Consider the following 57671-nt stretch of genomic DNA (forward strand, 5'->3'; position numbering starts at 1 on the left):
CTAAGTCCAAGTGCGGACTTGTCCTTAGCCACCACATCAAACATGCTATTTAATTCCTTCTGATAAAAATAACGTGGTAGATGCTGGCCTGGCTTCTTTAAAATGATACCTACAAAGGGATTGTCGTTCACTAACTCATTATTAACTAAAAATCGGTAAAAACTACGTAAAGAACTAACTTTCCGAGCAATGGTCCGTGACTCATCGCCTTTTTCGTATAGTTCGGATAAAAACACCCGTACATCAAACGATGTAATATCTGCTAAAACAATCTCTTTAGTAGATTGCGTCCGAGATAAAAAGGTCAGAAACTCTGAAATATCCCCTTGATAAGCTTTTTGTGTGTCATCCGAATATTGTCTCTCAATACGGAGATAGTCTAAAAAAAGTTGCTTTTCATTTTCAGCTTCACTTACTGTCATAACTCAACCTTTCCTAAATACACTCATCACTTCGAAGACTTTGATGTTTCTTCCGTATTTTCTTGATTTTTGTTATCGTCATCAGTCTCATCTTTAGGCGTTGTACCATCTGGTAACGTTTTCTCAGTTGGCTTTTCCCATGACACAAAATCACACTCTGGATAACGTGAACAACCATAAAACTTACGACCACGCTTTGTTTTACGTTCAACGATTTGTCCCGTTTTACATTTAGGGCAAAGTAAGCCAATTTCTTCAACAATCGTTTGCGTATTGCGGCAATCTGGGAACCGTGAGCAAGCATAGAACTTACCATATCGGCCTAATTTTTTAAGCATTGGTGCACCACAAATATCACAGTCAAACCCCGCTAATTCGTCTTTTAGGACAATCTTTTCCATTTCTTTTTCAGCTGTCTCTAGCTCTTTTGAAAATGGTGTGAAGAAATCATCAACAACCTTAACCCAATATTTTTGGCCAGCTTCAACATTGTCTAAGTCAGTCTCCACTTTGGCAGTAAATTTGATATTCGTAACATCTGGGAAGAATTCCTGCACCGTATTTTGGACAAGCTCCCCTAATTCGGTTGGTACAAACTTTTTTGTATCCAGTCGAACATACGCACGACGTTGAATGGTCTCAATCGTAGCTGCGTAAGTTGACGGACGACCGACCCCATTTTCTTCTAATGCTCTCACCAAGGTTGCCTCGGTATATCGAGCAGGTGGTTGCGTAAAATGTTGCTCGGGTGACATTGATACCATATCAACAACGTCACCAGTTGCCAAGCTAGGTAGCTTGTTATCTTTATTCTTTGCCGCTGGGTAAGCCTTTGTAAATCCCGCAAACTTTGTTTGTGACCCGTTTGCACGGAAAGTCACCCCATTTTGTTCAATGGTTACTGCCATGGTTGCTAAAATTTCTGGGGTCATTTGACTAGCAACAAAGCGTGACCAAATTAATTGATATAGTTTAAACTGCTCATTCGTTAACTTATCTTTAATAGATGCTGGCGTTCGGAATACTGAGGTTGGTCGAATGGCCTCATGGGCATCTTGTGCCCCTTCCTGTTGTTTACCTTCTTCTGGTTTTACAGCCGCATACTCCGATCCGTATTCATCATTAATAAACGTTGATGCCTCTGTCTTAGCAGTATCAGACAAACGAACCGAATCCGTACGCATATATGTTATCAATCCAACCGTACCGTTTTTACCGCCTAGATTGATACCTTCATATAACTGTTGGGCCGCCATCATCGTTTTACGAGTTTTAAAGTTTAACTGCGTATTCGCTGCTTGTTGCATAGTTGAAGTTGTAAATGGTGGCTGTGGATTACGCTTACGATCCTTCGTCACAACATTAGTCACATTAAATGGCGCTGTGTGATCCATCTTTTTTAAAACGTCTTGAACAGCGTCATTATCAGGCAAGGACGTCTTTTTACCTTCCAGGCCATAAAATGCAGCTTTAAATTTCGTCCGGCTCTTTTTGAACATTGTGTCTAGTGACCAATATTCATCGGGTTCAAACGCTTGTATTTCTTGCTCTCGTTTGATAACAAGTCCCAAAGCAATTGATTGCACACGACCAGCTGACAATCCTTTTTTCACTTTCTTCCATAGAATAGGTGATAACGAATAACCAACTAACCGATCTAAGATACGACGGGCCTGTTGCGCATCAACAAGATCCATGTCAATTTTTCTTGGATGTTTAAAAGCATCCTTCACGGCATCCTTTGTTATTTCATTAAATACGACACGATTATCACTAGAATCCAAATCAAGATCCAAAATATGTGATAAGTGCCAAGCGATTGCCTCTCCTTCTCGATCCGGGTCAGATGCTAAATAAACATGTTTAGCTGCTTTGGCTTCTTTTTTTAATGATTTAATAATATCGCCTTTACCGCGTATATTAATGTACTTTGGTTGATAGTCATTTTCGATATCAACCCCCATCGTTGACTTAGGCAAATCACGAATATGACCAATACTAGCGACAACCTTGTAGTTGCGTCCAAGATACTTTTCAATCGTTTTTGCCTTTGAAGGTGATTCAACAATCACTAAATTCTTTTTTTGCTTCGTTTTTTTCTTCGCTCGAGATTTAGTTTGTGTTTTTGTTGATTTCACCGCACGCGCCTTTTTTTCTTTAACAGCTGTCTGTGAAGCCAATTGCGTGCACCTCTTTTCTTATAGTTTATTTTTTATTATTTTCATTAGCTTAAGTTCCTAACAATATTGTACTATACACTATACAGCAAAGCTTTGCCAAATACCCATTGTATGATACAAGCAACAAATTAGTAAAAATTGGCAAATTCTAAAATGATTTGTTCTACAGACAAAACGGGAATTGCCCCCGCCAAAATCAATTCATTTGTTCCCCTAGAAGTTGGGACATCGACCCGACCAGGCAGCGCCATAACCGTACGATTTTGGTCCAATGCTAGCATCGCTGTAATAAGTGAACCAGACCTTTTTTTAGCCTCAATAACCAAGCAAACTTGAGATAGTCCCGAGATAATACGATTTCTTGCTGGAAAATGTTGTCGTTTTGGTCCTTGCCAAGGTAAATATTCCGATAATAGTAGCCCCTCATGACTAACAATTGACTGAAGTTGTTCACAACGCTTCGGATAAACTTGGTTAAGGCCTGTTCCGATAACCGCGATCGTTTTGCCCTTTGCTTTAAGCGTTTCACGGTGTGTTAATTCATCAATTCCGGCAGCCAGTCCAGAAACAGTTACCAGACCAGCACTCACCAAATCTGGAATCCATGATGACAAGACACTTTGCCCATACTTTGTTGCTTGCCTAAAGCCTACAATAGCTACTGATGGTTGTGAAAGTAATGATAAATCACCTTTGTAAAATAAACAAATGGGCGCATCAATACATTCATAGAGATATATCGGATATTCTTCATCACAAATTGCGATGAATGTTTGCTTCCGTAATCGTTGCCAATCAATTTGCCACTTGGTTTGTTTAAACCAAAAAGTTGCTGCATCTCGCTGCGGTTGACGCATTTTACTAATTATTAAAATTTGTTGCCATGGTAATTTTAATAATTTATTGTCACGCAAATAAATCCAAATACGATACCGTCCTTTGATACTCAGGCCCGGAACCATTAATAACCACAATAAAAAATCACGTTGTGCCATAATATATCTCCTTTCTAAAAAAGGACGATTAGCAACGTGATTTGTTCATCAATTTAAAAATTTTCTAACTGGCGCAAATGTCGTACGATGAATTGGTGTAATTCCCAATGCATTTAATCCTGCTAAGTGTTCTGCTGTCCCATATCCTGCATTATGTTCAAAACCATAACCTGGAAATTGTTGTGCAAAATCTTTCATCAAATTATCTCGATAATTTTTAGCTAAAATAGATGCAGCTCCAATTGAAATGCTTCGATCATCACCTTTGATTAACTTTTCTTGGGGTATTTCTAAATCGACCGTCATCGCATCAATCAATAATTTGTCGACATGGGTCGTCAAGCCTTCCACCGCTTGCCGCATCGCAACTCGGGATGCTTCATAAATATTTAAGCGATCAATCTCTGCTGCATCAACAACACAAAATGCAAAATCAACTACCTTTTCACGTAATTCTGCATCAAGTGATTCACGTGTTTTGGCAGAAAGTTGCTTTGAGTCATGAACGATTGTCATATCAAAAGTTTCATCAATCACAACCGCCGCTGCGACTACTGGGCCAGCTAATGGTCCCCGACCAACTTCATCAATACCAGCAACAATCTGACCTTTTTGCCAGGCATTTTTTTCAAAAGTTAGTCGATTATCAAAAGCCTGTTGTTGTGCTAGTAATTTTTCTTGTTGTTTTTCACATCGACTTAATAACTTTTGAACACCAATCCGGCTATCAGACTGCCACCGTAGCAGATCTGCGGCAGATGGCTGGTTTAATAATAGATTTTTTATTTCGGAAATCGTCTCTAACTTACCCATCGACTACCTCACCGATATGATCATCTGGTAGTTCTACTGTATAACGTCCTAATTTACCACGCCGTAAGTCGAGTAATAACCGCTCAGATGCACGATCATAGTCATCTTTAAAGCCCAACTTTTCAGTGATCAATAGCAAAATATCGACATCAGATTTTTCATCCCAAATTGATTCATTTAGGTGATAACGTGTGGTAATTGCTTCGGGATGATAGTCTCTAAAGAATTTTAATGTCGTCAACGCAATATCATCTAAATTGATTAGCTGATCCTTAATAGCACCAGTCATTGCTAAATGTTGACCTACCCGCTGGTCAGTAAATTTAGGCCATAAAACACCTGGTGTATCAAGTAATTCAAGGTTTGTGGGTGTCTTTAACCATTGTAGTTTTTTGGTAACACCTGGACGATCACCAGTTATCGCCACATTCTTCATTACCAAGTGGTTTAACAGTGTAGACTTACCTACATTTGGTATACCTGCTACCAACGCACGAATTGCTTTATCTTGAACACCCTTTTCTTCCAAATTACGCCACTTATCTGCTAGCACAGAGCGGGCTGCTTTTGTAATCATTTGTGGTGTTTTATTACCTCGTGTATCCAAAGATACGACTGTTAATCCTTGAGATTCAAAATATTCGCGCCAGATGCTAGTACGCTCAGGATCGGCCAAATCTGTTTTCGTCATAATTAACAAACGTGGTTTCTCACCAAGAACTTCATCTAATTCTGGGTTTCGTGATGACAATGGTATACGTGCGTCAACTAACTCAAAAACAATATCAACATGTTTTAGATTCTCACGCATGAGACGGAAAGCTTTGGCCATATGGCCTGGAAACCATTGTATGATTTGAGACATTGTATACTCCTTCACGTTCAATTATTCTTCTGATGCCTGATACATCGACCATGCTTGATCAAATATAGACATACTGTGTAAATAGGTGGCATTTTCTTCCAAATACCTCGAAATCAAATCAAAATTATCTGACTGTTTGGGAAACTGCGTATCATAAAAGGCTGCATTCGCAAAGTTTTCGACTTCATCAGCCGTTGTTGGATTTCGTTGGGTCATTAACCATTGAAAAAAAGGGCGTCTCATTTATCTGAAAATCCTCCTTTAAATACAAACTTATCCTTTTCCGGATTAATTTGAACTGCTTTTACACGAACACCCTGTACCTTTGGTGCCTTTCCTAAATCAATTAACAATGTTTTTTTCTGTGCATCCAATGTTAGCCAATTAGGTAAATCGACCTTTTTTCCAAAGTAATTCATGACATATTTCACAGGTAACGGCAATTGTCCTACAGCAACTGAGTTTGCATGCAGCAATATACCACCATTCTTAGTAACTTCTGGTGTCATCCGCATGCCAAAATCAACGGATTGACCAAAGAGTTTGTACGTACCGTACAACATCATACCCTTCTTTTGCATTTCAAATCGAAATTGATGACTCAAAGATGGATCAGCATTAATATATTTTTCAACAAGAGCATTTAGCTCCTGACGACTCACACTAACTTCAAATGACGCCTGCCCAATTTCTGGCTGCGTGTCCGTCACATGTTGATGATTCTGCGGAATAAAAAGTAGCACTGCACTCAAAATAACTAGTACTAGCAGTGCACCTAATACACCTTTTAAAAAACCTCGTTTTTGTGATTGGCGAACAATCTCGTCTATATTAGACCGTACATTGTCTTGTTTCATATTATTTCTTCAACCAGTCCTGTTTATTTCCTGACATTTTTTTAACCAATAGTGTACTCATTTTATCATAACCTACGTTATTTGGATGGTAGTGATCTTGTGTCGTTATATATCGATTTAGTTCGACATTTTTCTCAGCAGTTAATGTTTTGGTTACTACTTTATTGTTTAATGAACCACGATTAGCATTCTGAGATGATTTCCGTAATTTTTCACGAGATGCTTTCGTCTTATATTGCCCGAAAGTCAATGTTTTAAATGTGGATACATAATAAATGCGATCATCCACAGACGCCAAATTTGCATTGATATCATTATATATCTTGACGTCCTCATTTAAATCTTCTCGATTTGCTAGGTAAACGTATAACGGATTATAGTTACCAAATAAATATATCGGTGCATCTTTATTTTGTTTTTTTAGAAAATCAGTCAGTTCAGTCAGATGTTCGGTATAATCCGGCATAGCCTGTTCAACATGTTTCGTCACTGCAGATTGAGATTTAGAAAAGACTGCCTTAAATAATGTCTGTTGCAAATCATTACCACCAACCGTTAAAACAATAGCATCGGCCTGCTTGATATTTTTTTTGGCTTGAGAATTTGCTTTGATTCGTGCCAAAATTTGGTCAGAACGATCACCAGCTTTTCCATAATTTGACGTGTTAACATCCACATCATACTTTTTGTTAAGTTTCTTTGCAGTCCTCTTAGTATATCCCTGTTGCTTGGTTGTATCCCCAACTCCTTCAGTTAATGAGTCACCAACCGCAACTAAATTAATTTTTTCTTTATTATCTGCATTTACTGTACCTATACCAACAATAAAAAAGGCAAATAAACTGGCTAAAAATAAATACATCTTTCTTTGCATAACAGGTGACTCCTTTCTAGTCAGTGATTAATAATAACCTAACTAACAATTCTACCATATTTTACAACGACACAAAAAGGTTGGAACGTTTATTGTCCCAACCTCTCTTTATACTTAAAATCTATTATCGATCGATTAATTTAATCGGTAGCTAAAGCCAATTGCATCATCACCTGTGTGCGTTGCAACTACTGGTGTCGTCTGTTGCAAAATAATTTCTACTCCTGGGAAAAGCTTTCGTAATTGTTCACCTAATGCTTCTCTTTTGTCAGGAATACCTGCGGTCGAAATACCAATAGCATGGACGCCATTTGGTGCAGCCTGAAGTATTTCTATAATCTTTCGTAAGTACGCTTTGGTCGACTTAACGCCACGCCCTTTTGTCTCAACGTTGATATTCCCCTTAACAACATGAGCACCAATACGAATGTTTAACATACCTGCCAATAGACCAGCTGTCTTTGACAAACGTCCACCAGCAACTAAATTATCAAGCTTTGAAACAAGCACGTATTGTTCAGTTTTTGCTTTTACCGCATTGATTTCAGCTAACACTTCATCACGAGTTGCTCCTGTAGCGGCTTTCTCAGCAGCTGCCAAGACAACCATCCCCAGTGAACGGTCAATCAAATCTGAATCAACGACAGTCACGTCCCCATCGACCATCATGGCAGCTTGTCTGGCTGCATCAACCGAACCAGACAATCCCTTCGTTAAGTGAATTGAAATAACTGATGAACCGTCAGCAACTAGTGGTTCATAAATTTCAGTGAAAACACCTAACGCCGGTTGAGACGTCTGTGGCAAGTTTTTAGATGTCGCCATCTTATCCATAAACTCAACTGGTGAAATAGTAATGCCGTCTTGATAAGTTACATCATCTATTGTAATTGTTAATGGAATAACTTTTATATCGTACTTTTCAATTTCATCTGGCAATAACATCGCTGTCGAATCAGTGACAATTTTTACTTGGGCCATAGTATTTAATTCCCCGTTTTCTTGTAATTCATTATGACTAATTATCTCATTTTTTTAATTGTTTTTCAATTAACTAATATACAAAAACTGTTAATCTGGTCTTTATAACTAAATCAAAATTTCGATAGTTGACCAATTATTTTTATAACGAATCCGGCTCTCGTAGCCATGCCAATGCGAGGGCACCCTTTCCTAGATGCGCACCAATAACTGGCCCAATATAACTAAATTCAATACGGATATCTGGGTATTCCTTTTGTAACTTATCATGCCATGCCTGGCCAGCTTCTTTATCATTCCCTTGAATAACCATTGCCCGTATTGGATAATCAGCCGTTTCTTTGGCTTGTGCAAACAACACTTCAGCCCGTTGCATGGCCTTTTTCATTGAACGCACTTTCTCAAATGGCACAATGTGATTGGTTTCATCGTCAAAAGTTAATAAAGGTTTAATTTTTAACATGGTTCCAATAAATGCAGAGGCATTAGACAAGCGGCCACCTCGAACCAAATTTTGCAAATCATCAACAATAAAGCACTCATCAATTGTTGCTGACAGTTCATCCAACTTCTTAAGTATGTTATCAATTGGTTCACCCTTTTGAACCAATTGGGCAGCCTTCATTACTAAATGGCCCATTAAACGAACTGTTATCTTTGAATCATAACCATAAACTTTAAAATCATCAACCATGTTGTCCAAACCGGCAACCGTATTCACTGTTCCCGAAATAGTGGCTGCTATGTTAATCACAATAGCACCTTCATAACCCTCAAGTTTTAATGATTCAAATAATGATAGCCAATCACCAACAGCTGGTTGTGAAGTTGTTGGAAATTCTGAAGATGCGGCTAATTTTTCATAAAACTCTTCGGTTGTGATATCAATACCTTCATGGTAAGTTACACCATCGATTATAACTGGTATTGAAACAACCTTGATATCATATTTATCAATTTCTTCTTGATCCAGATATGCTGTTGAATCAGTTACGACTGCAAGTTTCATCTTAATTCAATCCTTTCAAAGTCATTGGACACGTAAATTACTATCCTATGTGTTCTTCGTAGTCTTTTTATATGTAATTAACTAGGCTAAGAACTTATTCTTGTATATATAATGGCTTAAGTACTCGTAAAATCATACCACAAATCAGCCAGGTTTTCATTCTGTGTCAGCTATTATCAATTTAAAAAGGCTTAGTCATTGATTTGCTTAGTCGATTCAACAAAATTTGGAGCATACTAATTTCCTCTTCTGACCATAATTGAAAGACATTATCCTGAAAAGATTTATGTTGTTCATTAATCTCATGCAAAGTGTCTGAACCAAGTAAGGTAAGTTTATATATCAACTGCCTGTGGTCTTTGCCAATAGCCTCACTGGCAATCAATTCTTTTTTAATTAACGAATGTAACTGTCGCGACAAGGTTGAATTATCTAAGCCCATATCGATAGATAATTTATCCTGTGTATCAATTGCATCATCTAGATGCTGCAATAATTGCCATTCAGCAATAGTTATCCCACTATCTTTAGTGATTTTTGTTAAAACCGTTTTATATTGTTTTTCAGTATGCCTTAGCGCTTCAAGAATCGTTTTCATTTTAACCTCCACTTAATTGCAAGTTTGCCGATCATTAACTCATGGCAATCTCACAATTTTTGAGCCATGAACATCTTTTACTCCAAGAACAGCCGCTATCTCAATTGCATTCATATAGGATACACCACCACCAGGCATAATAGTTAGACCCTTAGGTGCCATTGCAACAATTTCTTGTAAATGGGGCAATGTCTCCTCGATACCCGCCTGTAAAGCACCACCATGCGTTAACACACGAATAACGCCATATTGATGTAGCCACTGCAAAGCCTGTAACTGACAAGTCGAGTCAATGGCGTCAAAGGCCATGTGACAGACAACTTTCATCGGCTTTGATGCCTCAAGTAACTTCAACATATGGTGACGCGCTAGGCGCCCTTTTTCATCGACAATCCCAAAAGTAACCGTTTGTACACCTAAACTTTTAAAAGTTAGGATAGATCGCCGCATTGTTTCAATTTCATCATAGTTATAATTGAAATTACCAGCTCGGGGGCGAATCATGACAACCAAATCAATATCAGACTTTGCAGCTAATTGAACAGCTTTAACAACAGTATCAGGATCTGGCGTTAAACCACCCACTTCAAGATTGGCATTTAACTCAACTCGATTTACACCGGCATTAATTGCGGCGGCCATTGTTGGTATATCGGCCAATGCAATTTCTTTTTCCATTATGCCCCCTCCACTACTAGTTCAAAATATCATTTAATAATTGTTCACGTATCTACTTACTTTAACGAGATACTTTTTATAAATAAGATACTAAAAAAGTCAGGTTAATACACGTGATTAACCTGACCCTAAAGTCTTTCTTAATTATTTTGTCGTAATTTTTGCACTAATTGCAGTTCTGGTGTAACTGACATCGTTGTTTGTCCTTCAAAAATAACGAATCCTGGTTTAGAACCATTTGGTTTTCTTAATCGTCGGACTGGTAAGTAATCTACCGGGACATTAGCTGACTCTCGTGCTTTTGAAAAATAAGCTGCCAGCATCGCACCCTCATACAAAGTTTGTTCTGTCGGTTCATTATCATGAATGATAACGTGTGATCCCGGAATATCTTTTGTGTGCAACCAAATATCAGATTTTGCTGCAGTCTTCATAGACAACCGTTCATTTTGCAAATTATTTTTACCAACTTCGATCAATGTACCATCTGTGGCGTGGAACTTTTCAGGTTGACTAACCTTTGGCTTCTGCTTCTTCTTATGTTGCACGCGTAGATAACCTTCTTGTGTTAATTCTTCCCTAATTTCAGCTATATCCTTAGGTGAAGCAATATCAATCTGCGCCAATAAGGTTTCGAAATAATCAACTTCTTGTTGCGCTAACGCAATCTGTGAATTCAAGTATTTCACAGAATTCTTTAGCTTATTGTACTTTGTAAAATACTTTTGAGCATTCTGAGAGGGACCCATTTGATTAGACAAAGTTATTTTTAATGATTTATTATCATCATAATAATTAGGTAAAGTTATTTCCGTCATCCCACGCTTAATTTGAGACATGTACGTAGTTAATAGCTCACCTTTTACACGATATTCGTCAGCGTGATCAGCTTTCAACAATTCATTATTTTGCTTCTCAATTTTTTTCTTATTCTTTTTCAATTCATTACGGACGGTCCTTAAAACAATGACCGCTTGTTGCTGCACACGATCATGTTCAGACTTTTCCGCAAAATAAGCATCTAATAGCTCACTTAATGATTCATATGTTGTTGTATTACCGGAAACTGTTATCCAATTAAATGGCGTAAAAGCAACCCCACGCTCCGTCGTAATCAATTCTGGCTTTGGCTTATTAAACTGGTCTAACCAAGCTGTTGCTAGTGCCAATGCATCACCTGATTGTTGCAAAACATGGGCTAGTTCATTTGCTGAATCATGGGCAAATCCTTGAAACTGCTGTTGAATGTTTTTAGCTAAATCGTCAACTTTCGGATTATCTAAAATAATGTTAGCTAAACCATCTAAACTCTTGAATGGATTAATAACATTTTGTTTAGGTGGTAAAACATAGGTTCCACCAGGCATCAATGTACGCACACGATTCTGATCAGCCGGTACATGCTTGATTAGGTCAATAATACGCTGCGTTTTTTCATCAACCAGAAATAAATTTGAATGACGACCCATCATCTCTAAAATTAATGTTGTTTGTTCTTCATCCCCTAGTTCATCACGGCCTGAAGTAACCAGTCTAATAATACGATCATTTTCAACCTGCTCAACTTTGATTAGTCTTGATCCTTCAAGATGCTTACGAAGCATCATAGCAAAGTTTGGTGCAGTTTGTGGATTAGTATATTTGATTCTTGAAATTTGAGCCCGGGCAAATGCTGGATGCGCACTCAGTAAGACTGGAAAATTTTGTCGATTATGTCGAACTATTAAAAATATTTCATTAGCATATGGTTGATGAATTTTCATTATTCGGCCACCGGCCAAAGTCTCATTTAATTCTTGCACCATTGCATGTGTAAAAAGTCCATCGAATGACATATTAGTTATCAATCCCCTTTCAGACTATAGCTTTGATAAGAGTACTTGTGATTGTTTTTCATCTTCAGCCAATTGGTCAATAAGATCTTGCACATTACCAAATTTTACCTCACCGCGCAAATAGTGATGCCAACGAACTTGAACATTTTCACCGTAAATGGCACGACTAAAATTAAATAAATTAATTTCAACGGTTTTCGGTCTATTTTCACCAAAAGTCACATTGTACCCAATCGAGGCCATCCCAGGATACCATGTTTGACCAATCTTCATTTCTACTACATATACACCAACCGCTGGCAATCTCTCGCCTGGTGTTGTTTCAACATTGGCTGTTGGAAATCCGAGTTCACGTCCACGTGCTTCTCCATGCACAATGACCCCAGTCGTTTCGTATGGGCGCAATAATATATGTTTTAGCGTATCTAAACGACCGTCATCAACCATCTTTCGCGCAAGGGTTGAGGCACTTTCTTTACCGTCTACATTAACCTGTTGCACCTCAATAACATCAAAACGGTTTTGAGCATACTGTGGTAAATGTTTCATGTCCGCATTTTCAGGCCCATAGGTATGATCAAATCCGGCAACCACCGCCTGAGCATGTAATCCTACCATATATTGGTCGACAAAATCTTGTGGCTTTAATTGCGCAAATTCAGATGTAAAGTTAACGACATAAGTTAACTCCACACCAAGTTCTGCTAATAATTCCAATTTTTTAGGTAATCTAGTTAGATAAGTCAGAGGCTTATTATATGTTTTAAATGCAATCGATGGATGATGATCATAAGTTAAAACGGCTAACTTGGTTCCCCTTTTTTTAGCTTCATCGGCTGCACGTTTGATAACCGTACGATGACCAGCATGCACACCGTCAAAAAAACCCATTGCTAAAACAACTGGTTCTTTTTTTATTTGACTTGCCTCATATGGATGATGCAAATAAATAACTTCCATCATTAAATCCTTCTTCTCTTTGTTTTTTTAGTGTATACATTACACACGCATATTATGATAAGTATAGATTATTCTATTGAAAAAGTTCGATAAGCCCGATATTGGTTTTTATCAGGTCGCCAAGCAAAAACAGATTTCACATCACCTTGATATGTTAAAACAATCTTTTCTGTAATTGGTTCAAATAAACTAGCCGGTTGTCCAATACCGTGCTTGATTCGATCCCATTGTGCATCAGTTAAGGCCACGTGTGGATATTGGTCAACGGCTGTTGACAGGGGCATTAACCAGTCACCTAAAGTACCTTCTTCTTCCATACGTTGTGCAATATCTTCTAAATGACGGGCTTGTTTAATATCATATCCTCCGGCACTGACCCTTGTTAATTGGCCCATCACTGAAGGCACTTCTAACTGTTTACCTAGGTCAACAGCTAGTGTTCTGATATAAGTCCCTTTAGATACCTTGGCTAAAAATGAGAACGTCTGGGTTCCCTTTTTTTCATCAAAAACTGGGTCTGAAGTCATTTTAAATTCATAGATTGTTGCTTCACGCTTTGGGCGTTCAACTGTTTCACCCGCCCGTGCATAATCATATAAACGGCGTCCATTCACTTTCACAGCAGAATACATTGGTGGTACTTGCGTGATGTGGCCAGTTAACTCATGCATTCCCGCAAGTATCTTATCAGAAGGAAATGGCGTTGTGAGTTGCTGTGTCTCGATAACTTCACCATCCATATCCTCAGTAGTTGTTGCAATACCAAATGTGATTTCACCGGTGTAAGTTTTCCCAGTTTCTTGTAAAAACTCTATTGTTTTTGTAGCCTTACCAAGTGCGATGGGCAAAACACCATCAACGCTTGGATCAAGGGTTCCGGCGTGGCCAATTTTTTTCATATTTAAAATACGTCGTAGTTTAGAAACAACGTCATGTGAAGTCATCCCTGCTTCTTTATAAATTGGTAAAATTCCGTCCATATTTCCGCCCCTCATTGTGGATTAATTATATGTATATAAAAAGGGGTTTCGTACCAAAAATTTACTGGTAAAAAACGCCCTTTCATTAATTATTCTCATACGTATTGATTATAAGTATGATTAGTCTTGGTGTAATTGACGAATCAAATCATCAATTTTATTACCATATTGAATAGATTCATCTTTAACAAACTTTAGCTCTGGTGTTTTATAAATACGTAAACGAGACCCTAATTCTTTACGAATTAAGCCGGTCGCCGCATCAAGACCTTCCGCAGCTTTTTTGTTAACTGAAGCTAGTTCTGATAGCACACTATAAAAGACTTTTGCTTGTTGTAAGTCACCCGTCACCTCTACACCAGTAACAGTAACTCCCTCAATACGTGGATCACGAATTCGCTTTAATAATAAATCATTAACTTCGCGCTGAATTTCTTGTTCTAAACGACCAACTCGAAAATTTTGTTGTGCCATATTAATTTCCTCCCATCAATATGCATTGTGAAATCAATTAGCGTGGAATTTCAACCATTTCGTACGCTTCAATCATATCACCAACTTTTTCATCATTGTACTTTTCAATCGTTAGACCAAAGTCATAGCCATTCTTGACTTCCTTAACATCGTCCTTGTAACGACGTAATGAACCAATCTTACCATCAAAAATAACAATTCCGTCACGAATCAAACGAACTGATGCATTGCGAGTAATCTTTCCAGACATTACCATACCACCAACAATTGTACCGACCTTTGATACCTTGAACAAATCACGGACTTCGGCAGTACCGACAACTTTTTCTTCAAATTCAGGATCTAGTTGTCCCTTCATTGCAGCTTCAATTTCGTCAATGGCATTGTAAATGACACTGTGCAAACGAATCTCAACCTTGTCTGTATCAGCTTGTTGCTTTGCTTGTGGTGTTGGACGTACATTGAATCCAACGATAATTGCACCAGATGCTTCTGCAAGAGTAACATCTGATTCATTAATAGCTCCAACAGCAGTGTGAATAATGTCAACCTTGACACCTTCCACATCAATCTTATGGAATGAACCAGCTAGTGCTTCTACTGATCCTTGAACATCGGCCTTGATAATAACTGGAACAGACTTCATTTGCTTCTCAGCCATCTTATTGAACAAATCAGATACAGAGACAATATTATTACGGTTACGTTCTGCAATCACCGCACGCTTAGCACGTTCTTCACCGGCTGCACGTGCTGTCTTTTCATCTTCAAAGACCACAAAGCGATCTCCGGCTGATGGCACATCATTTAATCCTGTAATTTCTACAGGTGTTGATGGCAAAGCTGACTTAACACGACGACCACGATCATTAGTCATTGTTCGAACGCGTCCATAAGTGTTACCAACAACAATTGGATCACCAACATGCATTGTTCCTTGTTGTACCAATACGGTTGCGACCGTTCCACGTCCCTTATCAAGACGAGCTTCAACAACAGAACCAGCTGCACGCTTGTTAGGATTTGCCTTCAATTCCAAGACATCGGCTGTCAAAAGAATCATTTCTAGTAATTCGTCAATATTTTGTCCAAACTTGGCTGAAATATTAACAAAGATAGTATCTCCACCATATTCTTCAGGAACTAATTCATATTGCATCAATTGGTTGATAACATTTTCTGGTTTTGCACCAGGCTTATCAATCTTATTAACGGCAACAATAATTGGTGTTCCTGCTGCCTTGGCGTGGTTAATAGCTTCAATCGTTTGTGGCATGACACCATCATCAGCAGCGACTACCAAAACAGTAATATCGGTAATATCTGCTCCACGTGCACGCATTGCAGTAAAGGCTGCGTGACCTGGTGTATCCAAGAATGTCACAACACGATCATTTAACTTGGCTTGGTAAGCACCAATATGCTGGGTAATACCACCAGCTTCACCTTCTGTAACGTGTGAATTACGTAGGTAATCTAGCAAAGTTGTCTTACCATGATCAACGTGCCCCATGATGGTCACAACTGGTGCACGAGGTTCCATATCTTCACTGTCTTCTTCTTCAACTTCGAAGAATTTATCCAAGTCAGCAATATCTACTTCAACCTTTTGTTCAACATCAATACCGTAATCAGCAGCTAATAGTTCAATCGTGTCAGCATCCAATGACTGGTTTTGATTAACCATGACACCTAACATAAATAATTTCTTAATAATTTCAGTTGCATCACGATGAATTAATTTAGCAATATCTTGCACGTTCATTCCAACTGAATAGACTAGCTTTTCTGGTAATGGTTGGTCCTTACGTACTGTTGGTGCTGGGCGATGCTCGTTATTATTACGATTACGTCCTTGATTTTTCTTGCCGCGTCGATTATTACGATTGTTGCGGTTGTTCCCATTATTATTGTTGAAACGACGGTTTTTGTTTTGTGAATTACGGTTATTATTACGTCCACCATTGCCATCATTAGCATTATTTTGTTGTGGCTTTTGCTTATTGTGTTGTGGACGAGAAGATTTATTATCTACTTGCTTTTCGTTGTTATTATGGTTTGCACCCTTTTTTGGTGCTTTGTGTTCAGTTGTCTTGGCCTTTGCTGAGCTATTATTCTTTTTAACAGCATTAGTCAATGTCTTAACTGCTTTATCATCTAGTGTAGACATGTGGTTTTTAACCGACATGTTTGCTTTATTTGCAATTGACACTAAATCCTTTGATGAAACATTTAAGTCCTTTGCCAACTCATAAATTCGCTTGGTCATATAACTTCCTCCTAATTATCTAAGTATTCTCGCATTTTTTTAGCAAATCCTTGATCAGCTATGCCAATCACCGTTCGTGCTAATCCAGTTGCATCTGCCAATTCTTGACGAGTTAATGTTGTTGAGAATGCAACGTTGTAACTCGTTGTTTTATCCGTAAATTTCTTTTTACTTGTTTGACCACCATCTGATGCAAAAAAAACTAAACTTACTTTGCCAGAACGAATTGCATTCAACACTAATGCTTCACCAGTAACTAATTTGCCCGCACGCCTAGCAAGACCTAATAAGTTTAATAATTTTTGCTTACTTTGCATCGCCAAAAAGCTCCTTACGTGCTGCTTGATGATCAACATATACAATCAAATCATCATAAAACTTTTCTTCAAGCTTGGTTTCAAATACTTTATCAAAAATACGCTTTTTCTTAGCAGTCTCTGCCACTTCGACAGATAGAGAGATGTACGCACCACGTCCATTTGCTCGATTGGATGGATCTAAGATGACATCGCCTTCAGGTGTCCGTACAATACGCACAAGTTCCTTTTTAGGTACCATTTCACCAGTAACAATGTCTTTACGCATTGGAATTTTACGTGGCTTCATATGCGTTACCTCCTATTCTTCTGAATTATCGTCTAATTCAATTTCTTCGTCATTATTTTCATCAGTAACAGTCTCTGTTGATTGATTTTCCATTTCAGCAATTGCTTCTTCACGTGCTGACTCTGGTTTAATATCAATTTTAAATCCAGTTAATCGGGCTGCTAAACGGGCATTTTGTCCGCGCTTACCAATAGCTAATGATAATTGATAATCTGGAACCAAAACCGTTGCTGCACGGTCGTTGTTTGGATCAAAAATAACCTCAACGACTTCAGCTGGGTTCAATGAATTCTTAATAAACTCAGCTGCATCTTCAGTCCATTCAACAATGTCCATGTTTTCACCAGATAATTCAGTGACAACAGATTGCACACGAGCACCCCGTTGTCCAACCATCGTTCCAACTGCATCTAGGTTCTCATTATGAGAATAAACAGCAATTTTTGAGCGGTCGCCCGCCTCACGAGCAATTGACTTAATCTCTACAGTGCCATCAAAAACTTCAGGAACTTCTGCTTCAAATAGTCGCTTAACAAGATCTGGATGTGTACGAGAAACAAAGACTTGTGGACCCTTTTGCTCATTTTGTACTTGTGAAACCAATACCTTAATTTTATCACCCATTTGGTAGTTTTCACTAGGCATTTGATCATTTGGTTTCATTGCTGCCATTTGATTACCAGGCAAAATGATGTACAAGTAACGTGAGTCTTCACGCTCTACTTCTCCGGTGATGATCTCATCTTCATATCCAACAAAGTTATCATATACAACACCACGCTCAGCTTCGCGTACTTTTTGCATAATAATTTGTTTTGCAGTCTGTGCAGCTAGTCGACCAAAATCCTTTGGTGTAACTTCAAAGCGAATTTCATCACCAACTTCATAGGCTTTATTTAATTCTAACGCTTCTTCTAAACTAATTTGTTCATATGGTTCTTCAATTTCAGCTACAACTGTCTTAACAGCAAACACCTTAATGCTACCTTTTTTCTTATCGAATTGTACTTCGACATTTTCAGACTCGTCATAATTCTTTTCATATGCCTTCTTCAAGGCTTCTTCAAGTGCTTCAATTAAAACTTCGGCTTTGATACCTTTTTCTTCTTCAAGTGCATCAAGAGCTGATACTAATTCCTTACTCATTTTTGTTTCTCCGTATTTTTAAAAATCATTCGATTGTCGTGCTTGTGCAACTGCGCGACGTGGAATAGTCAATTCGTTATCAGACTCATCAGTGATGATTAAACTTTCTGGTGTAAAATCACTCAATTCACCCAAAAACTCTTTACGACCATCAATCTTCTGATAGGTCGAAATATGAACCAACTTATGGTGAGCCCATTCATAATCTTCTTCGCTAGTCAAAATACGATCTTGACTAATAGATAAATGAGCTTGTTGAATGTTGTCTAAATCAACCTCAATTAATTGATGTTTTGTTTTTAACAGTACGTCCATTGTCAATGTATCATCCGCAAATGAAACTAACTGACCAGTGAACTTCTCAAATCCTGCAATCGGATTATTCAAATCCACCTCAATAAATCTACCAACTGCCCATTTAAAGTTTGCTGGTTGCTGTAATTTTCTGTCAGCACCTGGAGATGAAACATCAAGAAGATAAGCCTGTGGGAATGGATCTGGAGTAATCTTATCTAGTTCGTTACCAATCAACTCGGTTAACATTACTAAATCATCCATATTAATTTCTCCGTCAACACGGTCTACAAGTACACGAAGAACAAAATCGCTGTCCTGCTTTTCATACAAAACATCCCAAAGATCAAAACCCTTTGTAGCCAATACGGGTTTTAAAATTTCTTGTACATTCTCTGTAACTTTTGCCATTTTAACCCTCCCTTCACGCAACAATATTCGCTCGATTTAATAAACTCCTTAAAAAAATGAGCGGCCGAGAAAAAATCCGGCCACTCAATTAAGAGCATATTCATTAACAAACCTAATAATAACATGAATCTATGTTATAGGCAAGTAACTGCACATCCTACTTTAATTCATCATAAAGTGATCAATAAAGATTTTAGCAACATTGAAATAAATAACAACGGATGTTAAATCGGACAATGTTGAAATAAATGGTCCTGATGCAACAGCAGGATCGACACCAATCTTATCCATAATCAATGGAATAAAAGCACCCGCTACATTAGCAACTAAAATAGCAACTCCCATTGCCAAGCCAACAGCGATGCCCAACAACAAGTTGTTTTTCCAAACCAAGATAACCAAGAAAATGGTTACTCCGGCAAGCACACCAATCAAGGCACCTATTAAAATCTCAAATAGTAGCGATTTCAAGGTCGACTGTTTTTCTTGCAAAGCAATTCGCCGCACTGCAACGGCTAATGACTGGGTACCTGCATTTCCGGCAGTACCTGTTATCAATGAAATAAAAACAGCTAGCACTGAGGTCTCTGCAACCAAATAATTATAACCATCAATGACAGAAGCTGTTCCCATCCCCAAAAAAATCAGGCCAATCAACCAAGGCAACCGTTTCACTGCGGATTTAATCGGATTGTCTTCTATATTAACAACGTCAACACCGGCAAGTCGTGAATAATCTTCGGCTGCCTCTTCATCAATAACGTCAACAATATCATCAACAGTGATCATTCCAATCATTTTTTCCTTAACGACTACTGGAATAGCAACAAAATTATAATCAGCCATAATTTTGGCGACCTCTTCCTGATCATCAGCAGGACTAACTGTAATTAGATTTGTATCCATCACTTCAGAAATTACCGCTGCATCTGGCCACACAATTAACGACTTTAGAGAGATAACACCAACCAATACACCATCATCATCAAGAATATAGATGTAATTAATTTGCTCTGCCTCTTGAGCAACTTTCTTTACCTCTACCATGGCTTGACTAATCGTTAGCCGTTGATTAATAGCGATAAATTCCGTACTCATCAAAGAGCCGGCTGTATCATCTTCATACTTCAAAAGGCGCTTAATTTCTTCAGCACTTTCTTTAGGCATTAACGATAGGTACATCGCTAGTTGTTTCGTATCCAAGTCGGACATCAAATCAACAGCATTATCGGTATACATCTCAGCTAACATTTCTGCTGCATAATGTGGTGACATTTCAGATAATAGGTCATTAAAATCAACATCTTCAGGATCTATCTCATCAAAAATATCCGCTAACTCAACTGGCTTCAACCAATCAATAATTTGCCGTCTTAACTGCGTTGTCAAAGAAACGTAAAAGATTGCCTGGTCAAATGTATGCAATTCATCGAAACTATCTAAAAAAGCATCTTTGTCATTATTTTCAATATAATGAACTAAATAACGGGCTTGTTCTGATAATTCATCACGCATGTCTTCTGTTAATTCTTGTAAAGTTTCCTCCATCATTCACCACGTTCTAAGACTTACTTACCACGTCTGCCGTGGCATTTTCAGTCAAAATTTTCTTTAAATCTTCAGGTAACGGACCCTGTATATGTCTTTGTATTTCACTAAATGGATCATAAAATTCTAGCCAATAAGCATGTAACGCTTGGCGACTAATCCCTCGGTCCATTGGGCCACCATATATTTCATCGCCAATTAATGGGTGACCAATATATTTAAAATGCACTCGAATTTGGTGTGTACGTCCAGTATGTAATTGAACTTTAACTAAAGTTTGGTTAGGCATACGATTAATTACCCAATATTCCGTTTGTGATGACCGACCATCCGGACGGACTTCACGTCTAATAAAATCATCATCCATTCGTCCTATCGGTGCATCGATAAAACCATGATCGTCTGGAACAACCCCATCAACAATCGCATAATAACGCTTGTCAACTGTGTGTGTCTGTAATTGCTTGTCTAATAAACCATGAGCAAATCGATGCTTTGCTAATAACGCAACACCAGACGTAAATCTATCTAGTCGTGTCACAACGTGAGGTACAAGATCCTCTGCACCTTCAGACATTAAATATCCTTTGACACGATTAACCATGGTGGTTTCCCGATCAGCTTTACCTGGTACAGATGTTAGACCTGCTTCTTTATCAACAACTAACCAATTTTCATCTTCATATAAAACTGAAATAGGTAAATTAGAAACTGCAACAACTGCATTTGACTGTTCAGCAGGCATCTTTACCTCAACCAAATCACCAGGCGCAACATCATCAATAGTTCTAACCGGTTTATGGTTAAGCAAAACTTGCCCTCCACCACGCTTAATAATCGCAAACATACGGTGTGACACACCTCGTTGTGCTAAAAATGCTTTTATTCGTAGTGTACTGTCACCTTGATTTTTCCAACTAAAATGGGCCACTTACCTTACCTCCGTTCCAATGAAGCTGCTTTGAACACGATGCCAAAAGTGCATATGACGATATTCCGCAAATTGAATTTTCTGATCAGCAACCTGGAAAGAAATCCAATCTACATTGGAAGATATTTTATTTAAATGATCATAACTAAAAGTAACTGCTGAACCATCATTTTCTAACTGCACTTTGATAACCTCATGGTTACCAATAATCAAAGGTGATCCTAGCGTTCGAAAAACACGACTATTAATTGAAGCTATTTCAGCCAGTTGAATGGCTTGCAGACTAGGATGCATAACCGCACCACCAATTGCTTTATTGTATGCCGTTGATCCTGTTGGTGTTGATGCTGTCAAACCATCTCCGCGGAAACGTTCAAATAATTCATTCTGGATATAAACATCCGCAACCAATGTACCAAGCGGACGTTTAATTGCTGCCTCATTCAAAGCTAGCACATTTTCTTCATGTCCGTCAGTATAATGAATTTTAGCGTGCAAAAGCGGGTATTTAACCGTTTTAGGAGTTGTTTCTTGATTGACTAGGCTTTCTACTAACTCATCTAATTCAAAATATTGCCAGTCTGCATAAAAGCCAAGATGTCCAGTGTGCACCCCAATAAAACGGATTGTATCCAATTGATCAGTGTAATGATGAAAAGCTCCTAGTAATGTCCCATCGCCACCAACTGTGATGACCACTTCAGGCTTCTCATTGTCAAATATGACACGCCCTTCACTTCGAGCAATTAATTTTTCTTTTAGTAAGGAAACTACTGCTCTAGAATGTGGTACGTTATTACTATATACAGCGATTTTCATTTAGCAGCCTTTCTTTTTTTCTATACATTATTATTTGTTGAATTCTCTGATAAACCATTATGGAGTTCAGAAAACAATTCATCTACTTTAATGCTTAGTGCCGCAGCATCTTTCAACTTTTCTTGCATTTCTTCACTATATTCACCATCGTACTTATAGTTAATTGCATGTTCAATAGTTGCCCATACGTTCATTTGCATCGTTCGAACTTGAATTTCTGCTAATACCTTTTTTTCACCAGTAATTAACTGCACTGGGTACTCGATAACAATATGATATGATCGGTATCCGGATGGTTTTTCATTTGTCACGTAATCTCGCTCTTCCAAAATCACAATGTCTTTTCGTTTACGTAACATATCCACGACACGATAAATATCCTCAGTAAACTGTGTCATGATTCGAACACCCGCCAGGTCTTCCATGTCCTGTTCAATTCGGTCCATACTAATATGGCGTCGAACAAGTTTTTCCTCAATAGCGGGGATAGCTTTCACACGTCCTGTCACAAATTCAACTGGTGTCTGTACCCCTTGTAATTCAAATTCTTGGCGCATGCCACGCAATTTAACCTTTAATTCGTCAACTGTTTGAACATAAGGTTGTAGTAGTTTTTCCCACTCATCTTGTGTCATTTTAGTTCCCCCAAAAATTTCATTAGTATCCCTGTTATTTGTGTTTCGTCACCAAAAATCAAACCAACCTGATGTAACCACTACCATAGAATACAGTAATCGATGATATAAGCAAAATATTATCGTATTCGCTGTGAACATTATATAATCAAATCAGCTTGATATAACAAATAACACAATGCTTTAATTTTACAATTACTAAAGAGTTCTTACCAGTACTATTTAATAAATAATCCGCATTTGAAAACTCAATTTATGCAATTTTTCACTAAAAGGGTTATTCTTAGTTCTGTTGTAAAAAAGAAAATCATGTAGACACACTAGCAATGATAGCGTACTATTAACGGGTATGCATAAAAACGTTTTTTGGAGGTTGTCGCTTGTTATGTTAGAAGTGTACCACTTCGTCACACCACTCTCGGCTGAAAGTATCACATCAGAGAAGCTGATTATGAGTTATTTTGAAGAAATGAAACAATTCGTTTCCTATAAAATGATTCCAATCGTCACTATGCAATCAGTACGAGATACGTATCACGAATTAAAGAGCAGTTCCGTAAAAACTAATTACGCAACTGTTGCAAATAATTTATCACAATTAGTATTAGATACAAAAGCTGTCCAATCACAAGGACGGAAAGCTGCACGATCTTTTTATTTAAAAATGCAAGAACATCTGTTGGCTAATAAACCTTATTCTGAAAAATTAGTTCTATCAACGATTGAAGAATTAAATTTAGACGAATCACTTTTTTTGGAAGATTGTCATACAGCAGCTACTTTGGCTTCATTAAGAGATGATCAAAATATTGCTGCAAATATGGGAATCAATACTTATCCAACAATGGTTGTCTATAATTCAGCTGACAATAAGTATGCCCTTCAAACCACAGACTTTTCATCACAAGGTCTGGCAAATATCTTTAGTTCATCTGTCACCCAAAATACAAACAATGCCACTCTTCACTTAGTTAGTTATGAAGAAGGTAGTAATTAGGATGCCGAAAGGCTAATACTTAAAGACACATAAAAAGATCACGATAAAACAGTTTTAGTTAGACTGTTTTATCGTGATCTTTTTTTATTACTGCTTTATTAGATGTCTACTTAATTCAACTATATCTTTTACATTACCGATCAAATTCAAATTTCAACCCTGGTACAGGTTGTAAATCACGCGTGTAAAATTGCACGATAAACTTTTCTGGTTGTACTGTCAAAATTGCGTATGTCCCTTTGAGATAAGCATACGGTCCCTTAGGTAGCGAAATTGATCCAGGATTAATAAATAGCTTCCCATCAATCTTTTCAGCACCCAGCATATGTGTATGGCCTGACGTGACAACCTCGACATCTTTATTTGATACAACTTCTCTTAATTGATTGAGTGATAGTTCAGTATGCACCAAATGACCGTGTGTTTGATAAATTTTAATAAACTCGTCTTCATAGTCACGATCATCTGGAAACATTGAATCATCATCCATATTTCCAATCACTGGTAGTAACGTATCAAATAATTCATCTGAACGTTGTAATTCAGAATCACCATTATAAAACATTGCCCGCACGTGTCCCTTATAATGAGCAATAATATCAGCTAGAATTTGTCGATCACCGTGTGTATCAGATACAATTAAATAATCCATAATTAATCCTCCCACCAATCTTTAAATAGCGTCATAAATTTTCTCAAGGCATTTCCTCTATGTGAAATGTTATTTTTTTCTGTGGCCGTCAGCTCAGCAAAACTTCTGTGCAAAGGTTCATAATAAAACAATGGATCATAGCCAAATCCGTCTGTTCCCTGTCCTTTGAACAAAATGCTTCCTGTAACTGCACCATCAGCTTCAATTTTTTCTCCTGTTGGTTTCAAACCAACAATCACCGTATGGAATGTCGCTGTTCGATTTTCCTTCTCAACATTAGCTAATTCAGTCAACAATTTTTTATTATTAGCCAAATCATCATGATCACCTGCATAACGCGCAGAGTGAACACCAGGTGCACCATTTAATGCATCAACACTTAACCCGGAATCATCTGCAACGACTGGCAGCTGATAAGCAGCTGCAATAATTTTTGCCTTAATAGTTGCATTATCAGAGAACGTCAATCCATTCTCATCAATTTCAGGTACATTATCTAAATCATTCAATGAAATAACTTCTACACCAAATGGTGATAAAAATTCACGAAATTCATGTATTTTACCCTTATTCTTTGATGCAAAAATTAATTTAGTCATCTTTTTATTCCTCCAAGGATTTGTTTACTCTACAGTTATTAACTTACCATCCAAAATATCTACATGTTGTACGCTCAAACTAGAAATCTGTAGCCAATTTTTAGCAAGCTGATCAAAAGTTTCAGGATCACCAGTGGTAAAATACTTATCCGTATTTCTTATCTGCCTATTATCATTTTCATGTTTAATGGCAAAATTATCAAGGGTTTGCTCTACAACATTAACAGCAGATGCCCCCGCATCGACTAACTTGACTTGTTCCCCCACTGCTTCTTGAATAAATTTGGCAAGTAATGGAAAATGAGTACATCCCAATACTAATGTATCAACATCACTATTCTTAATTGGTGACAGAATATTTGTCACCAATCGCTGAACGGTTGCATCATCCTTTGGGGGTTGCTCAGCGATTTTCACTAAAGTTGGGGCGGCCAATTGTAAGATATGAAAATTACGATTAATTTTCTTAAGACCATTATAGTAGGCTAACGAATTTACGGTTCCCTGCGTAGCAGCAATGCCAATATTATTTATACTTGTTGCTTTACTAGCAGCGTCTATTCCTGGTTGAATAACACCGACCACTGGAATTGGTAATTGTTTTGTTAAATCGTCTAAAGCGGCTGCAGTAGCGGTATTACAAGCAATAACTAATAATTTAATGTCCTGCTCCATTAAAAAATCTACTAACTGCCAAGTAAACTTTTTAACTTCCTCTGGTGTTCTAGGACCATAAGGCATCCGTGCAGTATCACCAATATAATAAACTTGTTCATTTGGCAACTGTTTTAAAGCCTGCTTAACGACGGATAAACCTCCAATACCTGAATCTAAATATCCGATTGCACGATTATCCATATTTTTTCACTTCTTTCAACATATTATCGTAAATTATATGATGCTATTTCACTTTAATATCATCTATTTACTTTTTAACACATAGGTCACTAGCGCAGACGGGGTGTCAAATATCACGTCTGCCTGATTGTTAAAGACAGACTGATCACGAACACCCCAAGCTGCCATACCAAATTTAATGCCTGCATTATGGGCGGCTTGCATATCGTGAACAGAATCACCAATATACATTGCCATTGTACCATCGGCATCTAGGTTTTCTAATGACTTTAAAATCGGGTCAGCCGCTGGTTTCATATTAGGTGTTTGACCTGCAAACACAAAATCATCAAAATACTTCACGAAATCAAAATCGCTACTATGGTTAGCAAACTCCTCCGGCGTATTTGAAGTAACAATACCAAGTTGTTTACTATTTAAATTAAGTTGTGCTAACATTTCCGTAATGCCATCAAATAAATTGACCTCATGCCAAAAATCATGATAGTGACTTTGCCAAGCTAGTTGCATTTCTTCAGGATTTTCTACACCTAATTTAATTAAGCCGTCTAATGATGGTAATCCAAAAATCTTATATACCTCTTCATACGATTTTTCAATCCCTCTATCACGGAAAGTTTGAATAAGAGACTGCATATACATACTCTCTGTACTTAACAACGTACCATCAACATCAAAAATAACCGTCTTCATAGTTTTCCCCTAAAAATATTTATACTGTCTAGTATATAACACTCATAAGGTTCATGCATCAACCTAAATAAAACATTGCAGATCATTTGAAAAATTTATTAAAATCAACAATCCTATATAAAGAAAATAACCCCCAACAAACACTAATTAAAAGCATTCATTGGAGATTATTATGTAAGCGGACGACGGGAATCGAACCCGCATTCCCAGCTTGGAAGGCTGGAGCACTAGCCGTTGTACTACATCCGCATTGTGCTAATCGCGGCGGGGGGAATCGAACCCTCGACCTCCCGGGTATGAACCGGACGCTCTAGCCAGCTGAGCTACACCGCGAATAAATATCGGGACGACAGGATTCGAACCTGCGACCCCCTGGTCCCAAACCAGGTGCTCTACCAAACTGAGCTACGTCCCGAAATAACAATAAATATTAAATTGTTAAATGCACCTAGAAGGATTCGAACCTTCAACCTTCTGATTCGTAGTCAGACACTCTATCCAGTTGCGCTATAGGTGCAATAAATTCCTATGGGTTGTCTGGGGCTCGAACCCAGGACCCATGGATTAAAAGTCCACTGCTCTACCAACTGAGCTAACGACCCAATGGACGTTACAGGGATCGAACCTGTGACCCCCTGCTTGTAAGGCAGGTGCTCTCCCAGCTGAGCTAAACGTCCATTAATGCATCGCGACGTCCTATCCTCGCAGGAGGCGATCCTCCAACTACTTTTGGCGCTACTGAGCTTAACTACTGTGTTCGGTATGGGAACAGGTGTGACCTCAGTGCCATCATCACGACACGTTTTTGTTGAGTGAACTTAGTTCCCTCAAAACTGAATCATAATTGCTTATTTTTTCTTGCCTTACACCACTTGCTACTTGGTTAAGTCCTCGAACCATTAGTACTAGTCCGCTCCATGTGTCACCACACGTCCACTTCTAGCCTATCTACCTCATCATCTCTGAGGGGTCTTACTTCATTTCTGAATGGGAAATCTCATCTCGAGGCGAGTTTCACACTTAGATGCTTTCAGCGTTTATCTCATCCGTACATAGCTACTCAGCGATGCTCCTGGCGGAACAACTGATACACCAGTGGTACGTCCACCCCGGTCCTCTCGTACTAAGGGCAGCTCCTCTCAAATTTCCTACGCCCGCGACGGATAGGGACCGAACTGTCTCACGACGTTCTGAACCCAGCTCGCGTACCGCTTTAATGGGCGAACAGCCCAACCCTTGGGACCGACTACAGCCCCAGGATGCGATGAGCCGACATCGAGGTGCCAAACCTCCCCGTCGATGTGGACTCTTGGGGGAGATAAGCCTGTTATCCCCAGGGTAGCTTTTGTCCGTTGAGCGATGGCCCTTCCATGCGGAACCACCGGATCACTAAGCCCTACTTTCGTACCTGCTCGACTGGTAAGTCTCACAGTCAAGCTCCCTTGTGCCTTTACACTCTGCGAATGATTTCCAACCATTCTGAGGGAACCTTTGGGCGCCTCCGTTACTTTTTGGGAGGCGACCGCCCCAGTCAAACTGCCTGCCAGACACTGTCTTCCACCACGCTTAGTGGTGTGAGTTAGAGTGTTCATACAACGAGGGTAGTATCCCACGTTTGCCTCCATCGAAACTAGCGTCCCGATTTCTACGGCTCCTACCTATGCTGTACAAGCTGCACAAACACTCAATATCAAGCTACAGTAAAGCTCCATGGGGTCTTTCCGTCCTGTCGCGGGTAACCCGCATCTTCACGGGTCTTTAAATTTCACCGAGTCTCTCGTTGAGACAGCGCCCAGATCGTTACACCTTTCGTGCGGGTCGGAACTTACCCGACAAGGAATTTCGCTACCTTAGGACCGTTATAGTTACGGCCGCCGTTTACTGGGGCTTCAATTCGTACCTTCGTCGAAACTAAGTACTCCTTTTAACCTTCCAGCACCGGGCAGGTGTCAGCCCCTATACGTCATCTTACGATTTTGCAGAAACCTGTGTTTTTGATAAACAGTCGCCTGGGCCTATTCACTGCGGCTCAGCTTGCGCTGAGCACCCCTTCTCCCGAAGTTACGGGGTCATTTTGCCGAGTTCCTTAACGAGAGTTCACTCGCTCACCTTAGGATGCTCTCCTCGACTACCTGTGTCGGTTTGCGGTACGGGCAGGTAAACACTAACTAGAAGCTTTTCTCGGCAGCGTGACATCACAGACTTCCCTACTTTATTTCGGTCCCCATCACAACTTGTCCGTATAAGTGCAAGCATTTAACTCACACTAAGACTTATTGCTTGGCCCAGCATTTCCAGCAGCTGGGATCCGTTAGCCTTCTGCGTCCCTCCATCGTTCAAACATGTTCACCTGGTACAGGAATCTCAACCTGTTAGCCATCGACTACGCCTTTCGGCCTCGCCTTAGGTCCCGACTAACCCTGGGAGGACGAGCCTTCCCCAGGAAACCTTAGTCATATGGTGGACAGGATTCTCACCTGTCTTTCGCTACTCATACCGGCATTCTCACTTCTAAGCGCTCCACCAGTCCTCACGGTCTGACTTCATTGCGCTTAGAACGCTCTCCTATCGCGCCACTTACGTGGCACCCGTAGTTTCGGTGGTGTGTTTAGCCCCGGTACATTTTCGGCGCAAAATCACTCGACTAGTGAGCTATTACGCACTCTTTAAATGGTGGCTGCTTCTGAGCCAACATCCTAGTTGTCTATGCAACTTCACATCCTTTTCCACTTAACACACACTTAGGGACCTTAACTGACGATCTGGGCTGTTCCCCTTTCGACAATGGATCTTATCACTCACTGTCTGACTCCCGGACATACGTGATTGGCATTCGGAGTTTATCTTAGTTTAGTAACCCGAGATGGGCCCCGCACCAAAACAGTGCTCTACCTCCAACACGCTTTCTTCCGAGGCTAGCCCTAAAGCTATTTCGGAGAGAACCAGCTATCTCCAAGTTCGATTGGAATTTCACCGCTACCCACACCTCATCCCAACATTTTTCAACATGTATGGGTTCGGGCCTCCAGTGCGTTTTACCACACCTTCACCCTGGACATGGGTAGGTCACCTGGTTTCGGGTCTACAACAACATACTCAGTCGCCCATTTCAGACTCGCTTTCGCTACGGCTCCGGTCTTTCCACCTTAACCTTGCATGTTATCGTAACTCGCCGGTTCATTCTACAAAAGGCACGCTATCACCCATTAACGGGCTCTAACTTGTTGTAGGCACATGGTTTCAGGAACTTTTTCACTCCCCTTCCGGGGTGCTTTTCACCTTTCCCTCACGGTACTGGTTCACTATCGGTCACTAGGGAGTATTTAGCCTTACGAGATGGTCCTCGCAGTTTCCAACTGGATTTCACGTGTCCAGCCGTACTCAGGATCCTACACGGGAGTTTGCTTACTTTCGCATACGGGGCTATCACCCAGTGTCGCTCAGCTTCCCAGCTGATTCTGCTAATAAACAAATTTGTAACTCCACAACGGTAGTCCTACAACCCCAGAGTGCAAGCACTCTGGTTTGGGCTTCTCCGTGTTCGCTCGCCGCTACTGACGGAATCGATTTTTCTTTATTCTCCTGTTGCTAATGAGATGTTTCAGTTCACAACGTCTACCATCGTTTAACTATGTATTCATTAAAACGATAACTTGCATAACAAGTTGGGTTCCCCCATTTGGAAATCCCCGGATCAAAGCTTACTTACAGCTCCCCGAGGCATATCGGTGTTAGTCCCGTCCTTCATCGGCTCCTAGTGCCAAGGCATTCACCATGCGCCCTTAATAACTTAACCGATCAACTTACGTTGATGATTTCGTTTGAGTATTGTGACTCAATGGCCACAAGCGATTTTAAACTTATTTAAAAAACTCAAAAAATTACGCGGTGTATTTTTTCGGCTCAATTTAATTGATAAAAATCAATTTAAATGAATTTAAAAATTTACAATTATGATTCAGTTTTCAAAGAACTAATGCTGAGTGTTAACCACTCAAAACTAAATATCGTTTCGACGAATGTGTAGGATTCCGATTTTCCTTAGAAAGGAGGTGATCCAGCCGCAGGTTCTCCTACGGCTACCTTGTTACGACTTCACCCTAATCATCTGTCCCACCTTAGACGGTTGGCTCCTAAAAGGTTACCGCACCGGCTTTGGGTGTTACAAACTCTCATGGTGTGACGGGCGGTGTGTACAAGACCCGGGAACGTATTCACCGCGGCGTGCTGATCCGCGATTACTAGCGATTCCGACTTCATGTAGGCGAGTTGCAGCCTACAATCCGAACTGAGACATACTTTAAGAGATTAGCGTACCCTCGCGGGTTAGCGACCCGTTGTATATGCCATTGTAGCACGTGTGTAGCCCAGGTCATAAGGGGCATGATGATTTGACGTCATCCCCACCTTCCTCCGGTTTGTCACCGGCAGTCTCACTAGAGTGCCCAACTGAATGCTGGCAACTAATAATAAGGGTTGCGCTCGTTGCGGGACTTAACCCAACATCTCACGACACGAGCTGACGACAACCATGCACCACCTGTCACCTTGTCCCCGAAGGGAACATCCTATTTCTAGGATTTGCAAGGGATGTCAAGACCTGGTAAGGTTCTTCGCGTTGCTTCGAATTAAACCACATGCTCCACCGCTTGTGCGGGTCCCCGTCAATTCCTTTGAGTTTCAACCTTGCGGTCGTACTCCCCAGGCGGAGTGCTTAATGCGTTAGCTGCGACACTCAAGGGCGGAAACCCTCGAACATCTAGCACTCATCGTTTACGGTGTGGACTACCAGGGTATCTAATCCTGTTTGCTACCCACACTTTCGAGCCTCAACGTCAGTTACAGTCCAGAAAGCCGCTTTCGCCACCGGTGTTCTTCCATATATCTACGCATTTCACCGCTACACATGGAGTTCCACTTTCCTCTACTGCACTCAAGTTATCCAGTTTCCAAAGCCCTTCCTCAGTTGAGCTGAGGGCTTTCACTTCAGACTTAAATAACCGTCTGCGCTCGCTTTACGCCCAATAAATCCGGATAACGCTTGGAACATACGTATTACCGCGGCTGCTGGCACGTATTTAGCCGTTCCTTTCTGATAAGATACCGTCACACACTGAACAGTTACTCTCAATGTCGTTCTTCTCTTATAACAGTGTTTTACGAGCCGAAACCCTTCATCACACACGCGGCGTTGCTCCATCAGGCTTGCGCCCATTGTGGAAGATTCCCTACTGCTGCCTCCCGTAGGAGTATGGGCCGTGTCTCAGTCCCATTGTGGCCGATCAGTCTCTCAACTCGGCTACGCATCATCGCCTTGGTAAGCCATTACCTTACCAACTAGCTAATGCACCGCGGGTCCATCTCTTAGTGATAGCAGAACCATCTTTCAATTAACAACCATGCGGTTGTTAGTATTATACGGTATTAGCACTTGTTTCCAAATGTTATCCCCTGCTAAGAGGTAGGTTACCCACGTGTTACTCACCCGTTCGCCACTCTTTGTCAAAAAAATCACATCAGAGCAAGCTCGTCAGATCAATTAAAAACAAAGCGTTCGACTTGCATGTATTAGGCACGCCGCCAGCGTTCATCCTGAGCCAGGATCAAACTCTCATTTTAAAAGTTTGAGTATAACTCAATTTGTTGTTATTTGTTTAACAGAAGTTAAACGAATTTATTAGTGAATTGACTTCACAAATGTTTTGTATCAAGTAAATTACTTGATGACCCTACACATTTGTTTCATCGAAACGATATTCAGTTTTCAATGATCAACAGTTGTTGTCTCGCTGACAACTTAATCTATATTACAGAAGTTAAGTTAAATTGTCAATAACTTTTTTATAGGAATTTATTAAAAATATATTCCAAAAGATATGACAGACAACTCAATCTATAATACACACGTTTTTAAGTAAAGTCAATAAAAACTTTAATGATATACTATATCATCGCTTTTATTCAAAGACGCTTTAAAAAGCGTGCTTTATTAATATACTGCTAGGTACATGCAACGTCAATAGTTTTTATTAAATTGCCCAATAAACATGTCATTCCCATTAAAAAAGCTATCAATCAGCATTTTTGCCGATTGATAGCTAGATTTAAGGACTATTTGCACTTAATCTAAGTGCTTAGCCAAAATTGCCTCAAGTTGGTGAGCTGGTGTAAAACCTGTCAAGCGCTCAACTACCTCACCATCCTTTTTAACTAGTAAAGTTGGGATAGCCATAATACCAAATTCTTGAGCTGTTGCTGGATTTTCATCAACATCCATCTTCGTGAATTTCACGTTATCCATTTTTTCTGACACCGTCTCAACAACTGGTGATTGCATACGACAAGGGCCACACCATGTTGCCCAAAAATCAGTAATTGTCACGCCAGAGTTTGTCTCTGCCACGAAGTTATCATCATTAATATCTGTTACAGCCATTAAAATCTCTCCCTCTTAATACTTATTTATTGTTAGTATAAACTTTGTTAACTAATTTGTCGATACATGTGTCTTAATTAAATTGCACATAAGTTGCTCCTTGATCAGGACCAGTAAATTTAAATGATTCAATTTGGCGATGTGAGCGAAGATATTCCTGGACACCCTTACGAATTGCTCCAGTTCCTTTACCGTGGATAATTTCAACAGATGACAAATTATTTAATAGTGCCTGATCAATAAAACGATCTAATTCAGCCATAGCTGGCTCATAACGAATGCCACGTAAATCTAATTTTGCTGCTGCTTCAGCACGATTTGTTGCCTTATTTGTATTAACATGTGAAGTTTTACGACGTTTATTCTGTCTTGGCTTTGGCTCATTTGTTGGCGCTTTGTCCTGCTTTTCAATTTCTTCACCAGCCAACACCATTTTTAAAATTCCCATTTGAACTTCAAATTTATTATCCTTCAATTGGCGTACAATCGTCCCTTGCTGCCCATATTCGCGAACAAGGACTGTATCCCCCACCGAAAGTGGTACCTGCTTGGCTTTTTTAGCCTTACGTAAAATGCGATTATTCGTCGGCGATGGCTCTTCATGCATAGCATTTAATGCACCCTTGGCATCCATCAACTTATTTTCTTTAATAGTTGCACCATCACGAGCCATCTTATGTAAGTCACCAATAATTTTGTCCGTTTTACGGCGAGCATCGGCAACAATATGATTAGCTTCTTTCTTAGCATCTTCTACTGTTTTGGCTCGCTGTTTATCAATGGCCTCAAGCTTCGCCTCATAATCATTTTTCAATTGCCGATTTTCAACAACCTTTTGGGTCAATTCAACTTGTTGCGTCAAAACAGCATTTCTTCTGGCAACCAAATCAGCAATCATGTCGTTTAATTCTTGCGAATCTTCCGACGTTAATGCAGACGCACTATTAATAATCGTATCAGATAATCCTAGCCGCTTAGCAATTTCAAGAGCATTTGAACGCCCCGGAATACCCATCAAAAATTTATAAGTTGGTCGTAGCGAGTCAATATCAAATTCCATGGAAGCATTGATTGTATCCGCTCGATTGTAACCATAGACTTTTAGTTCTGGATAGTGTGTTGTGGCAACAGAGTAAGCCCCCGTTTCACCTACAGCATCTAAAATAGCCATCGCCAAAGCCGCTCCTTCTTGCGGATCCGTTCCTGCTCCTAACTCATCAAACAAAACTAGTGAATCTTTATCCATTCCGGCTAGAATATCGATTATATTCACCATATGAGCTGAAAATGTTGAGAGTGACTGTTCAATTGACTGCTCATCCCAATATCAGCAAAGATTTCTTTAAATATACCAACACTAGAATATTCAGCAGCAGGAATAAAGAACCCCGACTGTGCCATTATTTGCAATAGGCCAAGTGTCTTTAACGTAATTGTTTTTCCACCCGTATTTGGACCAGTTACAATAATCGCACTATAATCTTCACCAATCGTAATATCATTTGGTACAACTTTATCTGGGTCTAGCAATGGATGACGGGCTTTTAATAATCGCACATGATTTTCTGCACTGAATTCTGGCTCAATAGCCTTTATCGCAACCGCATAGCGTGCCTTAGCATTTAAAAAATCTAAATGTCCAAGACTTGCGCATTGTTTTCTATATTATCTGCTTCTGGCGCTAGTTTTGCTGATAACTCAATCAACACACGTTCTTCTTCTTGCCGTTCTTTTAAATAATACTCGCGTAATCGGTTATTCATATCAACGACATCGGCAGGTTCAATATACAATGTTTGTCCTGTTTGTGATTGGTCATGAACAACGCCACCAAATTTTTGACGATATGTTGCCTTAACAGGCAAAACATATCGTTCGTTACGAATAGTTACAATCGGGTCTGACAAATACTGCGCAGTTTTGCCACGCGTATAATCTTGCATTTTTTGCCTAATCGCGTTTTCCGTCCCAGTAATCGCTTGTCGAATACGGTGCAATTCTGATGACGCCTCATCATTCAAACGGCCATCTCCATCAATAGCAACATTTACACGTCTCGTTAGCTCTGGTAATAGTACTAATTTATTATAATAAACTGCTAATGCCGGTAAAGCTTCACCACGATCAGCAACTAGATTTTCAAAAAAACTTCTAATCTGACCAGTTGTAAACAGCACTCGACCAACTTGGGCAAGCTCAGTACCACTTAATGCTGCATCAATACGTAACCGTTTCATATGGGGCTTAACATCTGCTAGCTTTGGAATGCTGATTCCCCCTGCCAACGCAGAACCCGAGCTGCATCTGCAGTTTCAGCTAACCATTGCTGCATTAATTGTGCGTCATCAGTTGGCGATAAGTTAAGTAATTCTTTTTCACCCGCCACTGTTGCTAAAAAGGGCTTAACCTGTGCCTTTACCGCATCATACTCTAGTGTTTTTAAAATTTTTGTATTCATTTTATATTTTTACTACCAACTTTCATGATTAAAATAACTTACTTACAATAACCACCAATCATAAACGGCCTCAGAAAGATAGGGTGTATTATTCATTATTCCTTGTGCAACGGCTGAATTAGCCATTTCCTGTGTATACCAAGGAATATTTAGCGTTTGTGTTATTTGTAAAACGAAGAATACTTCAACATAAACAATTAAGCCAAATACAAGTAGTCCACCTATGTGATTTAAAGTACTCAATATTGGTATTTTATTAATAAAGCGTAAACTTCGTTCAATAGATTTAACAATCGACATACCGACTAAAATGATTATTGTAAAAGCAATTGCCGATGCTAAAAATTCTCCTGGTTGGCTTGTTGCTGTCGCTGGACATTAGTGGCCGTCCAATTAGCAACAATGCCATTAACGAACATATCGTACAACCAACTACCAAACTTATGGGCCAATAAAATGGCAAAGGTATAAACAATTAATCTACCAACCAGCATTGTTAAACTACGAACCAGCCCTAACTGATAACCATGAATCATTGCTAAAATTATCAAGATAATGATAATCCAAGAAAAAATTGTCATTAATTTTCTTTATCCTTTTCAACTTGCATTGTTAATTGATCAGACAAGGCATTAATTGCTAACAAAGTCAGTAATTGATTATCATCCAACTTGGGCGCAGCTTGTTGCATCTTATCTAATTGGGCATTGGCCAAATCAAATACTGCTTTCATATGTGCTTGCGATTCATTAGCAGTAATCGTTAGTTCCTTACCTAAAATTTTTCCTTTAAAACGTGTTTTCTCAGCCATTTAGTTAGCCTCCATTAATTTATCATTAGTTATTAGTATATCAAAAAAATAATTCGGATACAGCCTTAGGTACCTCCGTAAAAACCTTAAAAAACAGAGGTTGGGACAAAACAAGTGTCCCAACCTCCTTAAGCGAAACGTTTTCCCAAAGGCTAAGTTTTTAATATAACGCCTTTTTTATTCCACTATCATTTTTAAACTATTCAAAATCAGCTGGATCAAATGCACTACCATCTAGCATTCGCGCTTCCAGCCAATCCCAAACGTTATCTTTTCCATACTTGGTTTCTGCCGAAAAAATTTCAAAATCTGATATTCTTCGTTGAATTGCAAACTTCGTTTTATATCTGCTTCGACCTTATTCCATTTTCCACGAGAAATTTTATCCGCTTTTGTTGCCACAACTAATACTGGTAACCCAATATCATCTGAAATCAACCAATTATACATTTCGATGTCTTCTTTTGAAGGTAGGTGCCGGGCATCTACTAATTGGACGATTCCTTTCAGTGGTTGTCGCTTACGCAAGTATTCGCCAATCATAACAGCAAAATCTTCACGTGCTTTTTTTGACACCTTAGCATATCCATAACCAGGAACATCCACGAAAAAAACTTGGTTTTCGACCTTATAAAAATTTAAGGTCTGTGTTTTACCTGGCTGTGCTGATGTTCTTGCAAAAGACTTACGATTAATTAACACATTTGTGAATGAGATTTACCAACATTTGATCGTCAACAAAAGCAACTCTGGTAAATCATCTGGTTGATATTGTAATTCCCGCACTGCAGACATCACGATTTCAACTTGATGAACTTCCATCGTTGTACCCCACTATTCTGTGACTACTTGGTTCCTCTTGACGTAATACAGCACCTTCTGTAATACCACTCCAGTAACTTCTTCACGAGAAGGAACATCGAACATAACATCACGCATAACTTCTTCAACGATTGAGCGTAGTCCACGCGCACCAGTTTCAACGTTCAATAGCCAAATGCGCCATTGCCTTAAGTGCATCATCAGTAAACTTCAAATCAACGTCTTCCAAAGCCAATTAATGCTTGATATTGTTTAACTAATGCATTCTTAGGTTCAGTCAAAATACGCACTAGATCTGACTCTGTAAGTTCCTCTAAGGCTGTTAAGATTGGTAAACGACCTATAAATTCTGGAATCAATCCAAAGTTCATCAAATCCTCTGGCAATACTTGTGCATCACTGACTTATCTGAATTTTGTAATTGTTGTGTTTTAGCATCAGTACCAAAACCCAAATTACCTTGGCACCAAGACGCTCTTTAAACCATCTGTTCAATACCAGCAAAAGCACCACCAACAATGAGAGAATATTCGTTGTATCAACTTGAATAAACTCTTGATTAGGATGCTTACGGCTCCTTGAGGTGGCACACTAGCAACTGTACCTTCTAGCATCTTCAAACAATGCTTGTTGTACACCCTCAACCAGACACATCACGCGTAATTGATACATTTTCAGCTTTCTTAGCAATCTTATCAATCTCATCGATATAATAATACAGTTTCAGCTCGCGCTCAACATCATAATCAGCTGCTTGAACAAGTTTCAACAAGATATTCTCAAACATCTTCACCAACATAACCTGCTTCAGTAAGTGTTGTTGCATCCGCAATCGCAAAAGGTACATTTAGTAACTTAGCCATTGATTGTGCAATATAAGTTTTTTCCAGAACCAGTTGGCCCAATTACTGCGATATTTGATTTTTTGTAGATCAACACCTCTTATACCCGTCTCACCTGTCAATTTTGCATTAACACGTTTGTAATGGTATAGACAGCCACTGCTAAAGTATGTTTAGCATCACCTTGACCGATAACTATATCATTTAGGTTATCAACGATTCACGCGGGCGTCTTTAGTGTTAGCGTCCGTGCTTCTGCATCTTGTTGCATATCTTCGTTAATAATATCTTGGCTAGTGCAACACACTCATTACAAATATAAACACCTGGTCCGCAATCAACTTTTTGACTTCAGTAGAGGGTTTACCACAAAATGAACAGTATGCAACACCATTCGAGTCGTCAGTCGTATTAAACACTGTCCAACCTCCTATAACTTCTATCCATTAAATTATAATACTGTAAGTATTGTATCAAACTTCCATTACCGGAAAAAGACAAAAAAGGTCAGACTTACACAAAAGTCCAACCTTTTTATTAAAACCAATATTTAGGCTTCAACTGCTTCAGCAACAATCAAGTCAACAACTGACTTAATGGCAATGTCATGTGACAACATATCATCTGACAATGCATTGCGGACAGCATCTTCTTCCATATTGTAAGCTTCAGCCAATGACTTCACTTCTGCAGCAATTTCTTCATCAGATGGCTTGATATCTTCAGCCTTAACAATAGCTTCTAATACCAAGTTAGTCTTTACACGACGCTCAGCACCTTCTTCATATTGCTTGTGAAGATCATCTTCAGATGTACCAGTGATTTGGTAGTAAAGCTCTGGTGAAATACCTTGTTGTTGCATTGATGCAAACATTTGGTTCATTTGACGGTGAACATCTTCATCGATCATTGCATCAGGAATCTCATCACCAATAACCTTGGCGTTGTCAACAGCGGCAGCAACAGCTGCATCTTCCTTAGCCTCTTTAGCAGCAGAAGCTTTTTGGTCAGCCAAACGAGCCTTAACTTTTTCTGTTAATTCTGCTAATGTTTCAACTTCTTCATCAACATCCTTAGCAAATTCATCATCAAGTGCAGGAACTTCCTTAGACTTAACTTCATGAACTGTTACTTCAAAGACTGCTTCTTTACCAGCTAAGTCAGCTGCTTGGTAATCTTCTGGGAATGTAACCTTAACATCTACTTTGTCTTCAGCCTTGGCACCAACTAATTGCTCTTCAAATCCTGGAATAAATGAACCAGAACCTAATTCTAGTGAGTAGTTATCAGCTTGTCCACCATCAAAGTGAACACCATCAACTGAACCATCAAAATCGATGACAACAGTGTCACCGTTTTTAGCAGCTTCGTCAACTAAGACAAGTTCAGATTGACCTTGTTGCATGTTTGCAAGTTCCTCATCAACATCAGCATCAGAAACTGATGTATCAGAAGCAGGAACTTCAACACCCTTGTATTGACCAAGTTCGATTTCAGGAGCTAATTCAACTTCGGCAGTCAATACCCAAGCTTCACCCTTGTTCATTGATTCTGCTTCAATCTTTGGCTGTCCAACAGTGATTGCACCTGTCTCTGAAACGGCCTCTCCATAAACATCTGGTAGAACCTTGTTCAAAGCATCTTGATACAATGATTCTTCACCATACATTTGGAAGAATACCTGCTTAGGCATCTTACCCTTACGGAAACCAGGAACACTGATTTGCTTCTTTACATCGTTAAAAGCTGCATCAATTCCTTTTTCATATACATCAACAGGAACTTCAAACTTGATTGTTCCTTTATTGCCTTCACCTTTAGTGAAAACTGCATTTGCCATGTTTATTCCTCCAATAGTCGCTAGCTTCACACTATTTACGACATAATTTATCTTTACATACCTAATCAGTATATCGGAAACGCATTATTTTGACAATATTATGCCATAAAATATTCCGTTTACCGTAAAAAACTTCAATCCAAATTATATAAGAAATTTCTTTATAATTCAAAAAAGAGAGTTATTACATCAATAATGCAATAACTCTCTTTTTATAACCATTAACTAAACAACAAATCGTAAATTAGTCTTTGATTTCTGAAACAGTTCCGGCACCAACAGTACGGCCACCTTCACGAACAGTAAACTTCAATCCCTTTTCGATGGCAACTGGTGCGATCAAATCGATATCGAATGTTACGTTATCACCAGGCATAACCATCTCAACACCTTCTGGCAATTCAACTACACCAGTAACATCAGTTGTGTGGAAGTAGAATTGTGGACGGTAGTTAGTAAAGAATGGTGTGTGACGTCCACCTTCTTCTTTGGTCAAAACATAAACTTCGGCCAAGAACTTAGTGTGCGTTTGGATTGAACCAGGCTTAGCCAAAACTTGACCACGCTCGATTTCCTTACGGTCAACACCACGCAACAATGCACCAATGTTATCACCGGCTTCACCTTGTTGCATAGTCTTACGGAACATTTCGATACCAGTAACAACTGTCTTACGAATATCTTCCTTCAAACCAATAATTTCAACTTCATCGTTCAACTTAACAGTTCCACGATCAACACGACCTGAAGCAACAGTACCACGACCAGTAATCGTAAATACGTCTTCAACTGGCATCAAGAATGGCTTGTCAGTATCACGCTCTGGAGTTGGAATGTATGAGTCAACAGTATCCATCAACTCTTCGATAACCTTAACTTGTTCTGGATCACCTTCCAAGGCCTTCAATGCTGAACCACGAAGAACTGGAATATCATCTCCAGGGAAATCGTATTCTGACAACAATTCACGAACTTCCATCTCAACAAGGTCAACCAATTCATCATCGTCAACCAAGTCAGTCTTGTTCAAGTATACGACAAGGTAGTCAACACCAACTTGGCGAGCCAACAAGATGTGCTCACGAGTTTGTGGCATTGGACCATCAGTTGAAGCAACAACCAAGATAGCACCGTCCATTTGGGCAGCACCAGTGATCATGTTCTTAACGTAGTCCGCGTGACCTGGGGCATCGATGTGGGCATAGTGACGGTTTTCCGTCTCGTACTCGATGTGAGCAGTGTTAATCGTGATTCCACGCTCACGCTCTTCAGGAGCAGCATCGATTGCGGCGAAGTCTTCTAATTGAGCCAATCCCTTATCTGATAGTACCTTTGAGATTGCGGCAGTCAAAGTAGTCTTACCGTGGTCAACGTGTCCAATAGTTCCAATATTAACGTGCGGCTTAGTGCGCTCGTAATTTTCCTTAGCCAAAAGCTTGTCCTCCTATTATTCGCAGGTTGATTTGAACCAACCTTATTGCTTAGTTTAAGTATACTACACATACCTAATAACTGAAACAACAAGATACGAAAATCTTTTTAATTCTCTATATGAGACTGAAATTATTATATATAAATTCCTTATTTTTGTAAATATTTTTTACTTATTTTTCTTTATATCTACCGTTTTTTTCTAATTAAGTAACTCAATTAGGCTTTTTTGTGCTTTTTTACGCCAAGTAGCTTGACCATCTGGTTCGTTTGGCATAGGATATCCAAAAGTTTCAGCCACCAATCCATCAACCCAACTCGTGACATCTTGTACAACAGTTGACAACTCTGGATAAGCTATCATTAACAATAAATGCACCTGCTCGCTAAGGCCATGAACCATATCAGCCCCCAGGGTCTTAGCATACTTATCCAATTCATTTAAAATATTATTGTAAATGTCATTTTGCTTAAGAGCTGTTAAACTTGTTGGAATATACGTTTGTGTGTGCCCGTCTAAATCTAAAAATCCGACAGACTCGTTGATCCTTAGGCGTCTTAATTGATCTAATACCGCCGTTCGTGAAATCTGTGATAAAAACGGATCGCGCAAAACAAACTTTGCTCCAATTAGATAATCATTTACAGGTAATTTATTTGCAGCCAATAAACGTTTCTGTTGTTCAACCGTATTACCATCACTTAAATGATAAAATTGTCGAGCAATCGTACGAATTGTCTTCTCCTGATTCAACCGATAAGAATTTTCTGCGTCAACAACTTCAGGTTGTAATTTTTCTTGCACCCCTTCAGTTAGCCAGTTCAAAAATTCCCATGCGTTCAGAAAATAATGATTATGCAGTGATAAATCGAGATAAATTCTTGCACTTTGCTCATCTTTTGCATATGAACTTAAATATTCGTCTGCAATCGTCTGCGCTTCTTGGTATTGTCCTTGTGCAACTAGTGTGGTCACCAAGAGATGATTGACTTCTTCTGTCTGTTGTAATTGATATGCGCTATTTAAAGTATCTAATGCTTGACTAACTAAGTCCCTATTTAGTTCTTCTTTTGCCTCCGCAACCAAGGAAGTGTACTGCTCATTGACCTTTTGATTATTTGTCATACTAAATTCCCTTCTCATTTAGACAGAAAAGCATCTCCTAAACTAAAAAATTCTCATTCATTTAACTATATTGTTAAACAAAAAAGAATTTTTAACTAAATTACAAACTGATCATTTATTTCGTATCAGCAGTCTGTTTTACTTGCTTATTTGATTTATGATTTTTTCGTTGCCGACGAGGTTTATTCGGCTTATGATTAGCTGCTTTTACGCCGGACTTTTTATCAGTATTTTTTGACGGATTTTTTTTATTAGATTGTTTTTTGGCCGGTTTAGTACCAACCGTCTTGCTTTTATTACCTTGATGTGATGATGTTCGACGACGACGACGGCCATTCTGATTTGCCTCCATGATAACTGGCAAAATAACTGGCTTACGCCTTGTCTTTTCATACAAGAATTTTCCTAAAGCATCACGCACTGAGTTTTTCAAATTACCCCAGTCGAAATCCTTTGTATTCTTAACTCCTTCGGAAACAGTTTGTTCAACCAATTCTGCCGCTTCATGCATTAAATCACGTGACGTCTTCACGTAAACGAAACCACGCGAATCAATTTTCGCTGGTGCGATAACCTTTTTCTTTTTACGATCAATTGTAATAACCGCAATAAAGACACCATCCTCAGATAAAATCCGTCGATCATTCAAAACAATCGAACCAATATCGCCAACCCCAGAACCATCAATCATTGTTGACGTTACTTGAATTGAGCCACCAAGATAGAATTTTTCACCATTCCAGCGTAACTTATCACCTTTAGCCAGTAAAAATACGTGATCATCATCATAACCAACTTGTTCTGCTGCCCGGTATGCTTCATTTAAAACACGATATTCCCCTTGGACAGGAATAACGTTTTGCGGCTTCAACAAATTCAACATTAACTGAAAGTCATCTTTGGATGCGTGTCCCGAAGATTTTTTGTCAGTAGAGATTTGTTTTACCGTAGCCCCTGCTCTAAATAACATGTCACGTGTTTTCGCAACATAACCCTCCATCGCAGTAGATGGTGTCGTGGTGATAAATACCAAGTCACCAGGTTGAATTTTAATATTACGGTCATCACCATGGGCAATACGCTGCAAATGACGAATTGGTTCTCCCATACGACCTGTTTCTAAAATAACCGTTTCATCAGCAGGTAACTTTGACAAGTTTTTAAGAGAAACAAACATTTCATTTTCAGGTATAGGTAATATTAACTTTTTCAAACGTAAAGCAGTTCGCACAACCTTCTCTAAATCATTGCCCGAAATAACAACTTTTCGACCAACTTTATACGCAGCATCAACAACCTGTTGAATACGTTGAATATTAGATGCGACTGCGGCGACAATTATACGACCAGATTTGTGTAAGTGGAAATTTTCTAGAATGTAATCACCTAGTACAGATTCATGATCTGGCGTACCAATATGAGCAGTTCCAGCTGCATCAGCTAATAATGCAACAACACCTTTTTGACCAATTTCTGCCAAACGCAATAAATCTGTTTGATAATATGGCAATGCTGTTGTATCTAGCTTAAAATCACCAGTATAAACCACTTGACCAACTGATGTTTCAATAACAATACCCAACGATTCAGGAATTGTATGTGTCGTTTCAAAAAAAGAAACTGTGACATTACCAAATCTAACTTCAGAATTTCCTTTCACGATATGATAATCGTCATAGTCTTTTAGGCCAGGTTCATTATGAATAGCTAATTTAGCCAATTCAATCGTCAATTCTGAACCAAATACGGGAACTTGCAAATCTGATAACAGATAAGGCAAGGCGCCAATCGCATCTGCGTGACCATGTGTCAAAAATACGCCAGCGACGTTATCAGCATGCTCAACTAAGTAAGCATAATCCGGGATAACAACATCCACCCCTAATAAGTCACTTTCAGGATATTTCAACCCTGCATCTAAAATAAATATGTCTTCATCGACCGTCACGGCGTACATGTTCATTCCATTTTCACGTACACCACCAAACGGCATAATGTCTAATGTAGTTGCCATAATCTTCCTATTCTCATTGTATTTCACGGGTTTATTATTTTACCCAACGTTTAAATGTTTAATACAATACTACCACATAAGCGCACACTAGAAAACCAGTAAGTCATTTATCATATTATTAAAATAGTTTAACTTAAAAATAAAATATTATGATATATATAAACAACACCCATAATCTATACAATAAAAAAGGCTAGTAGCATATGCTACTAGCCTTTTCATATTGTCTATTTGTAATTATAAATTACTTCTTCAACAATGAAGCCAAACGTGACTTATCACGTGAAGCTTTGTTCTTAGCAATCAAGCCCTTTGATGCGGCACGATCGATTGCTGATGAAGCTGAAGCAAATAACTCTTGCAAGTTACCTTCGCCAGTTTCAGCAGCAACACGGAACTTCTTCACTTCAGTACGGTATGCACTTAATTGTGAGATGTTACGCTCGCGTTGCACCTTGTTCAAGCGGGCACGTTGGATTGATGACTCAATAATTGGCATCGCTTTTCCCTCCGATGATAAATGTCAAAATAAAAACGTGATTAATATATTTATATTAACGACGCAAACCAAGCTTTTGGATCAACTCACGGTAGCGTTGTACATCTTTGTTACGTAGGTAACGTAATAAGTTACGACGGTGACCGATTTTCTTCATCAAGCCACGTTGTGAGTGAAAGTCATGGTTGTGCTCTGACATATGTCCGTTCAATTCGTTGATGTCAGCAGTTAACACTGCAACTTGAACTTCAACTGAACCAGTATCACCTTCGTGACGAGCGAACTCATTGATGATTTCATTCTTGCGTTCTGCAGAAATAGCCATTGTTGGATATCCACCTTTCATAATATAGTCGCCTCAAACAACGTATGACGACGGTGAACCGTCAAACATAGTAAAAGGTCATGTGCTAATGCACTTTAAATATAATACTAAATTAAATAACTATATGCAAGTTTTTTATTCAGCCATTTCATTTTTATATTTTAAGATAAACAGTTCAAATAATAATTCCGGATCTCGAGCTGTCGACTTCAGTTGTTCTTCCATACTCACTAAACCAAGATATGCTCTTGCTAATCTAACATAACTAAATATTCTGACAGTACGCTTAGCTAATTTTACGCGATATGGGTGAACTTTCAGTTCAGAAGCGATTCCTTTTTCGCTTTTCACGTTAGATTTAACTTGCAGCAACAAACGGAACTGACCAATTAACGCACCATGTAGACGAAGCGGCTCTTCACCAGTAGCTAGCAACTCATGGTACAAATTAACGGTACGCGTTAATTGGCCTTTTAATAAACTATCAATTAAATCAAAAATATTTTCAGTCAACGTATGAGTCACTAATTCTTTGACATCAGTAACCCCAATCCGCTTTTCTACTACCGTATAAAGCATTAATTTATCTAACTCTGACATCATCTGGGTCAACGAAGAATTGGTTAATCGAATCAATTCTTGCTTTGCTTCAGAATCAATTGTATAGCCTCTTGCATTTAGCCTATCACTAACAAATTGGTTAATATCTTTTTCGCTTAAATTCACAAATGAGAGATATCTCGCTTGTTCTTTCAATAGTTTTGTGACTTTCTTACGGTTATCCAGCTTATCGTACGGTGCAAAAATAACTAATATTGTTTGCGGCTCAGGCTGCTTAATGTAGTTCACCAAATCTTCAACATGATGTTCTAGATTATTTTTTTGACGTTCACCGGTTAAAAAATATGGATTGTCTAAAATCACCACCCGTTGGTCACCAAAAAATGGTACTGACTTAGCATCATCAATGGCCATACTTAAGGGGACTTCTGTTAAATCAAATTGCGCCAAGTTCAGTGTCCGGTCTTCTGGCTGAATAACGGTTAAAAATTGTTTTCTAACCAGGTCCAATAGATATTGATCCTGACCTTGGACAAAATAAATTGGATGTAGTTGTCCTGTCTGCACATCATTCAAAACATCTGTTAAAGTTACGGTCAAAACAACATTCCTCCTACTTTTTTCTATATTATAAGATAGCACGTCTCAACGTTTCTGCCCACTAATGTTTTAATTTATGAACGTAAAATAAACGATAACAATTAAAAATCCCCCATTTGATCTTAATCATGCCTTGTTTAGCAGTATTATAAATAACAATATGGTATTTTTTGGCAGTCATCAACGTTTCCTTATTCGGATGTCCGTATCGATTATTCACACCAGCTGAAACGATACCAAATTTTGGTTTTAAATGACTGACAAAGTCCGCATCAGTACTAGTCTTTGAGCCATGATGGCCCAATTTAAGAATATCTACTGGTTGCAAATTATAACGTTTAAGAATTTCTTTCTCCCCTTTTTTAGATAAATCTCCAGTCATCATTAGTCTAACCCGCTTAAAGTTAACGTAGACTGCAATAGAATCATCATTTTCACCCACTCCTTGTTGTATCGGATGGCAAACTTGGATATCTTTAGTAATTTTCATCCCAGCTAGTACTGGACATACTTTTCCTCCGGAGTGAATGTATTTCGTGATTCGCTTATTAAATTTAGCCTGACGTTCCATACCAGCAGGTACGTATATTTTTGCGACTTTAATCTGTTCTAGGAAATCTGAAACATTTCCTATATGATCAATGTCCTTATGCGTCAGTATTTGCTGCTGAATATTATCAATGGCATGTCCTTTTAAAAAATGAATTAATTCTTCAACCTGATAGTTGGTAACAGGTTGCTTTTTCTGATTACGCTGCGAAAATTGAAATTTACCACCAACATCAACCATAGTTATTTGCTGATGCGTTGGCCTTAATATGGTCGTATCTCCTTGCCCAATATCAAAGAATGCAATAAACCCGCCGGAAAACATTCGCGGGGTTAACCAGGCTATTGAATAGCAACAAATTAATATCACAAGCCAATATTTTTTCTGAGATACTAGCCATATCAAAGGTAATACAGTCAAAACAATACAAAATAACATTAATGGCCGGCCAAATAAACATTCACCAGGTACCCTTTCTCCCCATTTAATGCATAGCTGCATGCTATTAATAATCCATTCGCAAATAGTTTGCAACCAAATAAAATGACAGATGGTCGCAAGAATTCCAAGGGTAATAACAGGCATAATGAACCATACAAAAACAGGTACGATTATTAGATTAGCGATTAAACTAACTGGGTGCCAACTAAAAGTATGCCATAATAATGTCGGTAAAATAAAAAATGATAGCCAGATACTTTGATACCACGAGGGACGATTCTGAAGCCAAAGTAATCCAAAAGTCAGTAAGTAAGATAGTTGACCGCCTAAATTATGTAAAACTCCTGGTTCAATTAACACCCCACCTATTAAGGCTAATCCCCACGCATCCTTTGCATCAATATTGAGCCAATGTAAATCACGCCATGCTTGACTCACACCTAAAAATACGGGTCTAATCAAGGATTGCACACCACCAGCAAATATCCATAAGATAATTAAAATAAATTGCACAATAACCAATGAATGCTCACGTTGTATCCATAGCCGTTGTGATAGGTAACGCCATATTTGGTAGACAATTGTTACCTGAAAACCTGAAATACTAAATAGATGCATCAAACCTAATAATTGAATACCACCATTTTCAGTATAAAATTCTGAACGTGTATAGCCTAGCAGTAAGGTCTCCCCATAATCTCTCAATCCTTTGGGTAATTTTTCAAACCAATTCACCAACCGGCAATGGAAACTATGAATCGTCCAAACTATTAACTCGACAAAATTCTTTGGTTTGGCATCCCCTAATACTTTTGCTCTTGTTATCTGTAACCGATGTACAATACCTCGACTACGCCAATAAGCATCAGCATTAAAAGAATATTCATTACGTGCTTCATTTATATAATTTAATTTACCAGTAATTTGAACAAAAATTGGGTATGAATGTTGAGAACATTTTTTTGCTATTTCACTCTGTTTATCGAAACTTATGCGTACTTTTTCACCAGTTGTCAATCTAGCAGTGCCAGAACCATAATCTGGCTTGAAATCGATATTATCAGGATGAATCACCAGATAAGAATTAATGTCACCAATAGCTTGTTTATCTAACCGACTGATACCGAACTGCCAATACATAAAATAACTCAGAACGATTATTAAAATACAAGTGCTCAATAGGCGAAAATTAAATTTACGATATAACAAAATAATCAGCCATAAAAAACCAGGAATAGCCCACCAAAAATGATATAAGAAAATGACATTAATACACGCTAAACACATCCCTAATATCAATAAATGTCCTGATTTCATACCGTAACCAAAGGTTTCAATTTTGCAAATGTTTTTGCACCAATGCCATTTACTTCCTGTAAATCTGTAACTACTTTAAAACCACCCATCGTTTCACGTTGTTTAATAATATCTTGTGCTCTTTTTTCACCAATGCCTGGTAATTTTTGCAACGCCGCACTGTCAGCTGTATTTAAGTTGATCTTATCATTACTAGATTGATTAGAACGATTATCCTGGAGATTATCTTGCATATTCTGTGGGGATTGTCCAGGTAAAGGATACGTATCAGGTACTTGTTCATTTCCCATTGGAACATAGAGAACCTGCCCATTAGTTAACGTTGCTGCCAGGTTTATTCGAACGCTGTCAACGCTAGATAAGGTTCCTCCTGCTCGACTTAATACCTCCGCCACAATTGGCTGCTTGTCAAAATAATAAACGCCTGGTCGATGAACTGCTCCCTTCACATCAATCACAATGTTTGCTGATTTTTCATTATTGATTGTTTTTTTGATTTTTTCACTTTTTTTAGCATTTTTTTGATGAGCTGCAATGGTCGTAAAATCTTTTGATGACACACCGTCACTACTTTGAGAAACCTGCCACCAAATTAATAGACTAATTCCTACAATAATTAAAATGATACTAAAGCCTATCTGATGTTGATAGCGATAATATAATGCTTTAATTTGAACCATATGCTCCCCCTTTCTAATAATAAAGACGTAGATACAGTTAAATTTTCCACATTATAATCACTGAATTTTCAGCATTAAAAAAACTGAGACAATCCTTTTGTCCCAGTCTTTCTTAACTTAAAGTTTATTAATTATTGTAATTTTGGATCGTTAAAAATCGTATTCATGACTTCTTCGACCATCGCAAACTCTTCATCCGTTTCGATAGGTTGTAACATGCCTTCTTCCGCATTTTTATCATAAATAAATGGTAAAACGTCAACCTCTTCATCTTCATTTTCCGTAACCGGACCTAGGATGATATACGACCGATGAAAATCCTCTGAATCAAATGAAAATAACTCTTGAAATTCATGCTCTTGACCATCTGAATCAGTCAAAATAAAAACTTCTGCTTCGTCCATCTTATCTCTCCTAATAAAATAAGAACACCTATCCGATATCATTGGATAGATGTTCTCAACTAACCTTTAATTAATCTTCTTGCTCATCTAAAAATTGATTCAAATGTTCCTCGACCATGGCCCATTCTGCATCATCCTCAATTGGTGTCAAACCACCTTCTGTGGCAATCTTTGTCTCTTCTGGGTCAAAAATATAGGCTAGCATCTCTACTTCTTCATCCTCGCCTGAACCAGCCGGGTAAAGAATAATATATGACTTACCATATTCTTCCGATTTGAAGGTGAATAATACTTCAAATAATTGTTCATCCCCATTATCATCAACTAACGTAATAATGTCTTGTTCTTCATCCATTTGTTTACCTTCTTACTTTACTAGTGGTCCTTTACGATCCAAATAATTTTGCAAAATCAAACCAGCAGCCAACTTATCGATAACCTTTTTACGCTTTTTTCTAGACGTATCAGCCTCTTCAATTAGCATGCGCTCCGCTTCAACAGTTGTCAAACGTTCGTCTTGAAAATCAATTGGTAACCCAAAAGTTTCTTTCAACAACTCACCATAAGCGCGTGAAGCATCAACACGTGGTCCCGAAGTATTATTCATATTTTTAGGCAGACCTAAAACAAAACCACCCGGCTCATACTTAGTCACTAATTCTTTCATTCGGTCGATGCCAAATTCTTTCTCATCTTCATTTATTTGAATAATTTCCACGCCTTGCGCAGTCCATCCTAACTGATCAGAAACTGCAACACCTACTGTGCGTGAACCGACATCCAAACCTAGAATACGCTTCATATCATTTGACCTCTTCCTATACTATATTACTTTGCTAAATAGTCCGTTACCAATGCCTCGATAATTTCATCACGTTCAAATTTACGAATCAAATTTCGAGCATCATTAACACGTGGAATATATGCCGGATCATTTGAAATTAAATAGCCAACAATTTGGTTAATCGGATTATATCCTTTTGATTCCAACGCTGCATATACAACTTCCAACATCTTTCGGACATCATGCGATTCATTATTACCAAATTTAAATACTGCTGTATTATCCAATGAACTCATTATACCCAAACCTCCCTTTAAGGTTTTCATTAATAAAACTAACTTTTATTTTTCTTGTAACCAGTCAGCTGCTTGCTTAAAGGCGTCTGCGATACCAGCTGGGTTTTTACCACCAGCTTGAGCCATATCAGGGCGACCACCACCGCCACCACCAATTGCTGGCGCGATTGCCTTTACTAGTTCACCAGCTTTAATACCCTTTTTAACTGCTGATGGAGAAACTGCAACCAATAGGTTAACCTTTTCACCCAGGTTAGCACCCAAAACTAATACATCTGATGGTGTACTTTGCTTCCACGTATCAGCAGTCGAACGCAACACGTCCATTGATTCAACCGCCATTTCAGTTGCAATTAGTGTATAGTTATTAACCTTTTGTGGGTTTGCAAACGCAGCATTAGCTTCTTGATTAGCCAATTTTTGCTCAAGAGAAGCTGACTGACGTTCTGCCTCTTTAAGTGCTGTTTGTAGGACAGAAATCTTATCATTAATTTCAGAAAGTTGTGGTGCTTTCACTTGTTCTGCTGCCTTAGCTAGCCAACTATCATGCAACTTGAACAATGCCATTGCACCAGCACCAGTAACTGCCTCTATACGTCGAATACCAGCACCTGTTCCTTGTTCACTAACTATTTTAAACATACCTAATTCGGCTGTTGAATTAGCGTGTGTACCACCATCAAACTCAACATTATAATCACCAATTGAAACAACTCGGACGGTTTCACCATACTTTTCAGTAAAGACTGCTACCGCACCCAATTTTTTAGCGTTTTCAATATCTGTCTCAATCCATGAAACGGGCAAATTATCAATAATCTTTTGATTAATAACATCTTCGATTTCCTGTAATTTTTCAGTTGGCACTGAACCATTATAACTAAAATCGAAACGTAATCCTTCTGCAGTAACAAGTGATCCAGCTTGTGTCGTATGCTCTCCAAGAACATTACGTAAAGTTTGATCTAACAAATGTGTGGCCGTATGGTTTTTTGATACCGCATCATGATATGGACGATCGACATCAAGTTTGTATAGCTTACCGCTAGACATTGGTGCACTGACAGACAAGGTATGTAAATGTTGTCCATTCGGTGCATTTTGCACATCAGTTACCTTAGCAACTACTTGACCAGATTCATCATAAATTGTACCAAGATCAGCGACTTGACCACCCATCTCAGCATAGAAAGGCGTCTTTGCAAAAATTGCTTGTGCTTCACCTGTATTAACTTCTTCAACTAACTTATTGTCGACAATTAGATTAGACAACTCAGACTGTTCAACTGTTAATTCTGACCAACCAACATATTGAGATGGTGTCTTTAAACCTGTCAATAATTCATTTTGAACACCCATCGAAGTGTTGTTAGAACGTGCTGCACGTGCTCGGTCCTGTTGTGCTTTCATTTCTTTATCAAAGCCAGCACGATCGACTTTCAAGCCTTCATCAACAGCATACTCTTCTGTTAACTCATATGGGAAACCATAGGTATCATATAGTTTAAACGCAACCGCACCGTCAATGACTCCCTGATCATTCTTAGCCTTTTCAATCACACCATCCAATAATGACAAGCCATCAGTCAATGTCTTATTGAAACGAATTTCTTCTGCTTCAACAATTGAAGAAATATAGTCAGCATTATCAGCAATCTCAGGATAATACGAAATCATGATTTGACCAACGACGGGGACAAGTTCCTTTAAGAACACTTGACTGATACCTAATTTACGGCCGTGCAAAACAGCACGACGTAGTAGTCGACGGATAATGTAGCCACGTCCTTCATTAGAAGGTAATGCACTATCACCAATAGCAAAAGTCACGGCACGAATATGATCAGCAATCACCTTGAAGGAAATGTCCTTTGTATCATCTTCACCGTACTTATACTGTCCTGAAATTTCTTCAGTTTTATGAATAAGTGGCAAAAATAAGTCTGTTTCAAAATTAGTCTTAGCGTGCTGGAACACAGATACAACACGCTCTAATCCCATACCAGTATCAATGTTTTTTGTTGGCAACTCAGGATAGTCTTTATTATCTGTCAAACCAGGTAGGTGGTTAAATTGTGAGAAAACTAAATTCCAAATTTCTAAGTAACGTTCATTTTCACCACCAGGATAATTTTCTGATTCATCAGGGTCGTTAAATTCTTCCCCCCGATCGTAAAAAATCTCAGAATCAGGTCCTGAAGGTCCCTCACCAATATCCCAAAAGTTATCTGGTTCATCATAAAGATGGTCCTTAGGTAGACCAACCTTATTTAACCAAATATCTTTGGTCTCATCATCATCTGGATACACTGTCACATATAATTTATCTGGATCCATACCGAACCATTCGGGACTTGTTAGTAATTCCCAAGCCCATGGAATCACTTCTTCCTTAAAGTAATCACCAATTGAAAAGTTTCCCATCATTTCAAATAACGTATGATGACGGGCTGTATGACCAACGTTTTCAATATCATTTGTTCGTATTGACTTTTGTGCATTTGTAATCCGGTGATTATCAGGAACAACTGTTCCATCAAAATACTTCTTCAAAGTCGCCACACCAGAATTAATCCAAAGAAGAGTTGGATCGTTTTGTGGGATCAGTGATTGTGATGGTTCAATTTTGTGCCCTTTACTTTCAAAGAAGCGCAAGAATAAGCTACGAACCTCAGCCGATGATAATTCTTTCATCTTTAATGTAAGCCTCATTTCAAAAAAATATTAAATAAAAAACAGGCAGTCATTGCAATAACAGAGACGCTCATACGCGGTACCACTCCGATTGCAATGATTGTCTGTATCATTACCTCTTTAATTGCTAATATCGCTAGCACGCGGTTCACTTTCGTAAACAAATATAATGGGTAGCGTCAAACAACTCTTAGCGTTGTTCCCATCAAACACAACGTTTCTGTATGCTCTAAGAAATAATCTGACATGTCCTTGTGGGTATTATATCATATCCGTTAATGTTTTTCTTACTTTTTAAAACTTGAAATATTTTTGTAAATATAAATTAACGGATTATTTACCGTGCGACCTTTTTTTCGCTTTTTTAGCAGCACGTAACGTCTCACGCTCTTCAACGCGTTTCTTATATTTTGCATCACGAGCAATATTATTTTTAATTTGTCGTTTATAACCCGGCTTAACGCGCTTCTTCTTCTTTTTCACCATACCAATCATGGTTGGATCTAATTTAGCAGTTGTCTTTGCACGTTTCTGACGACGACGACGATCATAACCTGATTTCAACTCACCATGTGCATAGGTCATTGGCTCAAATTTCACGCCCATATTTTCAACCATTTGGACACGATTTTCTTCATCTGGATTATAGATTGTAATAGCTGTTCCAGACATCCCGTTTCGGCCTGTTCGACCAACTCGGTGAATAAAGAACTCTAGCTCTGTTGGAATACCATCATTGATAATTAGTGAGACACCTGGAATATCAATTCCTCTGGCCGCCAAATCAGTAGCAACGACATATTGATAATCTAAATGTTGAATTTGTTGCATCGTTCGCTTACGCTCACGTGGTTGAATACCACCATGGATTTCAGCAACTTTTAAGCCACGACTACGTAAACTTTTTGTTAACTCATGTGCCCTTTTTTTGGTATTTGCAAAAACTAATGCCAAATATGGGTTTCCCATCGTTAATAAGTTATAAACTAAAGTATCTTTAGATTCACCCTTTGTACCCACCAAAATATTTTTAATGGTTGGCGCAATCACTGTCTCTGAAGGAATTTCTTCAATGACAGGATTTGACAAATATTTTTTCAAAAATGGTTGTAATTTCTGTGGAATCGTTGCTGAAAAGACGTGCATTTTCAAATCTTCAGGCATTGCGCTCGCAATCGCATCTACGTCAGGTAGAAAACCTAGATCAAGTGTCATATCTGCTTCATCTACGACTAGTGTGCTAGCCGTATGAATATCTAGTTCACCAGCTTGGTATAAGTCTTTAATACGACCAGGCGTTCCAATAACAATTTGTGGCTGCTTATTTTTTAGTTGATGAATTTGACGACTTTTATCCATTCCACCAACATACAAGCTAATCCGTGGTTGATCAGATTCTGAAAAAGTACTACCTAATTGCTTTGCTGCCTCATAGATTTGTTGTGCTAATTCTCGTGAAGGTGTTGTAATAACTGCCTGTACGTTTTGATTTTCAGCATCATATTGTTGAAAAATTGGAATTAAAAAAGTATGGGTCTTCCCTGATCCCGTCTGTGACTGTCCAACTACTGAATGTCCCTGTAAAATCACTGGAATAAGTTTTGCTTGCACAGCTGTTGGTTCTTTAAAATGTAATGCCGTCAGAGCTTCATAAATCTCTGACCGTAAATTATAATCGGTAAATTTCGCCATTATCTTTTTGTTTGCTCCTTTAGTAAATTATCTGTTTCATGAATGATGTCATTAATTTCATCTATATTCTTTGCTTTTGCGCCAGCCGCAAATTCATGGCCACCGCCACCATGTCGCTTGGCAATTTCATTAATAATGATGCCACGTGATCGTAATCTTACCCTGAAATAACCATCATCTTGTTGTTCAAACACCGCCCATGCTTTGACCGTATTCACTTTACCTAGTAATGGCACAATAAACGCCGTACCAAAATCTCCCAGGTTAAAATTTTCAACAATGTCACTAGTTAAAATAATATAGTTGAAACCATTTGACGTCGTTATCATATTTTCATAGACAAAACCGGATGCTTTGGCGGCTGGTAATGAAATTGTATCCATTTGCTGGTTGATTTTGACCCAATCAAAATTAAATTTCATCAACTTAGCAACAATGTTCATTGTCTCAGAGCTTGTACCATATAAAAAGCGTCCCGTATCGCCAACGATTCCTGAATATAAAAATGCAGCACCTTTATCCGATAATTTTAGTTCATCAGAAAATTCTTGATAAAATGAAAAAATCATCGCTGATGTTGATGAGGCATCTTCTATTACCCAAGTATAATCACCATATGGTTCATCGTTTGGATGATGGTCTATTTTTACTAATACCTTACCATATTCAAACCGACGATCATCTACTCGTGGTGAGTTCGCTGTATCAGTGACAATAACTAAAGCATCATCATATAAACTATTTGGAATTTTTTCCATTTGGCCCATCCAAGCCATACTTGGTACCGCTTTACCAACAACATGTACCTGTTTCTCAGGAAATGATGTTTTTATTAATTCCGCTAAACCAAATTGTGACCCAAAAGCATCAGGATCTGGTCTTTGATGACGATGAATAATTATTGTGTGTGCAGCCTTTATTTGCGCTAATATTGCTGTTTGCGCTGTCATAAGCAAATCTCTATTCTATTTAAAAATTTTCATTAACTAACAATTGTGTTAATGATATATGAATCAACAATATATGTAAGTATATCAGAAAAATCACATGAGTTCCTACTCATATAAAGGTAATACGACATTTTCAAAAGATAGTGCTGCCAAATTGGTCATTGTTAACCCAAGCAAACGAATGGGGTTTTGATAACCACCAAGTTCATCCAAAATATCTTGTGCAACACGATAAATTTCATCTTCGTCATTCGGAAAAAAATCGATTCTTGTCGCACGATGAGTAGCCGTTTGAAATTCATCATCTCGAATTTTTAGCACCAACGTTTTACCATGTAACTGTGATTTAATCAATGATTTCACTAACTTACCGGACAAGTCTTTTAATTCATCAATCACTGCTTGTTCAGAATCTAAAAATGGGCCATACGTTCTTTCTTTACCAATCGATTTACGTTCTCGTTGCCAAACAACCGGACGATCATCGACACCTCTAATTCGCTCATAAAAAATATAACCACTTTTCCCGAATGTATCGGCCAATTTATTTTGCGTTGTATTAAACAAGTCCTTACCGTTATGAATACCTAACGACACCATTTGTTCAGCAGTTTTAGTACCAACACCACGCATCTCATTAATCGGCAACATATCTAGAAACGGACGAATATCCCCTGGATTGATAACCGTTAACCCACTTGGCTTATTATGTTCGGAAGCTAATTTTGCTAAAAATTTATTAAAAGAAATGCCCACTGAACTCGTCAAACCAAGCTCTTCATAAATAATCTGCTGTAACTCATGGGCCAACTGAATTGGATCATCTATATTTGGTATGTTCTCTGTAATGTCTAAATAAGCTTCATCAAAGGCTACTGGCTCAATTTTATTGGTATAACGTTTAAAAATTTGATGAAGTTGCTGAGAAACGTCACGATATTTAGAAAAATTTGGCGTAACAAAAACCGCTTGTGGTGCCAAACTTAAAGCTTCAGCAGCGCTCATTGCCGAATGAACTCCTAATTCACGTGCTAAATAGTTTGCAGTTGCAACCACTCCCCGGCCACCTGTTTTACGAGGATCGTTCGCCAAGATTAACGGCACTGATTTATAATCAGG

The 57671-nt window shown here is 38.7% G+C and carries 53 protein-coding genes, 6 tRNA genes, 3 rRNA genes and 3 pseudogenes (2 of these 65 only partly in view); 1 reads left to right on the forward strand and 64 read right to left on the reverse strand.

Features of this window, described 5'->3' with window-relative positions; all coding sequences use genetic code 11:
• From xerC to FOL01_RS06330, 25 genes are all read right to left on the reverse strand, one after another.
• Positions 1 to 422, reverse strand: partial view of a tyrosine recombinase XerC gene (gene xerC, locus FOL01_RS06210; protein ID WP_075269837.1) — the beginning only. It extends 505 nt beyond the left edge of the window; the window shows 422 of its 927 coding nt (coding positions 1–422); it begins with the start codon at positions 420 to 422; its stop codon lies off the left edge, out of view.
• A 26-nt stretch (positions 423 to 448) separates the two neighbouring features.
• The gene (gene topA / locus FOL01_RS06215; RefSeq protein ID WP_418385059.1) at positions 449 to 2602 is read right to left on the reverse strand and encodes a type I DNA topoisomerase; all 2154 of its coding nucleotides are present in this window, start codon (positions 2600 to 2602) and stop codon (positions 449 to 451) included.
• Positions 2603 to 2730: 128 nt separating this feature from the next.
• Positions 2731 to 3597 (reverse strand): DNA-processing protein DprA, encoded by an 867-nt coding sequence (gene dprA, locus FOL01_RS06220; protein ID WP_075269838.1) that lies wholly within the window; start codon positions 3595 to 3597, stop codon positions 2731 to 2733.
• Positions 3598 to 3645: 48 nt separating this feature from the next.
• Positions 3646 to 4410 (reverse strand): ribonuclease HII, encoded by a 765-nt coding sequence (locus FOL01_RS06225; protein WP_075269839.1) that lies wholly within the window; start codon positions 4408 to 4410, stop codon positions 3646 to 3648.
• Positions 4403 to 5275, reverse strand: a complete 873-nt coding sequence (gene ylqF, locus FOL01_RS06230) for a ribosome biogenesis GTPase YlqF (protein WP_075269840.1) — start codon at positions 5273 to 5275, stop codon at positions 4403 to 4405. The genes FOL01_RS06225 and ylqF overlap by 8 nt, the downstream gene beginning before the upstream one ends.
• 21 nt (positions 5276 to 5296) lie before the next feature.
• Positions 5297 to 5518 (reverse strand): YozE family protein, encoded by a 222-nt coding sequence (locus FOL01_RS06235; protein WP_075269841.1) that lies wholly within the window; start codon positions 5516 to 5518, stop codon positions 5297 to 5299.
• Positions 5515 to 6132 (reverse strand): YpmS family protein, encoded by a 618-nt coding sequence (locus FOL01_RS06240; RefSeq protein WP_075269842.1) that lies wholly within the window; start codon positions 6130 to 6132, stop codon positions 5515 to 5517. Before FOL01_RS06240 ends, FOL01_RS06235 begins: the two co-directional genes overlap by 4 nt.
• 1 nt (position 6133) lies before the next feature.
• Entirely contained in the window at positions 6134 to 7006 is an 873-nt protein-coding gene (locus tag FOL01_RS06245; RefSeq protein WP_075269843.1) for a GDSL-type esterase/lipase family protein, read from the reverse strand.
• Positions 7007 to 7141: 135 nt separating this feature from the next.
• On the reverse strand, positions 7142 to 7987 hold the full coding sequence (locus FOL01_RS06250; protein WP_075269844.1) for a fatty acid kinase binding subunit FakB: 846 nt from the start codon (positions 7985 to 7987) through the stop codon (positions 7142 to 7144).
• A gap of 142 nt (positions 7988 to 8129) precedes the next feature.
• Positions 8130 to 8996, reverse strand: coding sequence for a fatty acid kinase binding subunit FakB (locus tag FOL01_RS06255; protein WP_075269845.1), 867 nt, complete (start codon positions 8994 to 8996; stop codon positions 8130 to 8132).
• Between the two features lie 181 nt (positions 8997 to 9177).
• On the reverse strand, positions 9178 to 9594 hold the full coding sequence (locus FOL01_RS06260; RefSeq protein WP_075269846.1) for a MarR family winged helix-turn-helix transcriptional regulator: 417 nt from the start codon (positions 9592 to 9594) through the stop codon (positions 9178 to 9180).
• A 39-nt stretch (positions 9595 to 9633) separates the two neighbouring features.
• Positions 9634 to 10272, reverse strand: a complete 639-nt coding sequence (locus tag FOL01_RS06265; protein WP_075269847.1) for a copper homeostasis protein CutC — start codon at positions 10270 to 10272, stop codon at positions 9634 to 9636.
• Positions 10273 to 10412: 140 nt separating this feature from the next.
• The gene (locus FOL01_RS06270; RefSeq protein WP_075269848.1) at positions 10413 to 12107 is read right to left on the reverse strand and encodes an NFACT RNA binding domain-containing protein; all 1695 of its coding nucleotides are present in this window, start codon (positions 12105 to 12107) and stop codon (positions 10413 to 10415) included.
• Between the two features lie 24 nt (positions 12108 to 12131).
• Entirely contained in the window at positions 12132 to 13067 is a 936-nt protein-coding gene (gene ribF / locus FOL01_RS06275) for a riboflavin biosynthesis protein RibF (protein WP_075269849.1), read from the reverse strand.
• A 68-nt stretch (positions 13068 to 13135) separates the two neighbouring features.
• Complete coding sequence (gene truB, locus FOL01_RS06280; RefSeq protein WP_075269850.1) at positions 13136 to 14047, reverse strand: tRNA pseudouridine(55) synthase TruB; 912 nt, start codon at positions 14045 to 14047, stop codon at positions 13136 to 13138.
• 120 nt (positions 14048 to 14167) lie between these two features.
• Entirely contained in the window at positions 14168 to 14521 is a 354-nt protein-coding gene (gene rbfA / locus FOL01_RS06285) for a 30S ribosome-binding factor RbfA (RefSeq protein ID WP_075269851.1), read from the reverse strand.
• A 37-nt stretch (positions 14522 to 14558) separates the two neighbouring features.
• Positions 14559 to 16790 carry a translation initiation factor IF-2 gene (infB, locus tag FOL01_RS06290; protein WP_075269852.1) on the reverse strand — a complete coding sequence of 744 codons (2232 nt, stop codon included), beginning with the start codon at positions 16788 to 16790 and terminating at the stop codon, positions 14559 to 14561.
• 11 nt (positions 16791 to 16801) lie between these two features.
• Positions 16802 to 17107 (reverse strand): YlxQ-related RNA-binding protein, encoded by a 306-nt coding sequence (locus tag FOL01_RS06295; protein ID WP_075269853.1) that lies wholly within the window; start codon positions 17105 to 17107, stop codon positions 16802 to 16804.
• Entirely contained in the window at positions 17097 to 17396 is a 300-nt protein-coding gene (rnpM, locus tag FOL01_RS06300) for an RNase P modulator RnpM (protein ID WP_075269854.1), read from the reverse strand. The genes FOL01_RS06295 and rnpM overlap by 11 nt, the downstream gene beginning before the upstream one ends.
• Before the next feature lie 12 nt (positions 17397 to 17408).
• On the reverse strand, positions 17409 to 18542 hold the full coding sequence (gene nusA, locus FOL01_RS06305) for a transcription termination factor NusA (protein WP_075269855.1): 1134 nt from the start codon (positions 18540 to 18542) through the stop codon (positions 17409 to 17411).
• A gap of 18 nt (positions 18543 to 18560) precedes the next feature.
• Positions 18561 to 19247, reverse strand: a complete 687-nt coding sequence (locus FOL01_RS06310) for a ribosome maturation factor (protein ID WP_075269856.1) — start codon at positions 19245 to 19247, stop codon at positions 18561 to 18563.
• Between the two features lie 162 nt (positions 19248 to 19409).
• Entirely contained in the window at positions 19410 to 20795 is a 1386-nt protein-coding gene (mgtE, locus tag FOL01_RS06315; protein WP_075269857.1) for a magnesium transporter, read from the reverse strand.
• Between the two features lie 13 nt (positions 20796 to 20808).
• Positions 20809 to 21726: an RluA family pseudouridine synthase gene (locus FOL01_RS06320; protein ID WP_075269858.1), complete on the reverse strand. Its 918-nt coding sequence runs from the start codon at positions 21724 to 21726 to the stop codon at positions 20809 to 20811.
• On the reverse strand, positions 21727 to 22545 hold the full coding sequence (locus FOL01_RS06325) for an NAD kinase (protein ID WP_075269859.1): 819 nt from the start codon (positions 22543 to 22545) through the stop codon (positions 21727 to 21729).
• Positions 22546 to 22565: 20 nt separating this feature from the next.
• Entirely contained in the window at positions 22566 to 23180 is a 615-nt protein-coding gene (locus FOL01_RS06330; RefSeq protein WP_075269860.1) for a GTP pyrophosphokinase, read from the reverse strand.
• Between the two features lie 385 nt (positions 23181 to 23565).
• Between FOL01_RS06330 and FOL01_RS06335 the strand changes: the two genes are divergently transcribed.
• Entirely contained in the window at positions 23566 to 24177 is a 612-nt protein-coding gene (locus tag FOL01_RS06335) for a DsbA family protein (protein ID WP_075269861.1), read from the forward strand.
• A gap of 133 nt (positions 24178 to 24310) precedes the next feature.
• On the opposite strand, the gene FOL01_RS06340 is transcribed toward FOL01_RS06335, so the two are convergent.
• The 39 genes and pseudogenes from FOL01_RS06340 to dinB form a co-directional block, all read right to left on the reverse strand.
• Positions 24311 to 24829, reverse strand: coding sequence for a YfcE family phosphodiesterase (locus FOL01_RS06340; RefSeq protein ID WP_075269862.1), 519 nt, complete (start codon positions 24827 to 24829; stop codon positions 24311 to 24313).
• Between the two features lie 2 nt (positions 24830 to 24831).
• The gene (locus FOL01_RS11340; protein WP_237342615.1) at positions 24832 to 25428 is read right to left on the reverse strand and encodes an XTP/dITP diphosphatase; all 597 of its coding nucleotides are present in this window, start codon (positions 25426 to 25428) and stop codon (positions 24832 to 24834) included.
• Between the two features lie 24 nt (positions 25429 to 25452).
• On the reverse strand, positions 25453 to 26286 hold the full coding sequence (gene murI / locus FOL01_RS11345) for a glutamate racemase (protein ID WP_237342616.1): 834 nt from the start codon (positions 26284 to 26286) through the stop codon (positions 25453 to 25455).
• 63 nt (positions 26287 to 26349) lie between these two features.
• Positions 26350 to 26979 (reverse strand): HAD family hydrolase, encoded by a 630-nt coding sequence (locus FOL01_RS06350; protein ID WP_075269863.1) that lies wholly within the window; start codon positions 26977 to 26979, stop codon positions 26350 to 26352.
• Between the two features lie 177 nt (positions 26980 to 27156).
• Positions 27157 to 27228 (reverse strand) — tRNA-Gly (locus tag FOL01_RS06355).
• Between the two features lie 10 nt (positions 27229 to 27238).
• Positions 27239 to 27312: transfer RNA gene (locus tag FOL01_RS06360), tRNA-Met, on the reverse strand.
• A gap of 8 nt (positions 27313 to 27320) precedes the next feature.
• Positions 27321 to 27394 (reverse strand) — tRNA-Pro (locus FOL01_RS06365).
• A 28-nt stretch (positions 27395 to 27422) separates the two neighbouring features.
• Positions 27423 to 27496: transfer RNA gene (locus tag FOL01_RS06370), tRNA-Arg, on the reverse strand.
• A gap of 12 nt (positions 27497 to 27508) precedes the next feature.
• A tRNA-Lys gene (locus tag FOL01_RS06375) sits at positions 27509 to 27581 on the reverse strand.
• A gap of 2 nt (positions 27582 to 27583) precedes the next feature.
• Positions 27584 to 27656: transfer RNA gene (locus FOL01_RS06380), tRNA-Val, on the reverse strand.
• Positions 27657 to 27662: 6 nt separating this feature from the next.
• Positions 27663 to 27779, reverse strand: a 5S ribosomal RNA gene (rrf, locus tag FOL01_RS06385).
• 79 nt (positions 27780 to 27858) lie between these two features.
• Positions 27859 to 30775, reverse strand: a 23S ribosomal RNA gene (locus FOL01_RS06390).
• Positions 30776 to 31024: 249 nt separating this feature from the next.
• Positions 31025 to 32598: ribosomal RNA gene (locus tag FOL01_RS06395) — 16S ribosomal RNA — on the reverse strand.
• The 16S, 23S and 5S rRNA genes sit together here with 6 tRNA genes alongside, the layout of an rRNA operon.
• Before the next feature lie 502 nt (positions 32599 to 33100).
• Positions 33101 to 33415, reverse strand: a complete 315-nt coding sequence (gene trxA, locus FOL01_RS06400; RefSeq protein WP_075269864.1) for a thioredoxin — start codon at positions 33413 to 33415, stop codon at positions 33101 to 33103.
• Positions 33416 to 33488: 73 nt separating this feature from the next.
• Positions 33489 to 34972: pseudogene (locus tag FOL01_RS11545) on the reverse strand (endonuclease MutS2).
• A gap of 74 nt (positions 34973 to 35046) precedes the next feature.
• Entirely contained in the window at positions 35047 to 35700 is a 654-nt protein-coding gene (locus FOL01_RS11550) for a MutS2 family protein (RefSeq protein ID WP_418385060.1), read from the reverse strand.
• Positions 35670 to 35873, reverse strand: coding sequence for a hypothetical protein (locus FOL01_RS11555; protein WP_418385062.1), 204 nt, complete (start codon positions 35871 to 35873; stop codon positions 35670 to 35672). The genes FOL01_RS11550 and FOL01_RS11555 overlap by 31 nt, the downstream gene beginning before the upstream one ends.
• A 42-nt stretch (positions 35874 to 35915) precedes the next feature.
• Positions 35916 to 36173: a hypothetical protein gene (locus FOL01_RS11350; protein WP_237342617.1), complete on the reverse strand. Its 258-nt coding sequence runs from the start codon at positions 36171 to 36173 to the stop codon at positions 35916 to 35918.
• A 38-nt stretch (positions 36174 to 36211) separates the two neighbouring features.
• A complete protein-coding gene (locus tag FOL01_RS11355) occupies positions 36212 to 36454 on the reverse strand; it encodes a CvpA family protein (RefSeq protein WP_237342618.1) in 243 nt (80 codons plus the stop codon).
• On the reverse strand, positions 36454 to 36684 hold the full coding sequence (gene zapA, locus FOL01_RS06415) for a cell division protein ZapA (RefSeq protein ID WP_075269865.1): 231 nt from the start codon (positions 36682 to 36684) through the stop codon (positions 36454 to 36456). The genes FOL01_RS11355 and zapA overlap by 1 nt, the downstream gene beginning before the upstream one ends.
• Before the next feature lie 199 nt (positions 36685 to 36883).
• Positions 36884 to 37506: pseudogene (yihA, locus tag FOL01_RS06420) on the reverse strand (ribosome biogenesis GTP-binding protein YihA/YsxC).
• A 12-nt stretch (positions 37507 to 37518) separates the two neighbouring features.
• Positions 37519 to 38767: pseudogene (clpX, locus tag FOL01_RS06425) on the reverse strand (ATP-dependent Clp protease ATP-binding subunit ClpX).
• 131 nt (positions 38768 to 38898) lie between these two features.
• Entirely contained in the window at positions 38899 to 40188 is a 1290-nt protein-coding gene (gene tig, locus FOL01_RS06430; RefSeq protein ID WP_075269866.1) for a trigger factor, read from the reverse strand.
• A gap of 244 nt (positions 40189 to 40432) precedes the next feature.
• On the reverse strand, positions 40433 to 41620 hold the full coding sequence (gene tuf, locus FOL01_RS06435; protein WP_075269867.1) for an elongation factor Tu: 1188 nt from the start codon (positions 41618 to 41620) through the stop codon (positions 40433 to 40435).
• 201 nt (positions 41621 to 41821) lie between these two features.
• Positions 41822 to 42745, reverse strand: coding sequence for a hypothetical protein (locus FOL01_RS06440; protein WP_075269868.1), 924 nt, complete (start codon positions 42743 to 42745; stop codon positions 41822 to 41824).
• Between the two features lie 115 nt (positions 42746 to 42860).
• Positions 42861 to 44759, reverse strand: a complete 1899-nt coding sequence (locus tag FOL01_RS06445) for a ribonuclease J (RefSeq protein WP_075269869.1) — start codon at positions 44757 to 44759, stop codon at positions 42861 to 42863.
• A 244-nt stretch (positions 44760 to 45003) separates the two neighbouring features.
• A complete protein-coding gene (rpsT, locus tag FOL01_RS06450) occupies positions 45004 to 45258 on the reverse strand; it encodes a 30S ribosomal protein S20 (RefSeq protein WP_075269870.1) in 255 nt (84 codons plus the stop codon).
• A 55-nt stretch (positions 45259 to 45313) separates the two neighbouring features.
• Positions 45314 to 45583, reverse strand: a complete 270-nt coding sequence (gene rpsO / locus FOL01_RS06455; RefSeq protein ID WP_075270627.1) for a 30S ribosomal protein S15 — start codon at positions 45581 to 45583, stop codon at positions 45314 to 45316.
• Between the two features lie 135 nt (positions 45584 to 45718).
• Positions 45719 to 46744, reverse strand: coding sequence for a DNA polymerase III subunit delta (holA, locus tag FOL01_RS06460; RefSeq protein WP_075269871.1), 1026 nt, complete (start codon positions 46742 to 46744; stop codon positions 45719 to 45721).
• 61 nt (positions 46745 to 46805) lie between these two features.
• On the reverse strand, positions 46806 to 49052 hold the full coding sequence (locus FOL01_RS06465) for a ComEC/Rec2 family competence protein (protein ID WP_075269872.1): 2247 nt from the start codon (positions 49050 to 49052) through the stop codon (positions 46806 to 46808).
• Positions 49049 to 49732, reverse strand: a complete 684-nt coding sequence (locus FOL01_RS06470) for a ComEA family DNA-binding protein (RefSeq protein WP_075269873.1) — start codon at positions 49730 to 49732, stop codon at positions 49049 to 49051. Before FOL01_RS06470 ends, FOL01_RS06465 begins: the two co-directional genes overlap by 4 nt.
• Before the next feature lie 131 nt (positions 49733 to 49863).
• Positions 49864 to 50136 (reverse strand): DUF1292 domain-containing protein, encoded by a 273-nt coding sequence (locus FOL01_RS06475; RefSeq protein WP_075269874.1) that lies wholly within the window; start codon positions 50134 to 50136, stop codon positions 49864 to 49866.
• 70 nt (positions 50137 to 50206) lie between these two features.
• Entirely contained in the window at positions 50207 to 50491 is a 285-nt protein-coding gene (locus FOL01_RS06480) for a DUF1292 domain-containing protein (protein WP_075269875.1), read from the reverse strand.
• Positions 50492 to 50503: 12 nt separating this feature from the next.
• Positions 50504 to 50938: a Holliday junction resolvase RuvX gene (gene ruvX, locus FOL01_RS06485; protein ID WP_075269876.1), complete on the reverse strand. Its 435-nt coding sequence runs from the start codon at positions 50936 to 50938 to the stop codon at positions 50504 to 50506.
• Between the two features lie 26 nt (positions 50939 to 50964).
• Positions 50965 to 51216, reverse strand: coding sequence for an IreB family regulatory phosphoprotein (locus tag FOL01_RS06490; protein ID WP_002829001.1), 252 nt, complete (start codon positions 51214 to 51216; stop codon positions 50965 to 50967).
• 45 nt (positions 51217 to 51261) lie between these two features.
• Positions 51262 to 53910: an alanine--tRNA ligase gene (alaS, locus tag FOL01_RS06495; RefSeq protein ID WP_075269877.1), complete on the reverse strand. Its 2649-nt coding sequence runs from the start codon at positions 53908 to 53910 to the stop codon at positions 51262 to 51264.
• A 333-nt stretch (positions 53911 to 54243) separates the two neighbouring features.
• Positions 54244 to 55602, reverse strand: a complete 1359-nt coding sequence (locus FOL01_RS06500) for a DEAD/DEAH box helicase (RefSeq protein ID WP_075269878.1) — start codon at positions 55600 to 55602, stop codon at positions 54244 to 54246.
• Positions 55602 to 56552 (reverse strand): DHH family phosphoesterase, encoded by a 951-nt coding sequence (locus FOL01_RS06505; RefSeq protein WP_075269879.1) that lies wholly within the window; start codon positions 56550 to 56552, stop codon positions 55602 to 55604. The genes FOL01_RS06500 and FOL01_RS06505 overlap by 1 nt, the downstream gene beginning before the upstream one ends.
• Before the next feature lie 105 nt (positions 56553 to 56657).
• A protein-coding gene (gene dinB, locus FOL01_RS06510) for a DNA polymerase IV (protein ID WP_075269880.1) crosses the window boundary here: on the reverse strand, positions 56658 to 57671 show its 3' portion. It continues 102 nt past the right edge of the window; only the last 1014 of its 1116 coding nucleotides appear in the window; the start codon falls outside the window, past its right edge; its stop codon occupies positions 56658 to 56660.

The organism is Weissella thailandensis, assembly GCF_001932615.1.
GTDB classification, from domain to species: Bacteria; Bacillota; Bacilli; order Lactobacillales; family Lactobacillaceae; genus Weissella; species Weissella thailandensis.

Bases quoted from the DNA above. Each gene is read 5' to 3' on its own strand.
- FOL01_RS06490 (WP_002829001.1), bottom strand. From the start codon at position 51,216: ATGAGTTCATTGGATAATACAGCAGTATTTAAATTTGGTAATAATGAA.
- FOL01_RS06445 (WP_075269869.1), bottom strand. From the start codon at position 44,759: ATGGCAACTACATTAGACATTATGCCGTTTGGTGGTGTACGTGAAAAT.
- FOL01_RS06235 (WP_075269841.1), bottom strand. From the start codon at position 5,518: ATGAGACGCCCTTTTTTTCAATGGTTAATGACCCAACGAAATCCAACA.
- FOL01_RS06295 (WP_075269853.1), bottom strand. From the start codon at position 17,107: ATGCAAAGTAAGCAAAAATTATTAAACTTATTAGGTCTTGCTAGGCGT.
- alaS (WP_075269877.1), bottom strand. From the start codon at position 53,910: ATGAAAGAATTATCATCGGCTGAGGTTCGTAGCTTATTCTTGCGCTTC.
- nusA (WP_075269855.1), bottom strand. From the start codon at position 18,542: ATGAGTAAGGAATTAGTATCAGCTCTTGATGCACTTGAAGAAGAAAAA.
- FOL01_RS06480 (WP_075269875.1), bottom strand. From the start codon at position 50,491: ATGGATGAAGAACAAGACATTATTACGTTAGTTGATGATAATGGGGAT.
- rpsT (WP_075269870.1), bottom strand. From the start codon at position 45,258: ATGCCAATTATTGAGTCATCAATCCAACGTGCCCGCTTGAACAAGGTG.
- FOL01_RS06340 (WP_075269862.1), bottom strand. From the start codon at position 24,829: ATGGATTATTTAATTGTATCTGATACACACGGTGATCGACAAATTCTA.
- mgtE (WP_075269857.1), bottom strand. From the start codon at position 20,795: ATGGAGGAAACTTTACAAGAATTAACAGAAGACATGCGTGATGAATTA.
- FOL01_RS06465 (WP_075269872.1), bottom strand. From the start codon at position 49,052: ATGAAATCAGGACATTTATTGATATTAGGGATGTGTTTAGCGTGTATT.
- FOL01_RS06350 (WP_075269863.1), bottom strand. From the start codon at position 26,979: ATGAAGACGGTTATTTTTGATGTTGATGGTACGTTGTTAAGTACAGAG.
- trxA (WP_075269864.1), bottom strand. From the start codon at position 33,415: ATGGCTGTAACAGATATTAATGATGATAACTTCGTGGCAGAGACAAAC.
- zapA (WP_075269865.1), bottom strand. From the start codon at position 36,684: ATGGCTGAGAAAACACGTTTTAAAGGAAAAATTTTAGGTAAGGAACTA.
- dprA (WP_075269838.1), bottom strand. From the start codon at position 3,597: ATGGCACAACGTGATTTTTTATTGTGGTTATTAATGGTTCCGGGCCTG.
- rbfA (WP_075269851.1), bottom strand. From the start codon at position 14,521: ATGGCACAACAAAATTTTCGAGTTGGTCGTTTAGAACAAGAAATTCAG.
- FOL01_RS06475 (WP_075269874.1), bottom strand. From the start codon at position 50,136: ATGGACGAAGCAGAAGTTTTTATTTTGACTGATTCAGATGGTCAAGAG.
- FOL01_RS11555 (WP_418385062.1), bottom strand. From the start codon at position 35,873: ATGAATACAAAAATTTTAAAAACACTAGAGTATGATGCGGTAAAGGCA.
- FOL01_RS06335 (WP_075269861.1), top strand. From the start codon at position 23,566: ATGTTAGAAGTGTACCACTTCGTCACACCACTCTCGGCTGAAAGTATC.
- FOL01_RS06500 (WP_075269878.1), bottom strand. From the start codon at position 55,602: ATGGCGAAATTTACCGATTATAATTTACGGTCAGAGATTTATGAAGCT.
- FOL01_RS06260 (WP_075269846.1), bottom strand. From the start codon at position 9,594: ATGAAAACGATTCTTGAAGCGCTAAGGCATACTGAAAAACAATATAAA.
- ylqF (WP_075269840.1), bottom strand. From the start codon at position 5,275: ATGTCTCAAATCATACAATGGTTTCCAGGCCATATGGCCAAAGCTTTC.
- FOL01_RS11350 (WP_237342617.1), bottom strand. From the start codon at position 36,173: ATGTCGATTGTTAAATCTATTGAACGAAGTTTACGCTTTATTAATAAA.
- FOL01_RS06330 (WP_075269860.1), bottom strand. From the start codon at position 23,180: ATGACACAAGATGAGTGGGAAAAACTACTACAACCTTATGTTCAAACA.
- ruvX (WP_075269876.1), bottom strand. From the start codon at position 50,938: ATGAAGCGTATTCTAGGTTTGGATGTCGGTTCACGCACAGTAGGTGTT.
- rnpM (WP_075269854.1), bottom strand. From the start codon at position 17,396: ATGAAGCCACGTAAAATTCCAATGCGTAAAGACATTGTTACTGGTGAA.
- FOL01_RS06270 (WP_075269848.1), bottom strand. From the start codon at position 12,107: ATGTCATTCGATGGACTTTTTACACATGCAATGGTGCAAGAATTAAAT.
- truB (WP_075269850.1), bottom strand. From the start codon at position 14,047: ATGGACGGAATTTTACCAATTTATAAAGAAGCAGGGATGACTTCACAT.
- FOL01_RS06255 (WP_075269845.1), bottom strand. From the start codon at position 8,996: ATGAAACTTGCAGTCGTAACTGATTCAACAGCATATCTGGATCAAGAA.
- infB (WP_075269852.1), bottom strand. From the start codon at position 16,790: ATGACCAAGCGAATTTATGAGTTGGCAAAGGACTTAAATGTTTCATCA.
- FOL01_RS06325 (WP_075269859.1), bottom strand. From the start codon at position 22,545: ATGAAAATCGCTGTATATAGTAATAACGTACCACATTCTAGAGCAGTA.
- FOL01_RS11355 (WP_237342618.1), bottom strand. From the start codon at position 36,454: ATGACAATTTTTTCTTGGATTATCATTATCTTGATAATTTTAGCAATG.
- FOL01_RS06310 (WP_075269856.1), bottom strand. From the start codon at position 19,247: ATGGCAAAAGTTACAGAGAATGTACAAGAAATTTTAAAACCCGTATTG.
- FOL01_RS06470 (WP_075269873.1), bottom strand. From the start codon at position 49,732: ATGGTTCAAATTAAAGCATTATATTATCGCTATCAACATCAGATAGGC.
- FOL01_RS06240 (WP_075269842.1), bottom strand. From the start codon at position 6,132: ATGAAACAAGACAATGTACGGTCTAATATAGACGAGATTGTTCGCCAA.
- rpsO (WP_075270627.1), bottom strand. From the start codon at position 45,583: ATGGCTATTTCTGCAGAACGCAAGAATGAAATCATCAATGAGTTCGCT.
- tig (WP_075269866.1), bottom strand. From the start codon at position 40,188: ATGGCAAATGCAGTTTTCACTAAAGGTGAAGGCAATAAAGGAACAATC.
- FOL01_RS11340 (WP_237342615.1), bottom strand. From the start codon at position 25,428: ATGACTAAATTAATTTTTGCATCAAAGAATAAGGGTAAAATACATGAA.
- ribF (WP_075269849.1), bottom strand. From the start codon at position 13,067: ATGGAAGTTATTTATTTGCATCATCCATATGAGGCAAGTCAAATAAAA.
- FOL01_RS06265 (WP_075269847.1), bottom strand. From the start codon at position 10,272: ATGGAAAAAGAAATTGCATTGGCCGATATACCAACAATGGCCGCCGCA.
- murI (WP_237342616.1), bottom strand. From the start codon at position 26,286: ATGGATAATCGTGCAATCGGATATTTAGATTCAGGTATTGGAGGTTTA.
- FOL01_RS06245 (WP_075269843.1), bottom strand. From the start codon at position 7,006: ATGCAAAGAAAGATGTATTTATTTTTAGCCAGTTTATTTGCCTTTTTT.
- FOL01_RS06505 (WP_075269879.1), bottom strand. From the start codon at position 56,552: ATGACAGCGCAAACAGCAATATTAGCGCAAATAAAGGCTGCACACACA.
- FOL01_RS06440 (WP_075269868.1), bottom strand. From the start codon at position 42,745: ATGACAAATAATCAAAAGGTCAATGAGCAGTACACTTCCTTGGTTGCG.
- FOL01_RS06250 (WP_075269844.1), bottom strand. From the start codon at position 7,987: ATGGCCCAAGTAAAAATTGTCACTGATTCGACAGCGATGTTATTGCCA.
- FOL01_RS06225 (WP_075269839.1), bottom strand. From the start codon at position 4,410: ATGGGTAAGTTAGAGACGATTTCCGAAATAAAAAATCTATTATTAAAC.